We start from the raw sequence: 57,671 nt of genomic DNA on the forward strand, positions 1-57,671 counted from the left end.
GATGCCGCAAGAACAACGCCACCTGATCGTTGGGGAGCGCGAAAACCTCGGCCGGAACGAACTTCTCGTAGCTGCGCAGACCGAACAGACCCAGCTTGTCCAGCCACGCCGCGATCGGATTGCGCTTGCCCCGGGCAAGGCGGTACGGCGCCGGCATCCGCAGCGTGGTCACCCGCGCGGCCGGGTACTCGTCGCGCACCGCGGTCACGCCGAAGTGTGCCGCGGCATTGGTCACCGCGACCAGGTTCTCCTCGTCGACGGAGGCATACCGGATCGGCTGGCGCTTGACGCACGAGCCGTCGCCGATCATGTGCGCCAGCAGGATGACCTCGGAATCCTCCATCCGCCGCGTCTGCACCGGCTCAGGTACCCGGCGCGGCACCGCCAGCCGGTCCCCAATGCTCAGCTCGCCCAACGCAACCCAACCGTCGATGGTCAGGAACGGGTGGTTGGCAGTGGCCTCGACCTCACGGCCGGAGGCCAGGCGCAGCTTGAACACTTCCTTGTGGCCGCTGTAGAAGACGTTGGTCATCGGCCGCGCCACCATCCGGTTGCGCTCGTCGAGCGCCCACACCAGCGGCCGCTCACCGCTGGCCATCAGCTCACCGAAGGTCACCTCGGCGCCGGTGTCGGCCCGCAGGATGCGGGTGGCCGCGGTCAGGCAGCCCGACTCACGCAGGTCGGAGACCATCGGCTTCTTGTCGGTCCGCTGCTCGGGTCCACGGTTGAGCTGCGAGATCGCGACGACGGGGACTTCGAGTTCCTTGGCCATCAGCTTGAGGCTTCGGGAGAACTCCGAAACCTCTTGCTGGCGCGACTCGAATCGCTTGCCGGAGGTCATCAGCTGCATGTAGTCCACGACGATCAGCCGCAGACCGGCCTTCTGGTGCAACCGACGCGCCTTGGCCCGGATCTCCATCATGGTCAGGTTCGGCGAATCGTCGATGAACAGCGGCGCCTCGCTGATCTCGCTCATCCGGCGGGCCAACCGGGTCCAGTCGTCGTCGCTCATCCGGCCCGAACGCATATCGCCGAGCTTGATCTTGGCCTCGGCCGACAGCAGCCGCATCACGATCTCGGACTTGCTCATCTCCAGGCTGAAAATGACGCTGGCCATCTGGTGCTTGATCGAGCAGGACCGCATGAAGTCCAGGCCCAACGTGGAGTTGTGGGTGGGCACCATGCCCGAACCTGCCAGGTACACGTGGTCGGGATTGTCGACCTCGACGCAGCGCACCGGCACCGTGGACACCCGGCGAATCCAGTTGATGCCTACCGCCGTACGTGGCCTGACCAAAGTGGCAGCGCCGCCCGCGCCGACGGCCTGCGGGACCGCGGCCACCGTGTCCGAGCCGGCGCGCAGCATCCCGGTGGTCCGCACACCTAAGGTGGTCGGCCACTGATGCTGCTCATCGGCGACGATCACCGTGCCGTCGGCGAACTCGATCTCGTAGCAGGGGCGTCCCAGCAGCACCTCGGTAGCCGCCAACACCCGCGTGGGCTGACCCTGCCCGTCGAGCAATAGGTCGCCGACCCCGACGTCGCCCATCGTGGTCCACCCGCGCGGAGTGGGCAGTGGGGTGTCCAGCGCCAGCGCCTTCCCGACACCGGGCCGCGCCGCCACGATGATCATCTGCCCGGCGTGCAGCCCGTTGGTCACCTCGTCGAGTTCGGTGAACCCGGTCGGCACCCCGCGCGCGATGCCGCCGTTGGAGGCGATCGCGTCGATCTCGTCCATGGTGGGCTGCAGCAGGTCTTCCAGCGGCACGAAGTCCTCGGAGTTGCGCCGCTCGGTGACCTCGTAGATCTCGGCCTGGGCGCGGTCGACCACCTCGGCCACATCGGCGCCCTCAGCCCCGGCGTAGCCGTACTGCACCACTCGGGTACCGGCTTCGACCAAACGGCGCAGCAGCGCCTTCTCGGCCACGATCCCGGCGTAGTAGCCGGCGTTGGCCGCGGTCGGCACGGTCGAGATCAGGGTGTGCAGATAGGGCGCCCCGCCGATCCGGCGCAGCAGTCCGCGGCGGTCCAACTCGGCGGCCACGGTGACGGCGTCGGCCGGCTCTCCGCGGCCGTACAGGTCCAGGATCGCGTCGTAGATGTTCTGGTGTGCGGGACGGTAGAAATCGCCGGGCCGCAGCTTCTCCAACACGTCGGCGATGGCGTCCTTGGACAGCAGCATCCCGCCCAGCACCGACTGCTCGGCGGCCATGTCCTGCGGCGGCTGACGGCCGAAGTCCTCATTGGGCGGCGGAGCGTCCATCCCAGGCTGTCCGAGATCGTCAACGACGGCCATACGGCTGCTGCCTTCCTCCCCGGAGAGGTCGAACGTGCTTTCGAGTTATTGCTCGCACCGTACGCAAGGTCCCCGACAAACCCTGGCTGTCGTTCCCCCGTGCCGCATGCGCCGGATAGACCGTAGACGGTTGCTGGCACCCAGCGAAACCACCCCTGTGGATGAAGCTGTGCATGCCGTGTGGATAGTGCGGGACGACCATGTTGGCGCTATGGGGAGAACCTGTGGAGCAATCCTCGGATTTCAGCTGTTTCCGCAGTTAAGCGGACCACAGGGCACCCGGATTGTTGTGGATGGCAATCCGCACGGCGTGTCGTGCCGGGTTGCCGTCTCGGGCGTGTTGGGTTGCCTTGGTGTGGGGGTGGGATGAACGGCGGGTTACGTTCGCTGTGGCGCGGGTCGCGCAAACCGTTCGCTGGCACATACAGCAACTCCCCGGCAACCGCGCCAAAGCGCGACTACCGGGGAGGATTGCTGTTTTGAGCTAAGCCAGGACTAACCGGCGACGACGTCCAGGTCGATCTTGACGGTCACCTCGGGGTGCAGCCGCACCTCGATCGGGTGGCTGCCCAGCGCCTTGATGTGCGCCTTGGGCAGCACCACGGTGCGCTTGTCCAGGCTGGGGCCGCCGGCTTTCTTGATGACGGCCACCACGTCGGCGGCGGTCACCGAGCCGAACAGCTTGCCCGAGTCGCCGGCGGTCTTGACCGGCAGCGAGACGGTGCCCAGGCCCTCGAGCGCGGCCTTGAGCTCCTTGGCGTGGTCCAAGTCGCGGACGGCCTTGCTTTCCTGGGCGCGACGGATGTCGTCGGCCTGACGCTGAGCGCCCCGGGTGGCCACGATGGCCAACCCGCGGGGCAGCAGGTAGTTGCGGCCGTAGCCGTCCTTGACCTCGACGGCGTCGCCGGCCGAACCGAGCTTGTCGACCTCGGCGGTGAGGATGAGCTTCATTGTTGGTACTCCTGCTTCCTTAGCGCGTGCTCGAGCCGAACGGCAGCAGCGCCACCTCGCGGGCGTTCTTCACCGCGACCGCAATGTCGCGCTGGTGCTGCACGCAGTTACCGGTCACCCGACGGGCACGGATCTTGCCGCGCTCGGAGATGTAGGTGCGCAGCAGCGCGGTGTCCTTGTAGTCGATGTTCTGGTCTTTGCCCTTCTTGGAGCAGAACACGCACTTGCGAGTCTTGACGGGCTTTTCCGGCGCGGGGCGCCGCTTGTTGGCCTTGGCCATGGGTTGTTCTCTTTCTCAGTTTCTAGATATCGAGTTCAGGTGTCAGAAGGGGGGCTCGTCATCGGCGCCACCGAACGATCCCGACGCCGGGGCGCTGCCCCAGGGATCCTCGGCCGGAGCCGCTGCCGCCGGAGCCGGCGCCGCAGCGGCACGTGCGCCGCCGCCACCACCGAAGCCGCCGCCACCACCGCCACCGCGGGAGGCCTTGTTCACCTTGGCGGTCGCGTAACGCAGCGACGGGCCGATCTCGTCGACCTCGACCTCCACCACCGTGCGCTTCTCACCCTCGCGGGTTTCGAACGAACGCTGCTTGAGCCGACCGGTCACGATGACGCGCGATCCGCGGGTCAGGCTTTCGGCGACGTTCTCGGCTGCCTCCCGCCAGATGTTGCACCGCAGGAACAGCGCTTCGCCGTCCTTCCACTCCCCGCTCTGCCGGTCGTAGATGCGCGGAGTCGACGCCACGGTGAAGTTGGCGACGGCCGCACCCGACGGGGTGAAGCGCAGTTCCGGGTCGGCGGTCAGGTTTCCGACGACTGTGATCGTGGTGTCACCAGCCACGGGATCCTCCTCAAGTCCTGGTGGAGCGACGATGGGCGTGCAAGCTTGCCGCAGGCGAGCCTACGGAAACGCTGTGACGAACACCGGACTTCAGTGCTTGTCGGTCCGCATCACCTTGGTGCGCAGCACCGACTCGTTCAGACCCAGCTGACGGTCGAGCTCGGACACCGTGGCGGGCTCAGCCTTGACGTCGATGACGGCGTAGATGCCCTCGGCGTGCTTGGCGATCTCGTAGGCCAGCCGACGACGGCCCCAGATGTCGACCTTGTCGACAGTGCCGCCGTCCTTGCGGATGACGTTCAGGAACGTCTCCAGCGACGGGGCTACGGTGCGCTCGTCAAGTGTGGGGTCGAGAATGACCATGATTTCGTATGGACGCATTAGAACCTCATCACCTCCTATGGTCGTCACGGCCGCGGCGTGTTCCGCGGCAGGAGGGTCGCCTGCGTCGGCAACCGGCCCAGGCTACAGGAACGGGCCGTGATCAGGGAAATCGTCGTTCGCTATCCGGCCCGCGGGCTCGGCACCGCATCCGATAGGTAGTCCCCGTCGACCGGCGCGCGACGGGGCGTCCCCGGCACCGCCGGTCGGGGCCGGAGCCAGGCCGGCAGCCACCCCGGCGGCGCATCCGCGGCGCCGTCGAAGCACCCGCCCGCCGGATCGTCGATGCGGCCGTGCCAGCGCACCAGGTCCTGCTCGGGCCGGTAGATCTGACGCAGCACCAGGACGCACAGGCCGAGCACCGCGAGGTCGCGCACCAACACCGTCGCGGTGAACCACTGCTCGGGCAGGCCCTTGTTGGCCTCGCCGAACAGATACATCATCCGCGGCACCCACACCAAGGCGTCGATGGTCATCCAGGCCAACAGGATTCGCCGGTGCGGCAGCGCCAGCACCGCCAGCGGAACCAACCACAGCGAGAATTGCGGACTCCACACCTTGTTGGTCAACAAGAACGCCGCCACCACCAGGAACGCCAGTTGGGCCACCCGGGGCCGGCGCGGCGCGGTCAGCGCGACGTAGCCGATCCCCGCGCAGCACAGGATGAACAGTGCGGCGACCACGCCGTTGAGGATCACCGGCGGTTCCCAGAAGCCGAGGTCGCGGTCGAAACCCTGCCATCCGGTGAACGACTTGATCACGTTGTAGATCGAATCCATGTCGTCCCCGCGACGGGTATTGAGCCGGAAGAACTCCGACCACCCCCGCGGATGGGTCACCATGATCGGCAGGTTCACCAGGAACCAGGTCAGCACCGCGGCCACCGCCGTGCGACGCACCTCGGCCAACCTCCCGCTCCGCACCGCGAGGAGCAGCAGCGGCACGAGCAGCAGCACCGGGTAGAGCTTGGCGGCGGTGCCCAGACCGATCAGCGCACCGGCCAGCGCGGGTCTTCGGCGCGCCCAGGCCAGTAACCCGCCCATCGCGAAAGCTGTTGCCAGCGCGTCGAAATTGGTGAACGCCTGGAAGATCAGGATCGGCGAGGCGGCCACCAAGGCGGCGTCCCACACCCGTCGTCCGGACAGTGAAGCGCTGGCCCACACCGTGACCAGCCAGGCCATCGCCAACCCGAGCGCCACGATGTCGAAGAACACCACCACCTCGGCGACGCTGGGCAGCGTGACCGACTTGCTCAACGCGGTGTAGGTCTTGGCGATCGCCATCGCCACGTACTGGTAGAGCCCGGTGAGCACCGGGTACTCCATGTAGCGCACGGCCGGTGTGCCGTCGTACTGGATTCGTTGTTCGCCGGTCGCGTCGAGTTCTCGCCAACTCGACGCATAGGGAAACTTGCCCTGGTTCAACAACTCTGCGCCGTACAGCGGCACGGTGTCGGAGTAGCACAACTGGAAGTAGGCGCGCTGATTGGACCAGTTGGCCACCAACTCGTCGGGGCTGCCGGTGCCGACGGTCTGCAGGCACGGCGATTTCGTGGTCCAGCCCAACCCCAGGAACACCAACGCGATCGCGAACATCACCCGCAGCGGGGTCAGGAACCGCGTCCGTCCGATCAGCGCGTGCCGGCCCACCGGTCCGCCGATCACCTCGGCCAGCGCACCACCCAAATGGTCAGTGCGACTGGGTAAGTCGCGAATGTCGTCGCTGCGCCGATCGGCGGCCAGGGGTATCGGTGACACCGTCGTCGGCGTGTCGGGGCGCGCCGAATCCGCGGGCGGCTCCGGCGTCTGTTCGTCGTCGGCGTCGACCGGCGTCACGGTGGCGGCAGCGCGGGCGCGGGTTCGACGGGCGGAGCCGGTTCGACCGGCGCGGGCTCGACCGGTGGCGGCGCGGCGGGGACCGTGGTGGGCGGGCCGATCGGGATCGTGATGCCCGGCGCCACTTCGATACTCGGCTGGATCACGGTGCCCGGAACCGGCGCCTCCGGTGACGGTGCCGGCTCGGCCGGGGCGGGCGTGTTGGCCGACGGCGGCGGGGCCGGCGGCGCCGGGACACCGGCATAGCCGCCGATCTCGGGCGGTTTGGGGAAGGACTCGTTTTCGGTGCCGTCGAGCGCACCGTCCATGGTGTCCTTCCAGATGTCCGACGGCAGACCCGAGCCGTAGACTGAGCCGCCCCACTGATTCCGCAGCGGCTTGTCGCCCCGCACGGTCCCCACCCAGACCGCAGTGGACAGCGACGGCGTGAAGCCCACCATCCAGGCGTCGCGGTTGTCACCGGTGTCGCCGAGCTGGTTGGTTCCGGTCTTGGCTGCCGAGGGGCGCCCGCCGGCCAGGTTGTGCCCGCGCGACCAGCCGGCGATCGGCTGCATGGCCGAGGTGACGTTGTCGGCCACCGCCGAGTCGATCCGCTGCTCACCGCTGTTGTCCTGGTTGCCGGCGTCGAAGAGCACCTCACCGTCGGCGTTGACCACCTTCTGCACGAAGTGTGGCGAGCGGTACACCCCGGAGGCGGCCAGCGTGGCATACGCCGAGGCCATGTCCAGGACCCGACTCTGGTACTGACCCAACACGATTCCGTTGTTGGGTGGACCGCCTTGGCCGTCCTCGGACAGGGTGTGCTCGACGCCCGGGAAGCTGGTTGCGATGCCGGCCCGGTGGGCAGCGTCGGCGACGTCCTCGGGGCCGTTGTCGAGCTCAAGCATCAACCGGTAATAGCTGGTGTTCAGCGAACGCTTGAGCGCCTCGGCGATGTTGCAGGTGCCGCAGCCCTCACCTTCGACGTTGTTGATCTCGATTCCGTTGACGGTCAGCGGCGAGCTGTCGATCCGGTAGCCCAAACCCATGCCTTGTTCCAGCGCGGCCACCAGAGCGAACACCTTGAACGCCGACCCGGTGGGCAACCCGGCCTGGGCGAAGTCGAAGCCGTTGGCGTCGGTGCCGCCGAAATAGGCCTCCACGCCACCGGTTTTGGGGTTGATCGACACCACCGCGGCCCGCATGTCGGGGTCCTGACCGTCGAGCGCCTCGGCCACCGCTTCTTCGGCGGCGGCTTGCGCCGCCGGGTTGATGGTGGTGGTGATCTGCAGCCCTTCGGTGTTGAGCTGCTGCTCGCTGATGTTGAACAACTCCAGCAGTTCGTTGATCACCTGCCGCTGGATCAGTCCGTTCGGCCCGGTCGTCAGGTTGGCATCACGGGCCTGCTCGGGCGGCACGGTGGTCGGGAACACCTGCGCGGCACGGTCTTCGGGTGACAGCGCCTCGATGGTCACCATGCCGTCGAGCACCCAGTTCCAGCGGTCCAGCGCACCTTCCGGGTCGACCGCGGGGTCCAGCGTCGACGGGCGCTGGATCAGCGCGGCCAGCAGCGCGCCGTCGGCCACCGTGAGTTCTTCGACCGGCTTGTCGAAGTAGGCCCGCGAGGCCGCCGCGATGCCGTAGGCGCCGCGGCCGAAGTAGATGATGTTCAGGTAGGACTCCAGGACCTGGTCCTTGGACCACTCCCGGGACATCTTGGTGGAGATCACCAATTCCTTGGCCTTGCGGACCACCCCGCCGACACCGGAGCGGGCGTCGCCGACCAAGGCGTTCTTGACGTACTGCTGGGTGATGGTCGACCCGCCCTGCAGGTCCCCGCCGAACAGGTTGTTCTTCAACGCGCGCACAAACCCGGTGAACGAAAAGCCCGGGTTGCTGTAGAAGTCGCGGTCTTCGGCGGCCATCACGGCGTTGCGCACGTGCTCGGGAATCTGATCGATGCTGACGTCCACCCGGTTGCCCTCGGGCGGCACGATCTTGCCCAACTCAGAGCCGTCGCTGGCCAGGATGGTCGACACCTGGTTGGTCCGGATGTCGCCCGGCTTGGGCACGTCGACGATCGAGTACGCCATCCCGAAGGTGATCAACGGCAGCACGATCAGCAGCGCGGCACAGATCACCAGGACTCGTCGCACCAACTTCCAGTTGGGCTTGAAGCCACGCGGACCGGCGCCGGCCCGGTGCGTGCGCCCGGGTGGCCGGGTACCGCCACCGCCCGCTCTGGCGCGGTCCGGACCGCGACCGGGTGCCGGCTTGGGTTCGCGCGGCTTGGGTACCGGGGTGCCGTCCAACGCGGCCTTCACCACGTCGATCGGATCACGCAGCGACTGGTCAGCGTCGTCGCGCACCGGCGGGATCACCGCGGTGGGACGCGGGTCGGGCGGCACGGCCGAGCGGGCACCGGAGCGGGTCGGCGCGGTGCGGCGCGGTGGGCCCTCCGCGGACGGCTTCAGCGGGCCGTTGGGCCGCGCCGCTGGTTTGTCGGCGGAGCCGTTGGGCCGAGCAGCCGGCTTCTCGGACGCGCCGTTCCCGCCGTCACCCAAACCGCCGCGCTGGGCGTCCTGGGCTGACCGGTCGTGATGGCGACCTTCGCTATTCACTGGCCGTACGCGCGCCGTTGCGCGCCGTCCGCGTGCCGCGGGTACGCCGCGTGGTCCCCGTGGGGCGCGGGGCACCGAGCACATATGACTTGACCAGGTGATTCCAACTGCAGGTTCGGCATACCTCCACCACATGTACCGCGAACTCGTCGTAGCGCGCCGCCAGCATGACCAACTCTTCGGCGCTGCGCGCCGATCCGGACACCGGACCGAGATGGTCGCCGAAAACCCAGGACACCAGCGTGAGCGGTTCCTTGCGGCAGATCGGGCACATCACCGTGCTGGCCTTGCCGTGGAACTTCGCGGCGCGCAGCAGGTACGGATTGGCATCGCACACTTCGGTGACGCCGGTGCGCCCGGAATACACCTCGGCCAGCAGTGACCGGCGCCGAAGCGCATAGTCCACTACCTGTCGCTGCAATCGCACGTTGACCAGAGTACGTCGGCGCACCGAGCGGCGATGCGGTGACGGGCCGAGCGGTGCCGTGCGGACACCCGGTGCACACCCGAATGACCTCCTACGATCGACGGGTGGCGACCAGGCAGACCCCTGATACCCGAGCCAAGGACAGTGACCGCAACGACACCTGCGCGGTGCTCGACAGCGCACTGGCCGACGGCCAGCTCACCGGCGAGGAACACCGTCAGCGCGTCGCGACGGCCACCAAAGCCACCACGTTGGGTGACCTACGGGCGTTGGTCGCCGATCTGCAGACCGGGAGCGCACCGGTGCGGCTGCCCAAACTCGGGCCGGCGCGGCCGGACCGGGCCGGCTGGTGGACCCGGGCGGGGATCGCCGCGGCGCTGGTGCTGTTCGGCGTCGCGGTCGGCTGGGGACTGTTCAGCAGCTCCTCACCCGTCGCACCGACCGACGGCGGTGCGGCCCGCGACCCGGGCGCCCAGCCCGACGGCGTCGCGCCCGTCGTCTTGACCCCGCCGCGGGAGCTGCACTCGCTCGGCGGGCTGACCGGGCTGTTCGACCAGACCAAGCAGAAGTTCGGCGATGCGTTGGGCTACCGGATGGTGATCTACCCGGACTACGCCTCGCTGGATCGGCCGGATCCCACCGAGGAACGCCGGATGTTCACCTACAGCTACCGCGGCGGCTGGGACGATCCGAGCACCAGCGCGCGGTCCTCGGACGCCCGGGTGGTGGACCTGAGCGCCTTCGACCACCGGGCTGTGGTCGGGGTGCTGCGCGGCGCGCCGGAAACCGTCGGCATCAAACCCGCCGACGTCGACACCACCTATCTGATCATCGAACCGTCCGACGACCCGGCCACGCCCGACGCGGTGCAGATCTCGGTCTACGTCTCGAGTGAGTTCGGCAGCGGCTGGATGAAGCTGGCTGCGGACGGCAGCGTCAAACGGATCAGCTACCCGAACTGAGCCGGGCGGTCGATTTTCGCCCGCACCCCGGTTTCGGTGAAATTTCATGTCGAGTTTCGGCTCGAAGCACCCGTTGGACACCTTGCTGTGGGGGCGAGGATGCGGCCAATATATCGGCGCGATACTATTGCGCGAGGTGTTGGACCGCCCTAACGGCGTGATGTGTTGACGGAGGTGATTCGAGTGCTCGAGCTTGCGATTCTCGGTCTGCTACTCGAATCGCCGATGCACGGTTACGAGCTTCGCAAGCGGCTGACAGGTCTGCTGGGGGCGTTCCGCGCCTTCTCCTACGGGTCGCTTTACCCGGCGCTGCGGCGCATGCAGGCCGACGGCCTGATCGTCGAGGACGCCGCCCCCGAGGGCACGTTGAAGGTGCGCCGCGCCCGTCGGGTGTACCAGCTGACCGACGCCGGTCGGCAGCGCTTCACCGAACTGGTCGCCGACACCGGCCCGGCCAATTACACCGACGACGGCTTCGGTGTGCACCTGGCCTTCTTCAACCGCACTCCGGCCGAAGCCCGGATGCGGATCCTGGAGGGTCGCCGTCGCCAGGTCGAGGAGCGTCGCGACGGTCTGCGGGAGGCCATCGCGCGGGCCAGCAATTCGTTCGACCGCTACACCAAGCAGCTGCACCAGCTGGGACTGGAATCCAGCGAGCGCGAGGTGAAGTGGCTCAACGACTTGATCGCCGCGGAGCAGGTCGCCCAAACCCGCACCGAACAACAGTGAACCGAAGTACCGCAGTACCGGAAATATTGAGGAGAACCCATGAGTGAGAACAACGCGACTGCGTCGACGGATGTGCGGGTCGCCATTGTCGGCGTCGGTAACTGCGCGTCCTCGCTTGTGCAGGGCGTGCAGTACTACCAGGACGCCGACGAGAACGGCACTGTCCCCGGCCTGATGCACGTCCGGTTCGGCCCGTACCACGTGCGCGACGTGAAGTTCGTCGCCGCCTTCGACGTGGACGCCAAGAAGGTCGGCTTCGATCTGTCCGAGGCGATCTTCGCCTCGGAGAACAACACCATCAAGATCGCCGACGTGCCGCCCACCGACGTCGTCGTGCAGCGTGGCCCGACCCTGGACGGCATCGGCAAGTACTACGCCGACACCATCGAGATCTCCGACACCGAGCCGGTCGACGTGGTCAAGGTGCTCAAGGACAACAAGGTCGACGTGCTGGTGTCCTACCTGCCGGTGGGCTCCGACGACGCCGACAAGTTCTACGCCCAGTGCGCGATCGACGCCGGCGTGGCCTTCGTCAACGCGCTGCCGGTGTTCATCGCCTCGGATCCGGTGTGGGCCAAGAAGTTCGAGGACGCCGGTGTGCCGATCGTCGGCGACGACATCAAGAGCCAGGTGGGCGCCACCATCACCCACCGCGTGATGGCCAAGCTGTTCGAGGACCGCGGCGTCACGCTGGACCGCACCTACCAGCTCAACGTCGGCGGCAACATGGACTTCAAGAACATGCTCGAGCGTGAGCGCCTGGAGTCCAAGAAGGTGTCCAAGACCCAGGCCGTGACCTCCAACCTGACCGGCTCGTTGGCCGGCAAGGTCGAGGACAAGAACGTGCACATCGGTCCGTCCGACCACGTCGCCTGGCTCGACGACCGCAAGTGGGCCTACGTGCGCCTCGAGGGTCGCGCCTTCGGTGACGCCCCGCTGAACCTGGAGTACAAGCTCGAGGTGTGGGACTCGCCGAACTCGGCCGGCATCATCATCGACGCGGTGCGCGCGGCCAAGATCGCCAAGGACCGCGGCATCGGTGGCCCGATCATCCCGGCCTCGGCCTACCTGATGAAGAGCCCGCCGGAGCAGCTGCCCGACGACATCGCTCGCGCTCAGCTGGAATCTTTCATCGTCGGCTAGATCCTTTCGCTTCACCGTTACTGCGGTGGCCGTGAACCCCCAGAGGTTCGCAGCCGCCGCAGTTTCGCGTTAGATGGACCAATGGTCTCCGATGAAGATCTCCCCGAACTCGACGAGTTCGCCCTGCTGCACGAGAACGCCGAGCAGGCCGGGGTGTCCGAACTGCCGCCGGTGGCCCGCATCGAGCACGGCTCGATCAGTGCGCTGAAGTTCGGCTCCGAGCCACCCCGGGTGCTGTTCCTGCACGGCGGCGGCCAGAACGCGCACACCTGGGACACCGTGATCCTCGGGCTGGGGCTGCCGGCGCTGGCCGTCGACCTGCCCGGGCACGGCCGCTCGGCGTGGCGCGAGGACGGCGACTACGGCCCGAAGCTGAACGCCGAGACGCTGCGCCCGGTGCTGCACGAGTTCGCCGACGAGGTGGATCTGGTGGTCGGCATGTCGCTGGGCGGGTTGACCGCGCTGCGGATCGCGGCCACCGAACCGCAGCTGGTTCCGCGGCTCGGTCTGGTCGACGTCACGCCGTCGGCGCCGGAGCGGCACACCCAGATGACCCAGGCGCAGATGGGCACCGTCGCACTGGTGCAGCAGAACCGCACCTTCGCGTCGTTTTCCGACATGGTCGAGGCCACCGTGGCCGCGGCACCGCACCGGGACCGCAACTCGCTGCGCCGCGGGGTATTCCACAACGCCAAACGCCTCGACGACGGCAGCTGGACCTGGCGCTACGACTCCTTCCGCAAGGGCGACGGGTTCGACGGGCTGTGGGACGACGTGCCCTCGATCACCATGCCCACCACGCTGATTCGCGGAGCCAACTCGTTCTTCGTCAACGACGAGGACGCCGAGACGTTCGCCAAGGGCGCCCCCGGATTTCGGGAGACCATCGTCGTCCCCGACGCCGGACACTCGGTGCAAGGCGACCAACCGCTGCGGCTGATCGAGATCCTGCGCGGCCTCTTGTGATTTCGGTGCGTTGGGGTGCGGTGAGCGCCCCCTGGCGCACCGAAATCACAGGCTGTTGCCTGCTGTTCACCTGCTGCTGGTTCTGATCCCGTAGCTTTCCGCACCGACCGAGCCGTCCAGCCCCGCGGCCCGGTGTGGACCGGAAGGATCTGCGCGGATGGCGCTCGTACCGTTGAACCTGCTCGTCACGCACCGCGGGACGTCATCCCGACAGCATGTGACCTGCCGCTACCGCTGCGGCGACGCCTGCTCCAAACCGGCGCCCAACACCAGCTCCAACGAGTACTTCGGCGACGTCGCCGCGCGGGTTTCCCGGCGCTCGATGCTGCAGCTGACCGGTGTCACGGTGCTGGCGGCCGGGGCCGGGTCGGCGCTAGCCGCATGCGGCAACACCGCGGCACCCACCGCGACCGCCGGCGTTGTGCTGCCGCCGCGGCCCGGCATGGACTTCGTCACCGTCGCACCCAACACCGCCGACGCCGTCGTCGTCCCCGACGGCTACCGGCAGCAGGTGGTGATCGCCTGGGGCGATCCGGTACTGCCCGGCGCCCCGGCCTTCGACATCTCCGCGCAGACCGCCGAAGCACAGCGTCGACAGTTCGGCTTCAACAACGACTTCGCCGCGCTGCTGCCGGTGCCCGACGCCGATCACCGGTTCCTGCTGGTGACCAACTTCGAGTACGTCACCCCGCAGTTCATGTTCGAGAACTACGACCCCGAGGCCCCGACCAGAGCACAGTTCGACGTCGAAATCGCCGCGCTGGGCATGGGTGTGGTGGAAGTCGAACGCGCCGCCGACGGTGCACTGACCCCGGTGCTGGGCCGATTCGGTCGACGGGTCACCGCCGACACCCCGTTCACGCTGACCGGGCCGGCCGCCGGATCGGATCTGGTCAAGACCTCCGCCGACCCGACCGGCCGAACCGTGTCGGGCACCTTTGCCAACTGCGCCGGTGGTGTAACCCCTTGGGGCACAGTCCTTTCCGGCGAAGAGAACTTCCACAGCTACTTCGGCGCCGACCCCGCCGGCCCGGCGCCCGCACCGGTGGACGCCGACCGGTTCGACCGCTACGGCATCCTGCACGAAACCTCGGAACTGCGCTGGGAGACCTTCGACCCGCGCTTCGACCTGAATCAGACCCCCAACGAGGTCAACCGGTTCGGCTACGTCGTCGAACTCAATCCGTGGGACCCACAATCCACCCCGGTCAAGCATTCGGCGCTGGGCCGGCTCAAGCACGAAGGCGCCAACGTCTACGTCACCGAAGACGGCACGGTGGTGGTCTACACCGGCGACGACGAACGCTTCGACTACATGTACAAGTTCGTCTCGGCCAAGAAGGTCCAGCCGGGCAACAGCCCACAGGCCATGGCACACAACATGACAATCCTCGACGAAGGCACGCTGTACGTCGCCAAACTGTCCAGCGACATCCCGGCCGCCGAACTCGACGGCAGCGGAAAGCTGCCCGGCGAGGGCACCTTCCGCGGCTCCGGCCGCTGGCTCCCGCTGTTGCGTTCGGGCCCCGACGGGTCCGGCGAATCACTGGTCGACGGCGCCGACGCGGCCGAGGTCGCGGTGTTCACCCGGTTGGCCGCCGACAAGGTGGGCGCCACCAAGATGGACCGCCCGGAAGACTTCGAAGCCAACCCACACACCGGCAAGGTCTATGTCGCACTGACCAACAACGACAGGCGCGGCACCGACCGCAAACCGCCCGTCGACGCGGCCAACCCGCGCACCGAGAACAAGAACGGCCAGGTGCTCGAGATCACCGACGACCACGCCGGCACCCACTTCAGCTGGGAACTGTTGCTGGTCTGCGGTGACCCCAACGCCGCCGACAGCTACTACGGCGGATTCGACAAGTCCAAGGTCAGCCCGATCTCCTGCCCGGACAACCTGGCCTTCGACAGCCACGGCAACCTGTGGATCTCGACCGACGGAAATGCGTTGGGTTCCAACGACGGACTATTCGCCGTCGCACTGGATGACCCGAACCGCGGTGAGACCAAACAGTTCCTCACCGTGCCGGTGGGCGCCGAAACCTGCGGGCCGGTGGTGACCGACGACGTCGTCACGGTGTGCGTGCAGCACCCCGGCGAAAGCGACGACCACAGCCTGCAGAATCCGCTGTCGCATTGGCCGGGCGGCGGCAGCACTCCCGCGCGGCCCGCGGTCGTGGCGGTCTGGCGTCCGGACGGTCAGATCGGTCTCTGAGTCGTTGACTTCGGTGCGTTCAGGGGCGGTGGGCGCCCCCTGGCGCACCGAAATCGCTACGCTCTGACGGTGTGAGCCGTGCCGTCCGGATTGGTGTGCAACTGCACCGTCAGCATGCACCCGATTACGTCCTGATCCGGGACGGCGGCTGACCGATGCCGAAGAACTACGGGATCAAGGAAAAGGACCAGGTGGTGGCGCACGTGGTCAACCTGATCCTGACCGGCCGGCTGCGCACCGGCGACCGGATCGACCGCAACGAGATCGCCGCGGACCTGGGCCTGAGCCGAGTTCCGGTGCAGGAGGCCGTGATCCAGCTCGAGCATGACGGCATCTTGAGCACGCAGTACCACCGGGGCGCGTTCGTCGAACGCTTCGACGAGACGGCCATCGCCGAGCACCACGAACTGTACGGTCTGCTCAACGGGCTCGCCGCGGCCCGGGCGGCCGACGCACCGACGCCCAAACTGCTCGGCCGGCTGGACTCCTTGCTGCGGGCCCTGCGGTCGTCGTCGGAATCCCGGTCCTTCCAGGAGGTGTGCTGGGATTTCCGGGCCGCGATCAACGAGGACTACGCCGGACCCCGGTTACAGGCTCTGATCCGCGGCTCGCAGAGCTTCATCCCGCGCAACTTCTGGGCCGCCTACACCAGCAGCCGCGACGAGTTGGTGCCGTTCTACCTCGCCGAGGCCGCGGCCATCCACGACCGCGACCCCGACGCGGCCCGCACCGCCAACGCCGAACGCGCCGACCTGATGGGCCGCATCATGATCGGTGAGCTGCGCCGCCGCGGGGTCTTGGGCGAGTTACGGTCGCCCTGAGTCGAAGCACCCGACCGCGGGGACGCCGACGGCTAGTTTCGTCCCATGAGGTTGCTCGCTTCCGGCCGTGGACCGCTACGCGTTCCGGTGCTACTGGCCGTCGTGTTTTGTCTGGCGGTGACCGCTCCGTTGACGTTCGGGCTGTGGACGGCGCCGGTGGCGCGCGCCGACCAATGTGCGCCGCCGGGTGTGGAAAGCGCCAGCGCATTGCCCACCAACCTGGCCGCCGCGGCGCAGGGACCCGAGGAGGATCGCTACACCACCGCCGACGTCACGCCGCTGAGTGACATCGACGTCGGCGCACTGAGATTGAGTACCCCCGGCACGCTGACGGTCGGCACCCTGTCGGACGCGCCGCCGAGCGTCTGCATCGATTCCCGCGGGCAGTTCACCGGATTCGACAACGAACTGCTGCGGGCGATCGCCGCCAAGCTGGGCCTGCAGATCAACTTCGTCGGGACCGACTTCTCCGGGCTGCTCGCGCAGGTGGCCTCCGGCCGGTTCGACGTCGGGTCGTCGTCGATCACCACCAATGACGCCCGGCGCCGCACGGTCGGTTTCACCAACGGCTACGACTTCGGCTACTTCTCGCTGGTGGTGCCCAGCGGCTCGGCCATCACCTCGTTCTCCGAGCTGGCCCGCGGCCAGCGAATCGGCGTGGTGCAGGGCACCGTGCAGGAGGCCTACGTGGTCGACACGCTGCGGCTGGACCCGGTGAAGTTCCCTACCTACGACACCCTCTACGCCAGCCTGAAGACCCGGCAGATCGACGCGTGGGTGGCGCCCTCACAGCAGGCGGTCGGCACCGTGCAGCCCGGCGATCCCGCGGTGATCATCGAAAACACGTTCAGCTTGGACAATTTCGTGGCCTACGCGGTGGCCCAGGAGAACGCGCCGCTGATCGCCGCGCTGAACTCCGGCCTGGACGCGGTGATCGCCGACGGCACCTGGTCACGGCTGTACTCCGAATGGGTGCCGCGCGCCTTGCCGCCCGGCTGGAAGCCCGGTTCCAAGGCCGCGCCCACTCCCCGACTGCCTGACTTCGCAGCGATCGCCGCCGCCCAGCAGACCGGTGACGCGCCCGCCGCAGCCGCACCGAAATCCACCCTGGCCCAGCTGGGTTCGGCGTTCTTCAACTGGGACCTGTACCGCCAGGCGATCCCCGACCTGTTCCGCACGGGCCTGCCCAACACGTTGATCCTGACCGCCGGCGGTGCCGTGATCGGTTTGGTGCTGGGCATGCTGCTGGCCGTGGCCGGTATCTCCGGATCGCGCTGGCTGCGCTGGCCGGCAAGGGTTTACACCGACATCTTCCGCGGCCTGCCAGAGGTGGTGATCATCTTGCTGATCGGGTTGGGTCTGGGCCCGGTGGTCGGCGGATTGACCGGTAACAACCCATATCCGTTGGGCATCGCGGCGTTGGGCCTGATGGCGGCTGCCTATGTCGGTGAGATCCTGCGCTCGGGTATCCAGAGTGTGGAGTCCGGTCAGCTCGAGGCCTCCCGTGCACTGGGTTTCAGTTATTCGTCGTCGATGCGGCTGGTGGTCATCCCGCAGGGTGTGCGGCGCGTGCTGCCGGCCTTGGTCAATCAGTTCATCTCGCTGCTCAAGGCCTCCTCGCTGGTCTACTTCCTGGGTCTGATCGCCAGCCAGCGTGAGCTGTTCCAGGTGGGCCGCGACCTGAACGCGCAGACCGGCAGCCTGTCTCCACTGGTGGCGGCCGGCCTGTTCTATTTGGCGTTGACCATTCCGCTGACCCACCTGGTGAACGTGATCGACGCCCGGTTACGCCGCGGCCGCACCGTGGCCGAGGCCGAAGATCCGCTCGATCCCACTGATCCCGCCCTGCGACAGGAGATCATCTGATGACCCTGGCCGAATCCGTCGCGCAGCCGGTGTCGCTGGCCTGCCGTGGCATCGAGCTGTCGTTCGGACCCAACAAGGTGCTGCGCGGCGTCGACCTGGAGGTGGCCGCCGGGCGCACGGCGGCCGTGATCGGGCCGTCCGGCTCCGGGAAGTCGACGCTGTTGCGCACCCTCAACCGGCTCTACGAACCCGATGCCGGCGACATCTTGCTGGACGGTCGTTCGGTGCTGCGCGACGACCCAAATCTGTTGCGCCAACGGATCGGGATGGTCTTTCAGCAGTTCAACCTGTTTCCGCACCGCAGTGTGCTGGACAATGTCACGCTGGCGCCGCGCAAGCTCAAGGGGCTCTCCGATCAGGCGGCCCGCGAGCTCGCCTTGGATCAGCTCGACCGGGTCGGCCTGCGGCACAAGGCCGATGTGCGGCCCGGCACGCTGTCCGGTGGTCAGCAGCAGCGGGTGGCGATCGCCCGGGCGCTGGCGATGTCGCCGCAGGTGATGTTCTTCGACGAGGCCACCTCGGCGCTGGACCCGGAGTTGGTCAAGGGCATCCTGTCGTTGATCGCCGAACTCGGCGAAGCCGGGCTGACGCTGGTGGTGGTCACCCATGAAATGGGTTTCGCGCGTTCGGCGGCCGACTCGGTGGTGTTCATGGATCGCGGCCGGGTGATCGAGTACGGGCCGCCCGAGCAGATCTTCGAGGCCGCCGAGACCCCGCGGCTCAAGCAGTTCCTGTCCCAGGTGCTGTGACACAGGTTACGTCCGGGCGGTTATTCGCTCGCTCAGCACTTCTGTCAGAGACAGACAGGTTAGACTAGCGAACTATGGTCGAGGGCGAAGCCGTCGTCACTGATGTGGCGGAACTGGCGGAAGGTCTACACCGCACGCTGTCCAAGCTGTTCTCGGTGTTGCGTCGGGGGGAACCGAACCAGGAAGCAACCAGCGATCTGACGCTGGCTCAGGTGTCGATCCTGGCCACGCTGATGCAGCAGGGCCCGATCCGGATGACCGAACTGGCCGCGCACGAGCGGGTTCGGACCCCGACCACGACCGTGGCGATTCGCCGGCTGGAAAAGCTGGGCCTGGTCAAGCGCGCCAAGGATCCCTCGGACTTGCGGGCGGTTCTGGTCGAGATCACCCCGCAGGGTGACGCCGTGCTCAATGAGGCGCTGACCAACCGTCGGGCCGCGCTGGCAGCAATGCTGCGCGCGCTACCTCCGGGTGACCTCGCGGCGCTCGAGGCCGCGCTCGGCCCGCTGGAACGACTCGCCAATCACTAACCGAGCCAGTCCAACACCGCCGCAGCGGTCCAGGACTGCTGCATGCTGCCCAGCGGTTCACCGGTGAACGGTTCGTAGTATTCGGCGAAGCTGCCGTCGCTGGCCTGCCGCAGGCCTTCGCGGCGCAGCAATTCGGCGCGCTCGGCCCAGCCTCGACGCGCGAACGCCCAGGAGAACAACCACGTCATCACCGGCCACACCGGCCCGCGCCAGTACTCGCGCTGCCGGAAGTCTCGCGACACCGGCGACGTGGACGGGATCAGCGGGTAGGCCAGGTCCGGATGCGCGCAGAACCGGGGTCCCTCCAACAGTTTCAGCAGCGCGCGTTCCCGGTCGTGCGGCAACCCGCCGCACAACAGCGGCGCGAACTGCGCCACCGTCTCGGTGACCACCCAGCGTTCCGCCCGGACGTCGTAATCCCTTGCCGCACCCGTCCGTTGATCGGTGCTGGCAACGACGCCGGCGCGGAACCGGTCGGCCCACTCGTAGAGGTCGCGCACATCGGCGTGCGGGCGTCGGTAGTCCTCGCCGATTTCGGCGAGCACCGTGCAGGCCACCGACAGGATCGCCGAGACGAACACGTCCTGCACCGCGAAGCTCATCGCCTTCGGCAGCAGCGCGTCGTCGTAGCGGGCGGTCTTCATCTCCTCGAGAAGCCACAGGTAGCGGTCGTATTCCAGATCGGTGGGCCGCTGCGTGGCGTCGGTGATTATGGTGTTGTCCGCGCGCTGGTATTCCGGCAGCGGGCCGGGAATCACGTTGGCGTAGGCGGCATCCCAGCGCGGTGAGTTGTCCATCCCGGACTCCCAGCCGTGATACAGCGTGACCCGACCCTGTTCGTCTTGATCGCGTTGTTCGGCCAGCCAACGATGCCAGCGCACCAGGTCGCTCCAGCGCCGATCCAGGAACGCCTCGGCGACCGCACGGGTCGAGCGACCACGACGGCGCGCGTGGTCGAAGATGCGCTGCACCGCGATCGCGTGCACCGGCGGCTGGGTGATGCCCGACGTGTGCCGGTTGCGGGGTGCGTTGGCGGCCAGTGCCGCACACGCCCAGCGGGCCGGTCCGGGGAAGTAGCCGTCGACGCCGTTGGCGAACACGATGTGCGGGATCATGCCGTTGGCCCATTGCGCCGACAGCAACGTATCGAGCTCGACGACCGCGCGTTCAACGCTCAGCGGCGCCAACCCGACCGCGACGAACGCCGCATCCCAGCTCCACATGTGCGGGTAGAGCAGCGGCGCGGCCGAGGTCATGGTGCCCAGGTCGTTGCCGCGCAACAGGTAGGCGGCGCGCGCCGCGAGTTGGGTCGGCGTGAAGCTGGGGTCGTGGGCCACGCTGACCATTCTGCGGCGCGGCGACCCGATTTGCGCGACAACCTCCGCGGTTAGGGTGGACGGGTGCCCACTGCACTGATCACCGGAGCCTCCCGCGGGCTCGGCGCCGCGATCGCCGAAGCGCTCGCCCCCACCCACACCCTGCTGCTGGCCGGCCGGCCGTCGGCCGAGCTGGACACCGTCGCGCAGCGACTCGGTGCGCCGACCTGGCCGCTGGAGTTGACCGACCAGGCCAGCATCGAATCCTGCACCGAGGTGCTGGCCGAGCTCGACGTGCTGGTGCACTGCGCCGGTGTTGTCTGCCCGGGCCGCGTCGGTGAGTCTTACATCGAGGAGTGGCGCGCCACCATGGAGGTGAATCTGCTTGGTGCCGTAGCTCTTACGCTGGCATTGCTGCCGCAGCTGCGAGCAGTCCGCGGGCAGGTGGTGTTCATCAACTCCGGCGCGGGCCGCACCCCGTCGGCAGGTCTGGCGGCGTATTCGGCCAGCAAGTTCGCGCTGCGTGCGTTCGCGGATTCGCTGCGCGCCGACGAACCCGCGTTGCGGGTGAGCACGGTGTACCCCGGCCGGATCGACACCGACATGCAGCGCGAGCTGGTGGCTTACGAGGGCCGCGACTACGACCCGGCCCACTTCCTCAAGCCCGAGACCGTCGCGCAGGTGGTGGCCAATGTGGTGGCCACGCCGGCCGACGGCGACGTGCACGAGGTCGTCGTTCGTCCCCGCTGAGGCACGCGGCGGCCGGGGTCAGACGACCAGGTTGACCAGCTTGCCGGGCACCACGATGACCTTCTTCGGCGTCGCACCGTCCAGGAAGGCCTGCACCTTCTCGTCGGCGAGGGCCGCGGCTTCCAGGGCTGCCTTGTCGGCGTCCGTGCTCACCGTGATGTGACCGCGCACCTTGCCGTTGACCTGCACCGGGTACTCGACGGTGTCCTCCACCAGCAACGCCGGGTCGGCCACCGGGAACGGGCCGTGCGCCAAGCTGGTGTCGTGGCCCAATCGGCGCCACAGTTCCTCGGCCAGATGCGGGGCCAGCGGTGCCAGCATCAGCACCAGCGGCTCGATCGCCGCGCGTGCGCTGACACCCGTCTTGGTCAAGTGGTTGGTGTACTCGATCAGCTTGGCCGCGGCGGTGTTGTTGCGCAGGTTGGCATAGTCCGCCGAGACACCGTCGATGGCGCGGTGCAGCGCCTTGAGCGTCGACTCGTCGAGGCTGTCCTCGCTGACCCGGTTCGCGCCGGTCTCCTCATCGACCACCAGCCGCCACACCCGCTGCAGGAACCGGTGCGCGCCAACGACGTCCTTGGGCGCCCACGGCCGGGATGCCTCCAACGGCCCCATCGACATCTCGTAGACCCGCAGGGTGTCCGCGCCGTAGGCGTCGCAAATCTCGTCCGGGGACACCGAGTTCTTCAGGCTCTTGCCTATCTTGCCGAACTCCTGGTTGACCTCGATCTCACCATCGGGTCCGGGCCAGAAGAACTTGCCCTCGCGTTCGACCACCTCGGCAGCCGGAACGTAGGCGCCGCGCGCATCGGTGTAGGCGAAGGCCTGGATGTAGCCCTGGTTGACCAGCCGTCGGTACGGCTCACTGGAGCTGACATGACCCAGGTCGAAGAGCACCTTGTGCCAGAACCTGGAATACAGCAGGTGCAGCACCGCGTGCTCGACGCCGCCGACGTACAGGTCGACGCCGCCGGGATCGTCCGGGCCGTGCTCGGCGGGCCGCGGGCCCATCCAGTAAGCCTCGTTCTCCTTGTCGCAGAACGTATCTGGATTATGTGGATCGCAGTAACGCAGCTCGTACCAGGAACTAGCCGCCCATTGCGGCATGACGTTGGTGTCGCGGCTGTAGGGCTTCAGGCCGTCACCGAGGTCCAGCTCGACGTGCACCCAATCCACCGCCTTGTTCAGCGGCGGCGACGGTTCGGTGGCGGCGTCGTCGGGATCGAAGAGCACCGGCGAGTAGTCCTCGATGTCCGGCAGTTCCACCGGCAGCGCGGCTTCCGGCAGCGCGTGGGCCCGGCCGTCGGCATCGTAGACGATCGGAAACGGCTCACCCCAGTACCGCTGCCGCGCGAACAGCCAATCCCGCAATTTGTATTCGACCCGCGCCTGCCCGGTGCCATCGGCCTGCAACCGCTCGGTGATCACGGCTTGCGCCTCGGCCACGCCCAAGCCGTTGAGGTAGTCCGAATTCACCAGCGTGCCGTCACCGGTGTAGGCGGCCTGCGTGACGTCGCCGCCGGAGACCACCTCGACGATCGGCAGACCGAACGCGGTCGCGAACTCCCAGTCCCGCTGATCCCCACTGGGCACCGCCATGATCGCCCCGGTGCCGTAGCCGCCCAGCACGTAGTCGGCGATGAACACCGGGATCTGCTGCCCGTTGACCGGGTTGGTGGCGTAGGCGCCCAGGAAGACACCGGTCTTGGACTTGCTTTCCTGGCGCTCCAGGTCGGACTTTGCCGCGATCGACTTGCGGTAGGCGGCAACGGCTTCGGCGGGTGCGGCCGCACCAAAGGTCCATCGTTGGTCGGTGCCTTCGGGCCACTGCGCAGCGACCAGTTGGTCGACCAGGTCATGCTCGGGTGCCAGCACCATGTAGGTGGCGCCGAACAGTGTGTCGGGCCGGGTGGTGAACACCTCGATGGCACCGGCCGAGGTCTCGAATTTGACCTGCGCGCCGGTGGAGCGGCCGATCCAGTTGCGCTGCATGCTCTTGACCTTGTCCGGCCAGTCCAGCAGTTCGAGATCGTCGAGCAGCCGATCAGAGTAGGCGGTGATCCGCATCATCCACTGCCGCAACCGCTTCCGGAACACCGGGAAGTTGCCGCGTTCGCTGCGGCCGTCGGCGGTGACCTCCTCGTTGGCCAGCACGGTGCCCAGGCCGGGACACCAGTTGACCATCGAATCCGAGCGGTAGACCAGTCGGTGCGCATCGACCACGTCGGCGCGTTCACCCGCGCTCAGGGTCGCCCAGTCCCGGCCGTCGGCCAGAGTCCGGGTGCCCGAGTCGAATTCGGCGACCAGCTCGCTGATCCGGCGCGCCCGGCCCAGTTCCGGGTCGAACCAGGCGTTGTAGATCTGCAGAAAGATCCACTGCGTCCACTTGTAGTAGTCGACGTCGGTGGTGGAGAAACTGCGGCGCGCGTCATGCGCCAGCCCCAGCCGGCCCAGCTGCCGTCGGAAGTTGACGATGTTCGCCTCGGTCCGGGTGCGGGGATGAGTGCCGGTCTGGATGGCGTACTGCTCGGCGGGCAGACCGAAGGCGTCGAAGCCCAGCGCGTGCAGCACGTTGTGTCCGGTCATCCGGAAGTAGCGGGCATAGACGTCGGTGGCGATATAGCCCAGCGGGTGCCCGACGTGCAGGCCGTCGCCGGACGGATACGGAAACATGTCTTGGACGAACAGTTTGTTGGCGGGTACCGCGCTGCCGTCCGTCGGCGCCAGCGAGCCCACCGGGTTGGGCACGTGGAAGGTGCCGAGCTGCTCCCAGGTCTGCTGCCAGTCCTGCTCGATCCGGCCCGCCAGCTCCGCGGTGTAGCGGTGGCGCGGGGCTTCGGACTCGGCGGTCTGGGGGTCAGTCACCCAAACAGGGTATAAGGGGCGGCTGCCGGGCCGGAAATCGCTGCTGCAGCGCTGCTCCGGCAACGGGTTGGTCTCGTTTGCGTTGCGAGCCCGTCAGGGCTTGGTTCCAGGTGTGTTCCAGCCTGCTACAGCCCTGGCCTGCGCAGCTGCCGGGTGGATACATTCGCCACCTGACGTGGGGTGGCGTGCGTCCCAGTCGACCCGCAAAGCACAGACCCGGACCAGGAAAGGATCGAAGCATGTTCGGAACGACCCGTAGCCGGCGGCTGATCGCAGGTGGGTTCGCCGCTGCAGTGGCCGGGGTGCTGGGGATGTCCGGGGCCAGCGCCGGCGCCGAGCCCGATGCCCCGGTCGTGCCGCCGCAACCGGCTCCGGTCACCGTCACGCAGACCGTCACCGTCGCGCCCGCCGCCGCCGGGCCGGCCGGCAGCACCGCCGCCCCGGTCGCGGGCACCCCGGTGGCGCCGCAGGCCGCGGTCCCGGCGCAGCCGGCGCTGGTGCCGGCAACCTCCGGCACCCTGCGCGAGTACTTCCAGGAGAAAGGGGTCCAGCTCGAAGCGCAGGACCCGCGGACCTTCCAGGCGCTGCACATCACGCTGCCGATGCCGGCCGGCTGGTCGCGGGTGCCCGACCCCAACGTGCCGGACGCGTTCGCGGTGATCGCCAACCGCGGTGGCGGCGACGGGCTCTACACCCCGAACGCCCAGGTGGTGATCTACAAGCTGGTCGGCGACTTCGACCCGCGGGAAGCCATCACGCACGGTTTCATCGACAGTCAGCAACTGACCAACTGGCAGACCACCTCGGCGTCGCTCGATGAGTTCGGCGGCTTCCCGTCCTCGCTGATCTCCGGGGCCTACCGCGACAACGATCTGGGCCTGAACACGACGCAACGGCACGTCATCGCCTCGGCCGGGCCGGACAAGTACCTGGTGACGTTGTCGGTGTCGTCCTCGGTCGGGCAGGCCGTGGCCAACGCCGAAGCCACCGATGCCATCCTCAACGGCTTCAAGGTCACCGACCCGACCGCGCACGCTCCGGCGGCACCGGCCGCGCCGGCTACCCCGACGGTGGCGCCCGCCGCTCCAGTCGCCGCACCGGCCGTCCCGGTGGCGGCTCCGGCGGTCCCCGCAGTGCCCGTCGCGCAGGTCGCACCGGCCGTGCCGGTGGTGCCGGCCAGCTGATCGAGCACCCGACGGATTTTCCGGTCACGCCGGTGGCCTCGTAAAGTGACCTCATGGTCATCGCGGCAGTGCTCTGTCTGCTGGCCGCCGTAGCGGCGGGCGGCGCCGGGCTGTGGGCGCTGTCCCGACCGGCCGGAACCGAACCCCGCCAGCTGGCCCGTCGGGCCATGGCGCCCACCCAACTGGCCGCCGCGGCGATGTTGGCGGCCGGCGGTGTCACCGGATTCAGCGAACACCGCGGCGCGCTGGTGGTGCTGGTGGTCTGCGTGCTCGGCGCGCTCGGCACCGTGGCCGCCGGAGCCTGGCAGAGCGCGCGCGTGCTGGTCACCCCTCCCCCGCCGCCCGACGACTGCACCGGCAGTTGCGCGTCCTGCACCCTGTCGTGCCACTAACAGGTTCTGGTCACCGGAAACGTCACACCCCGAGGTACCGCCACACATAGGAGCCCGCGATGTCTGCTGACGCCCACCGCGATGTCGGGCGGTTGCTGCTGCGCTGCGCGGACCGGCCCGGGCTGGTCGCGGCGATCAGCGGCTTCCTGTCCGAAGCCGGCACCAACATCATCTCGCTGGATCAGCATTCCACCCAGCAAACCGGCGGAATATTCCTGCAGCGCACCATCTTTCACCTGCCCGGGCTGGCCGCCGCGCGCGCTGAGTTGGAGCGCGAATTCCGCGAACGGGTGGCCGACCGGTTCGGCATGGAGTTCCGGCTGACCGAGGCCGCCAAACCGAAACGGGTGGCGTTACTGGCTTCCCGCGAAGACCATTGCCTGCTCGATCTGCTCTGGCGCAACCGGCGCGGCGAACTCCCGATGACCGTGATGATGGTGATCTCCAACCATCCGGACCTGGCCGATCAGGTGCGCCCGTTCGACGTGCCGTTCATCCATGTTCCGGCCAACCGTGACATCCGCGCCGAAGCCGAGGCCCGCCAACTCGATCTGCTGCGCGGCAACGTCGATCTGGTGGTGCTGGCCCGCTACATGCAGGTGCTGACCCGAGACTTCCTGGAACAGGTTGGCTGCCCGCTGATCAACATCCACCACTCATTCCTGCCGGCCTTCGTCGGGGAGGCGCCGTACCGCAAGGCCCGGGAACGCGGCGTCAAACTCGTCGGCGCCACCGCGCACTACGTGACCGAGGAACTCGACGAGGGCCCGATCATCGAACAGGACGTGGTGCGCGTCGATCACCGGCACGACGTCGACGATCTGCGCCGGCTCGGCGCCGACGTCGAGCGCTTGGTGTTGTCCCGGGCGGTGCGGTGGCACTGCGAGGACCGAATCGTGCAGCACGGTAACGAAACCATCGTCTTCTAGACCGCCGCAGAAACCGCTGCGGGTCAGTTACGGCTGACGTCGATCGGATGGCTGGCCAGCATCGACAACGGCATCGGTTGACGCCGCAGGATCCGACCCCACAGGTCCACCCGGGGCTCGACCAACACATCGGATGGCAACGCCGACAACACGATCCAGTCGTCGCGCTCGATCTCGCCCTCGAGCTGGCCGATGGTCCAACCGGAGTAGCCCGCGAAGATCCGCAACCCCTCCAGCACTGGGCCCACCACGTCGGGGTCGGCGTCCAGGTCGACCATCACGATGCGGCCGGCGACGTGCCGCAGGCCGGGCACACCGGTGGACTCGGCACCCACCCGCAGCGTCGCCAGGCACAGCGCGGCATCCCGTTTGACCGGCCCGCCGACGAACATGGTCTTGGGTTTGACGGCGAGCTTGGCCCACTGCGGCAACACGTTGTAGACCGCGGTCTCACTGGCCCGGTTCAGCACCACGCCAAGGGTTCCGCCGTCGTTGTGCTCGACGACATAGATGACGCTGCGCCGAAACGTCGGCTCCAACAGATCGGTGTTGGCCAACAGCAACGTACCGGCGCGCACCCGCTGTGCCGCGGGTGCGACGAAGTCCTCGGGATCCTCAGGCGGTGGCACCCATCCATCATGGCACCCATCGGCGTTCGCGTGGCAGAAGTGCGCTGTCCTGGCCGGTATTTGTACGCTGGCCTCGGGTGGCGGGGGCCGGTCGCGGATCGATGAGCACCTCGAAACGGGAGGCGTTCGGTGGCTGACGCGCGGGCATCGTTGGCGGTGTGGCGTGCCGTGCACGCACTGCCGGACTTCGCGCAGTTGCTGCGGCTGCGGATCTTCAGCCAGTTCGGCGACGGTCTGTTCCAAGCCGGGCTGGCCGGCGCACTGCTGTTCAACCCGGAGCGCGCGGCCACCCCGTGGGCGATCGCCGGCGCGTTCGCGGTGCTGTTCCTGCCGTATTCGCTGTTGGGTCCGTTCGCCGGCGCGTTGTTGGACCGCTGGGATCGCCGCCTGGTGCTGATCGGCGCCAACCTGGCCCGGCTGGCTCTGATGCTCGTGGTGGCGCTGCTGCTGGCCGTGCGCGCCGGCGATCTCGCGGTGCTGTGCGGTGCGCTGGTGGCCAACGGGTTCAGCCGGTTCGTCGCCTCCGGGCTGTCGGCCGCGCTACCGCATGTGGTGCCCGCACCGCAGGTGGTGTCGATGAACTCGGTGGCGACCGCCACCGGCGCGGTGGCCGCGTTCGTCGGCGCGAACTTCATGCTGCTGCCGCGCTGGCTGTTCGGCGCCGGCGACCTCGGCTCGGCGGCCAACATCGCGCTGGTCGCGATCCCGGTCGCGGTGGCGCTGCTGCTGTCGTGGCGATTCGCGCCGGGCGCGCTGGGTCCCGACGACGTCGTCGGGACCACGTCGGGTTCGGCGCTGGGTTCGGTCGCACATGGCTGGTGGCAGGGCGCGCGTACGGTCGCGGCGGTACCGGCGGTGGCGGCGACACTGAGCGGACTGGCCGCGCACCGGATGACGTTCGGCATCAACACGTTGCTGGTCTTGCTGCTGGTCCGGCACCGGCCGGACTCCCCCGCCGTCGACGTGCCCGGGCTGGGTCTGGGCACCGTGGTGCTGTTCGTCGCCGCGACCGGCCTGGGCTCGTTCTTGGCGACCGTGATCACGCCGGCCGCCATCCGACGGTGGGGCCGCTTCGCCACCGCCAACGGAGCACTGGCCGCAGCCGCCGGTGTGCAGGTGCTCGGCGCGACGCTGCAGTTGACCGTGATGATCGGCTGCGGGCTACTGCTCGGCGCGCTCGGCCAGATGGTCAAACTGTGCGCCGACAACGCCATGCAACTGGAGGTGCCGGACGCGTTGCGCGGGCACGTGTTCGCGGTGCAGGACTCGCTGTTCTGGATGGCGTTCATCGCAGCGATCGCGGCGGCCGCGGTCGTCATCCCGGTCGACGGTCACTCCCCCGTGTTGGCGTTGGCCGGCTCGGCGATCTACCTGCTCGGCCTGCTGGTGCACCTCGGCCTGGGCAATCGCGCTGTGCGCGACGGCCTGGAGGCCTGACCGGTTCCGGCCCGAACTCCCGACGCCGGGCGCCGCATCAGAGCTACCGTGACCGCCATGGCTGCAGTCGCGTCCCTGATCGATGACCTGGCGGCCGAGAGCGACGACCTCGACGCGCTGGTCGCGAACCTGGCGGCCGCCGACTGGCGCCGGCCCACCCCGGCGCCCGGCTGGACCGTCGCGCATCAGATCGGGCATCTGTTGTGGACCGACCGGGTCGCGCTGATCTCGGTGACCGACGAACCCGCCTTCGCCGACGTGTTGGCCGACGCTGCGGCCAACCCGGGTGGCTTCGTGGACGCGGCCGCCGCCGAGTTGGCTGCGCTGGCGCCAGACGAGTTGTTGGCCCGGTGGCGGCGCACACGCGCCGAGTTGCACGACGCGTTACGCGCCGTGCCCGACGGTCGCAAACTGGTGTGGTTCGGTCCGCCGATGAGCGCGGCCTCGATGGCGACGGCGCGGCTGATGGAGACCTGGGCGCATGGGCTGGACGTGGCCGATGCGCTGGGCGTCACCCGCGCGCCCACCGCTCGACTGCGCGCGGTCGCGCACATCGGTGTGCGCACCCGCGACTACGCCTACGCCGTGCACGGGTTGACCCCGCCGGCCGCAACGTTTCACGTGGAACTTCGCGCACCCGACGGCAGTTTGTGGTGCTGGGGACCGGACTCAGCCGAGCAACGCGTGACGGGTTCGGCAGAAGACTTCTGCGCGTTGGTAACTCAGCGGCGGCCGCTGGCCGACCTCGACGTCGTCGCGCACGGGGCGGACGCGCAGCACTGGTTGACCATCGCGCAGGCGTTCGCCGGCCCGCCCGGCGCCGGCCGCTGAGGTGTCAGCCGGCCGAGAGCATCGCAATCAGCACCCCGTGCGACAGCAGGTAGATGGCCATCAAGATCAGGAAAGCCCGGACTCGCCGGCCCGGCGGCCAGGCGAACGGCAGCACCACCGTGGTGATCAGGCCGAAGAACAGCGACATCAGCATCCCGAAGATCTGGCCGTAGCCATGTGGGTCGGAGTGCATGTCGGCTAAGGCAGACGCCGCGGCGGCGAAGGCACCGAGCCCCCACATCGGCAACGCCAAAGCCCCGAACACGCCAGCCAGGATCTGCACACCCAACTGCACGGCATCGCGGCGCTGCGATCGCACCGGCGGGTTGGGTGGAGTGCTCACTCACCGAGCCTCGCACGGGCGGATGGGGTGCTTGCGCAGCAATTTTCGACGGGGGTCGGGCTGGCGCGGGCGGGTCGGGCATAGCGGCTGCCTAGCGGCTGCGTTTTCATACGGTCCCCTCGGCGTGTCGCGTATGAAACCGCAGGCACGACGGCGGGGCGGGGCCGGTCGGGCGTGGCGGCTGCGGTTTCATACGGTCCCCTCGGCGCGTCGCGTATGAAACCGCAGGCACGGCGGCACGGCCACGCGCGCTACAGCGGGCCGGCGCCGTCGGCGGCACCGTCGGCGTCGGCATCGACCAGCTTGACGTCGAACCGGCCATCGGCGTCGACGTCGACGTAACCGACCCGCCCGTCGGCGCCGATCATCCGGTCCGCGAGACCATCGCCGTCGGTGTCCACGGGTTGGTCCTCGGTGCCGTCGCCGTCGAAGTCGACCGGGCCGGCCGCGGTGTGTTCGGCGCCGTCCAACCCGAACCAACGCAGCGACGGGCCGGGCCCGGTGGCCGGCGCCGCGGTGATCGCCCAGGTACCCGACCCGTCGTCGGTGAACCAGTGCGGATCGGTGGCGACGTCCAGCACCGCGTGATCGGCGCTGCCGTCGCCGTCGAGGTCGGCCAACGCATCGTCGCGCAACCCGTCACCGTCGAAGTCCAACAGCACACCGTCGTCGATGCCGTCGCCGTCGACGTCCACATCGGGCGGCTGACTCCACACCGAGGCCGTCCCGTCCCCGGATCCCAAGCAGTACTCCATGCCAACTCAGACGCACCAGCCCCCGCGCAGGTTCCCGCCAATCGGGAGAAGTCGGGTGCGCGCCGGGACCCGCCAAGCGGTGCGCGCGAGCCGGGATCAGTCCGCGGGTGTTTGGTCCTGGGTGCGCCACCACGCCAACAGTTCGGCCTTGGCTTCCTCGGGCTCGAGCGGGCCGCGGTCCAGGCGCAGCTCCTTGAGGAACCGCCAGGCCTGACCGACCTGCGGACCGGCCGGGATGCCGAGCAGCTCCATGATCTCGTTGCCGTCCAGGTCGGGCCGCACCCGGGCCAGGTCCTCCTTGGCCAGCAGCGCCTCGATGCGCTGCTCGAGCTTGTCGTAGTCGCTCTGCAGCCGAGCCGCACGACGCTTGTTGCGGGTCGTGCAGTCGGCGCGCACCAGCTTGTGCAGCCGGCCCAGCAGTGGCCCGGCGTCGGTGACGTAGCGGCGCACCGCCGAGTCGGTCCAGCGGCCCTCGCCGTAGCCGTGGAAGCGCAGATGCAGGTACACCAGTTGCGAGACGTCGTCGACCATCTGCTTGGAGTACTTCAGCGCGCGCATCCGCTTGCGGGTCATCTTGGCGCCGACCACCTCGTGGTGGTGGAAGCTGACGCCGCCGTCCGGCTCGTGCCGGCGGGTGCCCGGCTTGCCGATGTCGTGCAGCAGCGCGGCCCAGCGCAGCACCAGATCCGGTTCGTCCTCCAGGTCGATGGCCTGTTTGAGCACGGTCAACGAATGCTGGTAGACGTCCTTGTGCTGATGATGCTCGTCGATGGCCATCCGCATCGCGCCGATCTCGGGCAGCACCTGCTCACCCATTCCGGTCTCGACCATCAGGTCGATCCCGGCCACCGGGTCGGCACCCAACATCAGCTTGTCCAGTTCGGCGGCCACCCGCTCGGCGGTGATCCGAGCCAACTGCGGGGCCATCTCTTCGATCGCGGTCCGCACCCGCGGCGCCACCGTGAAACCCAACTGGGAGACGAAGCGCGCGGCGCGCAGCATCCGCAGCGGGTCGTCACCGAAGGACACCTGGGGCGCCGACGGGGTATCGAGCACCTTGGCGCCCAGCGCGGTCAGCCCGTCCAGCGGGTCCAGGAACTCCCCCGGCCCGGCGCCGGTAATCCGGACCGCCATCGCGTTGACCGTGAAATCCCGGCGCACCAGATCGTCTTCCAGCCGGTCGCCGAACCGGACCTGCGGGTTGCGGGAGGTCTGGTCATAGCTGTCGGCGCGGAAGGTGGTGATCTCGACGTGCTGCCCACCCCGCGCCGCGCCGACCGTGCCGAATTCGATGCCGGTGTCCCACATCGCCTCAGCCCACGGCTGCACGATCCGCTGCACCTCGTCCGGGCGGGCGTCGGTGGTGAAGTCCAGGTCGGTGCCCAGCCGGTCCAGCAGCGCGTCGCGCACGCTGCCGCCAACTAGATACAACTGTCGACCCGCGGCGTCGAACAACGCGCCCAGCTCGCGCAACGGCCCCGCGGACCGGTTCAGCGCCACGGCCGCACGGGCCAACAACGCTGGGTCGACGGCGGCTGCCGGGCGGGACTGCTCGGCGCTCGAACTCGGGTCAGGCACGTTCGAGAAGCCTAATCGGATCACGCGCGCGCTCCTAATGGACGACGAGCAGCGCCGGAACCCGGTCCGCACGTCGGCGAGTGCAAAGAAGCCCGAGGCTGCCGCCAACTACTATCGCTTGGGTGTCCGACGGCGAACAGCCCAAACCACGACGACGCCGAGGCCGTCGTCGTGGTCGTCGTGCCGCCGGACCCCCGCAGAGCAACACCGGACACACCGCGAAGGCCGAGCCGCGCACGACGGACGGCGCCACCGCGCCCGCCGGCTCCGGGCCCACCCCGGGGCCCGCACCGTCCGCGAAGCCGGCCACACCGAAGAAGGGTTCGTCGCGGCGCACCCGTAACCGCCGCGGCGGCGACCGGCTGCGCACCGTGCACGAGACCTCGGCCGGGGGTTTGGTGATCGACGGCCTGGACGGTCCGCGTGAAGAACAGGTGGCCGCACTCATCGGCCGGGTGGATCGGCGCGGCCGGATGCTGTGGTCACTGCCCAAGGGGCACATTGAACAGGGCGAAACCGCCGAGCAGACCGCGATCCGCGAAGTCGCCGAGGAAACCGGCATCGAGGGCAAGGTGCTCGCCTCGCTGGGCAGCATCGACTACTGGTTCGTCACGGAGGGCCGGCGGGTGCACAAGACCGTGCACCACTACCTGTTGCGGTTCTCCGGTGGCGAGCTGTCCGACGACGACGTCGAAGTCAGCGAAGTGGCATGGGTGCCGCTGCCCGAGCTGCCGGCCCGACTGGCCTACGCCGACGAACGCCGGCTCGCCCAGGTCGCCGACGACCTGATCCACAAACTGCAGACAGACGGGCCCTCGGCGCTGCCGCCGCTGCCGCGGATGGCTCCGCGCCGGCACCCGCAGACCCACTCGCGTACCCGCAACCGACGCTCAGACGAGTCCACATCCGGCCGACCGAACGGTCGCGGGTCGTCGCCGTGAGCGCGTCCGCGCGACTTCACCAGGCCGCGTCGCACACTTTCACCGTCGTCGTCGCGCTGCTGGTCGCGCTGTTGCCCGCCCTGCTCGGCGGCCCCGGACTGCCCCGGGCGGCGGCCGAACCCGACGACGACACCTTCCTTCAGATCCGCATCGACACCGTCGACCCGGCCGTCGTCGCGACCGGCGACAGCCCGGTGGTCACGGTCTCCGGGACGGTCGACAACGTGGGCGACCGCCCGGTGCGCGACGTCGTCGCCCGGCTCGAGCACGCCCCCGCGGTGACCACCCCGGCCGCGTTGCGCACCGACCTGGTCGGGGACACCCCGCAGTTCGCCGCGGTCGACGAGTTCGTCACCCTGGCCGACCAACTCGAACGCGGTCAAAGCGCGCCGTTCACGTTCCGCTACCCACTGCGCGCGAGCGACGGTCCGCAGCTGCAGATCGACAAACCCGGGATCTACCCGCTGTTGGTCAACGTCAACGGCACCCCGGACTACGGCGACCCGGCCCGCCTCGACGTGGCCCGCTTCCTGCTGCCGGTGGTGGGAGTACCGGCCGATCCGGACGCCGCGAACGGATCGGGTGCCGACTTGAGCGGTCCCGGCGGCGTGGTCGCGCCCGACATCGGCAAGCCGGTCGGTCTGACCATGCTGTGGCCGCTCGGGGATCGGCCCCGACTGGCCCCCGGGGTCCCGGGCGGCACCACACCGGTGCGGCTGATGGACGACGAGTTGGCCACCTCGCTGGCCCCGGGCGGACGGCTGGACACCTTGCTGGCGGCCGCCGACTTCGCCACCCGCCCGGACGTGGACCCCGACGGTCGCACTGCCGCAGCGCTGTGCCTGGCCGTCGACCCCGATCTGCTGGTCACGGTCAACGCCATGACCGGCGGCTACGTGGTGGCCGACTCGCCCGACGGGCTGGGCTCGGAGAGCCATCCCGGCACCGGGCAGGCCGCGGCCACCGACTGGCTGAACCGGCTGCGCGACCTGGCCGGCCGGCTGTGCGTGATCGCCACGCCGTACGCCCAGACCGATCTGCATGCACTGCAGCGCGTCGGGGATCCGCAACTCGCCTCCTTCGCCACGCTGGGTGCCACCGCACTGGTGGACCAGATCCTGGGCGTGACCTCGTTGCCCGGGGCGACGCTGATCGGCGACGGCGAGCTCACCGCGCAGACCGCCGAACTGCTGGCCGCGCAAGGCAACACCGTGGCGATCACGGCACCCAACAGCGACGCCGACGACGACGAGTTGCGTCCGCAGCGGGTCAACGATCAGGTGGTGGCCGCGCCGTTCGACCCCGCGGTGGCTGCCGCGCTGGCCGGTTTGGGCAACAGCCCGACCAACCCGGCCTACCTGAATCCCGACCTGGAGGTGCCGGACTCGGCGGACTCCTCGACCGCGCGTCGGCAGAACGCGCTGGGCGCGATGCTGTGGCGCAGCCTGCAGCCCACGGCCGAACCCCGCACCGAACTGATGGTGCCGCCGCTGACCTGGGACCTCTCCCCCGACGACGCGCAAGCCGTGCTGAGCACCCTGGCCACCACCATCCGCTCCGGGCTGGCGCTCCCGCGCCCGCTGCCGGCCGTGGTTGCCGAAGCGGCCGGCGCAGCACCGGGCAGCGCCGATCTGCCCGACACCACGCAGGTCAGTTTCAACGACGGCCTGCTCAGCCAGATCGCGGGCCAGGTCAACCGGGTGTGGGGTTTGACCGCGGCGCTGGCCACCAACGACCAGACCGGCCTGACCGGTGTGCAGTACACCGCACCACTACGCGAGGACATGCTGCGCGCGCTGAGCCAGGCCGAGCCGGTGCCGCTGCGCAACCGGCTGGCCGCGCAACGGCTGGCCGCGGTCACGACCACCATCGGTGACCTGTTCGGCGCGGTGACGATCGTCAACCCCGGCGGCTCCTACACGCTGGCCACCGAGCGCAGCCCGCTGCCGCTGGCACTGCGCAATGACCTGGCCGTGCCGATCCGGGTGCGCCTGGTCGTCGATGCACCGCCGGGTATGACGGTCACCGACGTCGGCGAGCAGATGCTGCCGCCGGGCTACCTGCCGCTGCGAGTACCGATCGAGGTGCACTTCACCCAGCGGGTCGCGGTCGACGTGGCGCTGTCCACCCCGGACGGGCTGCCGCTGGGTGAACCGGTGCGGTTGTCGGTGCACTCCAACGCCTACGGCAAGGTGCTGTTCTTCATCACACTGGCCGCCGGCCTGGTCCTGGTGACCCTGACCGGACGGCGACTGTGGCATCGTTTCCGGGGCCAGCCCGACCGGGCCGACCTCTACCGCCCGGACCGACGAGAGCCATGAGTACTTCCCGCCGCCAGCCCGGCCCACCGCGCCCGTCCGGGCCGGTGCGCCCCGAACTGACCGACTCCGCGGTGGTGTCCCGGTCCTGGGGCATGGCGTTTGCCACGCTGATCAGCCGGATCACCGGCTTCATCCGGATCGTCTTGTTGGCCGCGATCCTCGGTGCCGCCCTGTCGAGTGCGTTCACGGTGGCCAACCAATTGCCCAACCTGGTGGCGGCCCTGGTGCTGGAGGCCACCTTCACCGCGATCTTCGTGCCGGTGCTGGCCCGCGCCGAACGCGACGACCCCGACGGCGGCACCGCGTTCGTGCGCCGGTTGGTGACCTTGGCCACCACGCTGCTGTTGGTCACCACGATCGCCTCGGTGCTGGCCGCACCCGCGCTGGTGCGGCTGATGCTCGGCGGTGACCCGCAGGTCAACGAGGCGCTCACGGTCGCGTTCGCCTACCTGCTGTTGCCGCAGGTGATCTTCTACGGCCTGTCCTCGGTGTTCATGGCAATCCTGAACAACCGCAACATCTTTGCCGCACCGGCGTGGGCCCCGGTGGTCAACAACGTTGTGGCGATCGGCACCCTGGGGCTGTACCTGATCGTGCCGGGCGAGCTGTCGGTGGACCCGGTGCAGATGGGCAACGCCAAACTGTTGGTGCTCGGCATCGGCACCACGCTGGGTGTGGTGGCCCAAGCCGCGGTGCTGCTGGTGGCGATCCGGCGCGAACGAATCAGCCTGAAACCGTTGTGGGGCATCGACGATCGGCTCAAGCGGTTCGGCGCGATGGCCGCCGCGATGGTGCTCTACGTGTTGATCAGCCAGATCGGCTTGGTGGTCGGCAACCAGATCGCCAGCACCGCCGCCGCGTCCGGCCCGGCCATCTACAACTACACCTGGCTGATGCTGATGCTGCCGTTCGGCTTGATCGGCGTGACCATCCTGACCGTGGTGATGCCCCGGCTCAGCCGCAACGCCGCGGCCAACGACACCCCGGCCGTGCTGGCCGACCTGGCGCTGGCCACCCGACTGACCATGATCACGCTGATTCCGGCGGTGGCGTTCATGACGGTGGGCGGTCCCGCGATCGGCAACGCGTTGTTCGCCTACGGCAACTTCGGCGCGGTCGACGCCAACTACCTGGGCCTGTCGATTTCGCTGTCCGCCTTCACGCTGATCCCCTACGCGTTGGTGCTGCTGGTGCTGCGGGTGTTCTATGCGCGGGAACAACCGTGGTGGCCGATCGCGGTCATCGTGGTGATCACCGTGGTGAAGATCATCGGCTCGTTGCTGGCCCCGCACATGACCTCGGATCCGGAACTGGTCGCCGGGTTCCTGGGCCTGGCCAATGGTTTGGGCTTCCTGGCCGGCGCGGTGGCCGGGTATCTGCTGCTGCGCCGCGCACTGCAGCCCCCGGACGGCCGATTGTTGGGTCTGCCGGTGTGGCGCACGCTGTTGGTGACCACGGCGGCGGCGTTGCTGGCCGGCCTGCTCGCGCACCTGGTCGACCGGCTGACGGGTTTGACCTGGCTGACCGAGAACTGGGGTGGAGCAGGTTCGCTGCTGCGGTTGTTGCTGCTCGGTTCGATCATGTTGCCGATCATGGTCGCGGTACTGCTCAAGGCCAAGGTGCCCGACGCCGTCGCAGCCAAGAACGCGGTACTGCGCAAGCTGGGACGGGTCCCGGCCGACGCGCCCGACCCGGTCCCGTCCGCCGACCCGGGCCGACCCGGGGGCGCGGTCACGTACCCTGTGCACAGGAATTTGCCCGGCTCGGATCCGCTGCCGACTCGGGCAGCGGACCGAAGCGAACCGCCGGCATCGTTTGCCGGTACCGGGACGGCGAAAGGACCGGCGTTGACCGACGACCCTTCGGGCAGCCCCGTGGCGGATGCGACGGCCAAGTTGTCGCAACACAGCGCCGACGACTTTCAGCCTGATCGCCAGCCCGAGGGCGCAGACGACGCCGCGCGCCGGGCAGCCCCGGCCGGCCCGACCGACTCCGGTCCGGATCCGCTGGCCTTCGATGCACCCCGCGACCCGGGTGCCACCACGGCCGCCGAAGACGATGTCCATCTGGTGCCGGGCGCCAGCATCTCCGGCGGCCGCTACCGGCTGCTGGTATTCCATGGCGGCCCAACACATTTGCAGTTCTGGCAGGCGCTCGACACCGCGCTGGACCGGCAGGTGGCGTTGACCTTCGTCGACCCCGCCGGTGAGCTGTCCGACCAGGAAGTACGCGACATCCTCACCCGCACGATGAAATTGAGTCGGCTGGAAGCACCCGGCGTCGCCCGGGTGCTCGACGTCGCCCATACCGGCGCCGGTGGCCTGGTGGTAGCCGAATGGATCCGGGGCGGCTCGTTGCGCGAGGTCGCCGAGACCTCCCCGTCGCCGATCGGCGGTGCCCGGGCCATCCAGTCGCTGGCGTCGGCCGCCGACGCCGCACATCAAGCCGGTGTCGCGCTGTCGATCGACCATCCCGCGCGCGTCCGGGTCAGCGTCGAAGGCGATGTGGTGCTGGCGTTCCCGGCCACGCTGGCCACCGCGAATCCGGAAGAGGACATCCGCGGGATCGGCGCGGCGCTGTACGCGCTGTTGATCGACCTGTGGCCGTTGCCGGAGTCCGGCACCGCCAGCGGTTTTGCGCCGGCCGCGGTGGACTCGGCCGGTCAGCCGGTGGAGCCGCGCACGGTGGACCGCGCCATTCCGTTCCAGATCTCGGCGGCGGCGGCGCGTTCGGTGCAGGTCGGTGGCGGCATCCGAACCGCACCGACGCTGCTGAACCTGCTGCAGCAGGCCACCGCGCTGGCCGATCGCACCGAGCTGATGGGGCCGCTGGATTCCAGCGCCGACGGCGGCCGCACCGAGACCCGGTCCACGACGTCCGGCGCCGACGACGACGTCGACGATGAGCAAGCCGCGCAGCAGGCCAAGCGGCGCGCCCTGCTGATCGGCTTGGGGGTGGCCGGTGCGGTCGTGCTGGTGGCGCTGCTGGTTTTGGCGTCGGTGCTGAACCGGATCTTCGGCGATGTCGGTGGCAGCATCGACGGCGATCAGCTCGGGTTGAACCCGGCCACCTCGGCGCCGGCCGAGGAAGAGTCCAGCCCGCCCGGAGCGGAAGTCAAACCTGTTCGGGCTACTGTGTTTTCGCCCGAAGGCGGCGCCGACAACCCCAGTCTGGCCGGGCTCGCCGTCGACGGTGATTCCTCGACCGTGTGGCCCACCGACGACTACACCGACTCCACTCCGTTCCCGAACTTCAAGAACGGCGTCGGGCTGATGTTGCAGCTGCCCAAGCCCACCACGGTCGGCACCGTCGGGATCGATCTCACCAGTACCGGGACCGCGGTGCAGATCCGTTCGGCGACCACGGCCGACCCGTCCTCGCTGGAGGACACCAAGGCGTTGACCGAGCCGACCAAGTTGCGCCGCGGTGAGAACACCGTTGAGGTGAACGCCTCCGAACCGACCTCCTACCTGTTGGTCTGGATCACGACGCTGGGCACCGAGGGCGGCAAGAACCGCACCGACATCCGCGAAGTCACGGTCAACGCCACGTCCTGAGCATGTTCTGCCCCCGAGGCAGTAGTGCACAGCCGCGCGCCGCGGTGAAGTGCCGCCCACCCGGACCGCGAATACCTTCCCGGCATGACCACCGCGGGGATCGATGAACGCACCGACGCCGAGTTGTTGACCGCGCACGTCGCCGGCGACCGGGACGCGTTCGGCGAGCTCTATCGCCGGCACCGCCGCCGGCTGCAACGGCTGGCGCAGCTGGGCTGCCGCAATCCCGAAGATGCCGCCGACGCGCTGCAAGACGCCATGCTCGCGGCCTACTGCTGCGCCGCCGGCTTCGCACACCAGGCCGCAGTCGGCACCTGGCTGTACCGGATCGTCAGCAACACCTGCCGAGACCGGTTGCGCCGCAACGCGGTACGAGCCGCAGTTCCGTACGACGACGACAACGCGGCGTTCGCCGGCCGCACTCTGGATCTGGAACTGCTGCTCGACGTCCGACGAGCGCTGCGCGCCTTGCCCGACGATCAGCGCGCCGCGCTGGTGACCGTCGATCTGCACGGCTATTCGATCGCCGATGCGGCCGGTCTGCTGGGCGTGGCGCAGGGCACCGTCAAGAGTCGGCGGGCCCGGGCTCGGGCCCGGTTGTCCGATGCGCTGGCCCACCTCGCCGTCGGGCGGCCGCGGTGATCCACACTGGACGCGTGCCCAGCCCGGACCCCGCAACCCCGACACCGTCGCATCAGGTGACCGGTCCGGTGCGCGGTGCCCGCACCGATCACCGGGCCCGGCCGGGTATCGCACCGCGGCGGATCGCCGCTGTGGTCGGCACCGGTGCGGTCCTGATCGGCGCCGGGTTGGGCGGCTACGCGCTGTGGCGCACGCCGTCGTCGGCGCCGAGCGCGCCGCCGTCGATTCAGCAGATCACCAGCACCGCGCCGGTGTTGCCGCCGGCCGACGAACTGATCGCCCTGATCACCCGGCCACCCGATTACGGTGCGCTCAGCGAGCCGCGGCGCCGGGCCGCCTGCCTGTCCGCCCTGGGTTACCCGGCCCGCACCCCGGTGCTCGGTGCCCGCCCCCTCACCGTCGACGGCCAGCCGGCAATTCTGCTGGTCCTGGCCGGTGACCAGCCCGACACCCTGGTCGCCACCGCAGTGGCGCCCAACTGCAGCGCCGCTGACACCGGACTGTTGGCCGCCACCACCGTGACCCGGCCCACCCAAGGCTGACCCGGCGGCCGGCGCAGCCTGACTCAGTGCGCGGGCCGGGAACACCGACGCCTACCCTGGTGTTCGAATACATGCCGGCCGCGCCCGACTGCGGTGCCGGCGCCAGCTGCAGGAAGGCCCGCATGACCGCCAGTACGCCCCTCCATGACGTGATCGTGATCGGTTCCGGCCCGGCCGGGTACACCGCCGCCATCTACGCCGCCCGCGCGCAACTGTCGCCGCTGGTGTTCGAGGGCACGTCGTTCGGCGGTGCCCTGATGACCACCACCGAGGTGGAGAACTTCCCCGGCTTCCGGGCGGGCATCCAGGGACCGGACCTGATGGAGGAGATGCGCGAGCAGGCCCTGCGGTTCGGCGCCGACCTGCAGATGGAGGACGTCGAATCGGTCTCGCTGCAGGGGCCGGTCAAGACCGTCACCACCGCGGGCGGCGAAACCCACCAGGCCCGGGCCGTGATCCTGGCGATGGGCGCAGCGGCCCGCTACCTCGGCGTCCCCGGCGAGCAGGACCTGCTGGGCCGCGGGGTCAGCTCGTGTGCCACCTGCGACGGGTTCTTCTTCAAGGACCAGGACATTGCGGTGATCGGCGGCGGGGACTCCGCGATGGAAGAGGCCACGTTCTTGACCAAGTTCGCCCGCAGCGTGACCATCGTGCACCGCCGCGAAGAGTTCCGGGCCTCCCGCATCATGTTGGAGCGGGCCAAGGACAACGACAAGATCACCTTCTTGACCAACGCCGCGGTGCAAGCCGTGGAAGGCGAGAGCACCGTGACGGGTCTGCGGGTGCGCGACACCGTGACCGGCGAAGAGAGCAAGCTCCCGGTCACCGGCGTGTTCGTGGCGATCGGCCACGACCCGCGCTCGGAACTGGTGCGCGACGCCGTCGAGGTCGACGCCGACGGGTACGTGCTGGTTCGGGGTCGCACCACGGCCACCTCGATCGACGGCGTGTTCGCGGCCGGCGACCTGGTGGACCGCAGCTATCGCCAGGCCATCACCGCCGCCGGCAGCGGCTGTTCGGCGGCCATCGACGCCGAACGCTGGCTGGCCGAAAATCCCGCCTGACCCCTCCCACCGCACCGATTTCCTCAAGGAGCTCCCCATGGCTGACACCCACGCCACCATCAACATCTCCGACGACTCCTTCCCGGATGCCGTCTTGAGCAGCAAAACCCCTGTCCTGGTGGACTTCTGGGCGACGTGGTGCGGCCCGTGCCGGATGGTCGCCCCGGTGCTCGAAGAGATCGCCGCGGAGAAGGCCGGCGCGTTGACGGTGGCCAAACTCGACGTGGACGCCAACCCGGCCACCGCCCAGCAGTTCGACGTGGTGTCCATCCCCACCCTGATCCTGTTCCAGGACGGCGCCCCGGTGAAGCGGATCGTGGGCGCCAAGGGCAAGGCAGCGCTGCTGCGCGAGATCGCCGACGTGGTCAGCTGAGCTGACCTGCCCCCGCAGGCCCGCGGCCGCCGGCGCAGGCGCAGGCGGATCACCGGATGGCTTCAGGCTCGCGTGTTGGCCTGGGGTTTTCCGAAAATCCAGCGGCGTCTGCGACAATGAGCCCTAGCCTTGGTCGGCGCGTGCGAGGCGTCCGACCGCTTTGACGGAGGACCATCGGATGTCGAGTTGGAGCCGCGGAAACGCCGGCGATGCTTGGCGTCGTGGCGACCGCGGAGTCGCCGTCATCGAGATTCGGGCCGCCTTGGCCGCGCTGGGACTGCTGGAGAACCCGGACATGCAGCTCAGCACGGGCCGGCACGTCGCCGCCGACCTGTTCGACGGTGACCTCGACGAAGCGGTGCGGGCGTTCCAACAGCGCCGCGGTCTGCTGGTCGACGGGATCGTGGGCGAGGCCACCTACCGGGCCATCAAGGAAGCCTCCTACCGGCTGGGCGCGCGCACTCTGCATCATCAGTTCGGCGCCCCGATGTACGGCGACGACGTGGCCACGCTGCAGGCCCGGCTGCAAGACCTCGGGTTCTACACCTCGATGGTGGATGGGCACTTCGGTCTGGAGACGCACAACTCACTGATGTCCTACCAACGCGAGTACGGACTGGCCGCCGACGGCATCTGCGGCCCGGAAACGTTGCGCTCGTTGTACTTTCTGGGTCCCCGGGTCACCGGCGGGTCGCCGCAGGCGATCCACGAGGAAGAGATGGTGCGGCAATCGGGACCCAAGCTGTCCGGCAAGCGGATCATCATCGACCCGGGCCGCGGCGGATCCGATCACGGCCTGATCGTGGCGGGCCCGGACGGCCCGATCAGCGAGGCCGACATCCTGTGGGATCTGGCCAGCCGGTTGGAAGGCCGGATGATCGCGATCGGGATGGAGACGTTCAAGTCCCGGCCGGCCAACACCAGCCCGACCGACGCGCAACGCGCCGCCACCGCCAACGGGGTGGGCGCCGATCTGATGATCAGCCTGCGCTGCGCTCAGTCCAGCCCGGCCGCCAACGGTCTGGCCGCCTTCCACTTCGGCAGCGCGCACGGCTCGGTCTCCACCATCGGACGCAATTTGGCCGACTTCATCGACCGAGAAGTGGTGGCACGCACCGGTTTACGTGATTGCCGCACGCACGGGCGGACGTGGGATCTGCTCCGGCTGACCCGGATGCCCACGGTCCAGGTCGACGTCGGCTACATCACCAATCCGCGCGACTCATCCATGCTGGCCTCCACCCAGACCCGGGACGCGATCGCCGAGGGCATCCTCGCGGCCGTGAAACGGCTCTATCTGCTGGGCAAGAACGACCGCCCCACCGGAACGTTCACCTTCGCCGAACTGCTCGCCCACGAACTCGCCGTGGAGCAGGCCGGTCGCGCCACCGGCACCTGAGCGCTGCAGCCCGCCGTCGACCTACCGGCACCCGGCTCAGCCCCGACGCCAGATGAACCGCTGCGCACCGGATTCCGGTCAAGCACTTGCCCCCGGCCCGGTACGGCACCGAAACCTGATCAGCGCGATGCCGAAAGTGCGCCTGCCCCAACGGTTTGCACGGTTTCGACCACCAGCAGTCGCTCCAATGCGGCTTCCACTTCGGCCTTCCAGCCCAGGCCGCGGTCCAGCTCGAGTCGCAGTCGCGGGAAGTACCGGTGTGGCGCCACCACCTCGAAGCCCACCTCGAGCAGAAAATCAGTGTCGATCATGCACTGATCGAAGGAACACTCCCCCAACGCCTCGACGGCCGCGGTGAGCTCCGGCTCGCCGGCCGCCGCATCGGCGAACTCCGCAGCGTCGGCGCTGCGGCCGAACGCTTCCAGCGCTCGCACCCCGCGGCGCATCAGCTCACTGACCACCTGGGCCACCAAGCTGTGCCGCAGACCGTCATCCTGACCGGACTCGATGCCCAGCGAGGTCAGCAGCACGGCGTCGGCGCTGACCGGGCCGGTCGGCATCCGCTGCACCCGCGGGACGGCATGCGGCGGCGCGTAGAGCACATAACCCAGACATGGTGCTTCGCCGTCGTCGGACTTGCCCGGCGCCGGTGCCGCGGTGGCGACCTGACCGCATGACCCCCACTCCAGCATCACCATCGACAGCCAGGCTTCCTTGTCGAACTCCGGATCGAAGAGATGGTCGTTGGCCAGCGTCTGCGGATCGACCTCCCAGAACACGCACCGGCGGGCGTGCTTGGGCAACGCCTCGAATGCCTCGAGTCGCAGTGCCGAGATGCGGGCAGACACTAGTTCTTCGGACCTCCGTGCCGGGCCGTCGGGAATGGCAACCCTTCCAGGATAGGAGAGGACCGCCCGGGCCGACCAGAGCGCACCAATTCGGCCGCCCCGCACCTGTCATTCGCCGAATTCCGTTCCCGGACAAAAGCTTTGAACCCCATGCGGGCGGCAGCCGAGGCGCTGCACGACACTGGCGTCACAGTGACGTTTCTCCCGCGTGTCACTGGACGTCCGAATGACGCCAGTTTTGGCCGGTTCGCGCGGTCATTCCCGGACGGCGCCGTCCATCAATTCGACGATGCGCTGCAAGTCGTCGACCGAGCCGAACTCCACTACGATCTTGCCCTTGCGCTTGCCCAGACTCACTGTCACCCGGGTGTCGAAGGCCCCGGACAGTCGTTCGGCGACGTCCTGCAGACCCGGCATCTGGATCGGCTTGCGCCGATGCGCGGGGGCGGCCGGGGCATCCGCCCGGTTGGCCAGCGTGACCGCCTCCTCGGTGGCGCGCACCGACAACCCCTCGGCCACGATCCGGGCGGCCAGCTCTTCCTGCGCCTCCGGTCCACCCTCGAGCGCCAACAGTGCTCGGGCGTGGCCGGCCGACAACACCCCAGCGGCCACCCGGCGCTGCACCGGGATGGGCAGTCGCAGCAGCCGGATCATGTTGGTGATCAGCGGCCGCGAGCGGCCGATCCGACTGGCGAGTTCCTCGTGGGTGACCCCGAACTCCTCGAGCAACTGCTGGTAGGCCGCGGCCTCTTCCAACGGGTTGAGCTGGACTCGATGAATGTTCTCCAGCAGCGCGTCGCGCAGCAGATCATCCTCGGCGGTCTCCCGGACGATGGCCGGGACCGCCGCCAGCCCGGCTTCCTGGGCCGCGCGCCAGCGCCGCTCCCCCATCACCAGCTGATAGCGCACCGCGGAGCCGCTGTCGGCGGGCAGCTCACGCACCACGATCGGCTGCATCAGGCCGAACTCGCGGATCGAGTGCACCAGTTCGGCGAGGGCTTCGTCGTCGAAGACCTGCCGCGGCTGCCGCGGGTTCGGTTCGATCTCCGCGGGCGGAATCTCGCGGTAGACCGCACCCACATCGCTGACTGGTTCCGGGGTGGGCGCACCACCCAGCAGCACATCGGCGGCAGCCGCTCCGATCCGCGGTGCCGGTGCCGCGTCGTCGCCCGGGCCGGTCGGGATCAACGAGGCCAGGCCTCGACCCAGACCGCCCTTACGCCGTGTTGGTTGCGACATGTTCATCCTCTCCCTGCCGGCGCCGCGCCGCGCTCTGCGATCTCCCGACTGGCGTCGAGGTAGCTCATCGCTCCTCGCGATCCCGGGTCGTAATCGATGATGGTCATGCTGTAGCCGGGTGCTTCGGAGACCTTGACGCTGCGCGGGATGACCGTCTTGAGCACCTTGTCGCCGAAGTAGCGCCGCACCTCTTCAGCCACCTGGTCGGCGAGTTTGGTGCGGCCGTCGTACATGGTCAGCAGCACGGTCGTCACGTCGAGTCGCGGATTCAGGTGCGCCTTGACCATCTGGATATTGTTCATCAACTGCGAGACGCCCTCGAGTGCGTAGTACTCGCACTGGATCGGGATCAGCACCTCCGGGGCTGCCACCAACGCGTTGATGGTGAGCAGGCCCAGCGAGGGCGGGCAGTCGATGAAGACGTAGTCGAAGTCCGAGCCGTCGAGTTCGGCCAGTGCGTTGCGCAGTCGGTTCTCCCGAGCCACCATGCTGACCAATTCGATCTCCGCGCCGGCCAGGTCGATGGTCGCCGGGACGCAGTACAGCAGATCGTGGTGCGGGCTCTGGCGCAGCGCGTCGCGCAACTTCATCTCCCCGATCAGCACCTCGTAGGACGACGGGCTGCCCGACACCCGCCGGTCGATGCCCAGCGCGGTGCTGGCATTGCCCTGCGGGTCGAGATCGATCACCAGCGTCTTGAGTCCCTGCACCGCGAGAGCGGCGGCCAGGTTGACCGCCGTGGTGGTCTTGCCGACCCCGCCCTTCTGGTTGGCGATGGTGAAGATCCGGCGATGCGTGGGTCGCGGCAGACGGTTGTGGGTGTGCAGCACCTTCATGGCGCGTTCGGCGGCGGCCCCGATCGGGGTGTCGAACTCGTTCGCCTGCGGCGCCCCTTCCCAGGTTTCACGTGAAACGGTTTCACGTGAAACATCGCCGCGCCGGGGCGGCTGCTGCTGCGAGCCGGATCCGAATGGTCTCCTCATGTTGCCTTCCCCCGCGGCTCGCGCGGCTGTTCCCGGTTCCGTGACCGTCCCGGTTGGTTCTTGCTTGCTGGCCGACCCTTCGGGCGCGCCGACCGCGGACCGCCGCCCGGGCGTCGCTCCCCCAGTCGCGCGACGACCACGGTGGCCGGCACCTCCAAAACGTTCTCGCCACATCTCATCACCTTTGCGTCGTCGGCACCCAGTGATGTCAGCACTTTCCGATATTCGGACAGTTCGGCCTCGGCGCGGTCGCCCTTGAGCGCAACCATCCGCCCGCCGGCACGCAACAACGGGAAGCTCCACCGCGCCAACTTGTCCAGTGCCGCGACCGCCCGCGACACCACGGCATCGAAGTCCGCGTGCTCGGCGCGCACGTGTCGATCCTCCGCGCGACCCCGCACTACGGTCACATTCGCCAGCGCGAGGTCCTCGACCACTTCGGTCAAGAACGTACTGCGGCGCAGGAGTGGTTCGATCAGCACCAGGGACAAATCCGGGCGGGCGATCGCCAGCGGGATCCCGGGCAGCCCCGCGCCGCTGCCGATGTCGGCGATGCGTTCGGCCGGGGACAGTACCTCGGCGATCACCGCGCTGTTGAGCAGATGCCGGTCCCATATCCGGTCCGCCTCGCGGGGGCCCAACAAGCCGCGCTCGACGCCCGCGGTCGCCAAGCAGGTGGCGTACTTCTGAGCGGTGCGCAAGCCGGCGCCGAATACCGCCTCCGCGACGGGCGGCGGATGTTCCGCGTCATGTTTCACGTGAAACATCCTCCGCTATCCGTCCGACGGCCCGAGAACTACATAGGTGTAACTAACTGCGTCAGTCGATCAGGACGACGACGCGGCGCGACGGCTCGACGCCCTCGCTCTCGCTGTGCACACCGTCGATCGCCGCGACGGCGTCGTGCACGATCTTGCGCTCGAACGGCGTCATCGGAGCCAACTGCTCGCGCTCCCCGCTGGCCAGCACCCGGCGCGCCACCTTCTCGCCCAGCGCTGCCAACTCTTCCCGACGGCGGCGCCGCCAGCCGGCCACGTCCAGCATCAGCCGGCTGCGTTCACCGGTCTTCTGGTGCACGGCCAACCGGGTCAGCTCCTGCAGCGCGTCGAGCGCCTCACCCTTGCGGCCCACCAGCTTCTCCAGGTCGTCCCCGCCGTCGATGCTCACCACCGCGCGGTTGCCTTCGACATCCAGGTCGATGTCGCCGTCGAAGTCCAACAGGTCCAGCAGTTCCTCGAGGTAGTCGCCGGCGATCTCGCCCTCGGCCACCAGCCGCTCCTCGAGGTCGTTGGTCTTCTCCACCGTGGCCTGGTCGTCGGCGACCTCTTCGGTGGTGTCGGCGTCGGTCATGTCAGTCATCTTGGTGCATCCCTCTCTGTACAAACTTCAGGTCTGTGCGGCGGGGCCTGGCGGCCTCGCGGTGCGCGACGACGACGTCAGCGCTTCTTCTTCTTCGGTTTGGTTCCGGGCCTGGGCGTGCGGCTTGCTCCGCCCGCTTTGGCCTTTGGTTGGGTGTTGGTCTTCTTCGCCGTCGTGGTCGCGGTCGGCTGCTCAGCTTCTGGAGCTGCTTCGGTCGGATCCTCGGTGCCCGCCGATGCATCGGTCTCGGTGGCGCTGTCCGCGGTGGCCGCGCGGGCACCGCCCTTGGCCGGCCGGCTGGGCTTGGCGCCGGGCGCCGGGGCATTGGCCGAGCGGCGCTCGATGACTTCCTGGCGCTTGGCCTCTTCTTCCTTCTCGATCATGCCGAACACGTAGTGCTGCTGACCGAAGGTCCAGATGTTGTTGGCGAACCAGTACAGGATGATCGCGAGCGGCAGGAACGGCCCACCGACCACCACGCCCAGCGGGAAGACGTAAAGCGCCAGCTTGTTCATCATCGCGGTCTGCGGGTTGGCCGCAGCCTCGGGGCTCTGCCGGGAGATGGAGGCCCGGCTGTTGAAGTAGGTCGCGATACCGGCCGCGATCATCACCGGCAGACCGACCAGAACCACCGCCAACCGATCGAAGTGCGTGAACGCATCGATGCCGTGCTGCTGCACCATGGTCGCGCCCAGTGGCGCACCGAACAGGTTGGCGTCCAGGAAGTGCCGGACGTCTTCGGCGCTGAAGACGTAGTTGCCCAGGGAGGCGTTCTCCTCCACCGACAAGCCCAGCTGACCGATGCCGCTCTGGGTCCGGTTGAACGACCGCAGCACATGGAACAGGCCCAGGAACACCGGCACCTGCGCGAGCATCGGCAGGCAGCCCAGGATCGGGTTGAACCCGTGTTCGCGCTGCAGCTTCTGCATCTCCAGCGCCATCCGCTGACGGTCCTTGCCGTACTTCTTTTGCAGCGCTTTGATCTGCGGCTGCAGCTCCTGCATCTGACGCGTGGTGCGGATCTGCTTGACGAACGGCTTGTAGAGGATCGCCCGCAGCGTGAACACCAGGAACATCACCGACAGGCCCCACGTGATGAAGCTGCTGGGCCCCAGGAACGGGACCAGGGCGAACAGCTTGTACCAGACCCACATGATCGCGGAGACCGGGTAGTAGATGATGTCCAGGCTGAACCAATTAAACATGTGACTCGTTTCTACGCCGTGTCAGCGTTCGGGTCGGACAACTGGTGGTGCGCTGCGCACCGAGGTTCGGGGATCGGGTCCCATCCTCCTGGATGCCACGGCCCGCATTTCAGCAACCGGACCGTCGTCAGCCAACCGCCGCGCACCAGACCATATTCGGACAGCGCGTCGACGGCGTACTGGCTACAGGTGGGCATGAACCGACAAGTCGGCAAGCGCAGCGGCGAGATCATGTGACGGTAGGCCTGGACCACGGCGATGACGGCCCGCACCGGCAGCGATCGCACACCTGCACCCACGGCCATCAGTCGTCGTCCACCGTGTCGGGGTCCGACAGCACCCGGGTGCGTTGCAATCCCGAGCGCAACTGCCGTTCCAGCCGGGCCGAGCTGGCTCGCTGACTGTTCGGCAGTGCCCGGATCACGATCTGGGCCGCGGTGTCGATGTCGGGGAGCAATTTGGCCGCGACGTGGCGCAGGCGACGAGAGACTCGGTGCCGTTGCACGGCGTTGCCGACGGACTTGGCCACCACCAACCCGACCCGCGGACCGGATGTGGCGCCCTCGGCACGACGGACATGCACCACGAGGTCGGGCTCAGTGGCCCGGACCCCCTGCTTGACCGTGACTCCGAAGTCGGATGACCGGGTCATCCGGTATTGCGCCGGAAGCACCGCAGCGGGCTGCCTACCCGATCAGGCAGTCAGCGCGCGACGGCCCTTTTGACGCCGGCTGGACACGATCGCGCGACCGGCGCGCGTACGCATCCGCAGGCGGAACCCATGCACACGTGCACGGCGCCGATTGTTCGGCTGGAATGTCCGCTTGCCCTTGGCCACGGCTGTATCTCCTCAATACGTTGGTCCCCGAATCCGCCACGCGCATCCACTTCAGATGCCCGGGCAGACGCGGTCGCCGTTGATAAGCTCTGCGTCTTGCTCGTAACCGGCGCTTCCACCGGGTCCTTCGACCCTGGGCGCAGCCGTATCGCCACGTGCGGGCGACTGTTCGAGGGTACTGACCCCGGTTCGCTGGGTCAAACTTCGATACCGTTCGCCACCAGCGCCCTGACCGGACGAACTTCGCGCAGGAGGGCCGTGGAAACGGAACCTTTACGTCAATGTTGCAGAACGGTTGGCAGACCGAGGCAAAACTGTTAGCTTTCTGCGCAGTGCCATCCCCGGATGCATCCAGAGACCAGTAAGCGGACTGCAGAGCCAATCCGAACGACGAGACAACATCAGGATCGGGCGCACTCGCCCACACCGGTAGGCTGCCAGCTAGGACAGTCGTCCCTTTCCACATCTGTGGATAACCATGTGGACAAATTGTCGCCGCCGTATAGTTCGTAGTCCGAGTCCGAAGCAGGGGGATCCGTCGTTGACCGATGATCCTGGTTCCGCGTTTGCCACCGTTTGGAACCAAGTCGTTGCCGAACTCAACGGCGACACCCCGTCTATCGGCGCCAACGACGACGGACCCACCCGGCCGTTGACGCCGCAGCAACGTGCCTGGCTCAAATTGGTCGAGCCGTTGACCATCGTCGAGGGTTTCGCGTTGCTGTCGGTGCCGAGCAGTTTCGTGCAGAACGAAATCGAACGGCACCTGCGCATCCAGATCACCGACGCCCTGAGCCGGCGGCTCGGGCAGCGCATCGAGCTCGGGGTCCGGATCGCCCCGCCAGCCGAGGAGCCCGACGAGCCGGCCGACCCGATCCAGGCGACCACCGATCCCGTCGCCGAGGACGCCGAAGACGAGGTCGACGACGACGAGGAAGCGTTGGCCAGTGCGCACGAAAGCTGGCCGACGTATTTCACCGAGCGGGGCCGGAGCAGCTCGAACACCCCGACCGAAGGCACCAGCCTGAACCGGCGCTACACCTTCGAGACCTTCGTGATCGGTGCCTCCAACCGATTCGCGCACGCCGCCGCGCTGGCCATCGCCGAAGCCCCGGCCCGGGCCTACAACCCGCTGTTCATCTGGGGTGAATCTGGTCTGGGCAAGACGCATCTGCTGCACGCCGCCGGCAACTACGCACAGCGGCTGTTCCCCGGGATGCGGGTCAAGTACGTCTCGACCGAGGAATTCACCAACGACTTCATCAACTCGCTGCGCGATGACCGCAAGGTGGCGTTCAAACGCAGCTACCGCGACATCGACGTGCTGTTGGTCGACGACATCCAGTTCATCGAGGGCAAGGAAGGCATCCAGGAGGAGTTCTTCCACACCTTCAACACGCTGCACAACGCGAACAAGCAGATCGTGATCAGCTCCGATCGGCCGCCCAAACAGCTGGCCACCTTGGAGGACCGACTGCGCACCCGGTTCGAGTGGGGTCTGATCACCGACGTACAGCCCCCCGAGCTGGAGACCCGGATCGCGATTCTGCGCAAGAAAGCGCAGATGGAACGTCTCGATGTACCCGATGACGTGCTGGAGCTGATCGCCAGCAGCATCGAACGCAACATCCGGGAACTCGAGGGCGCGCTGATCCGAGTGACCGCGTTCGCGTCGTTGAACAAAGCCCAGATCGACAAGGCGCTCGCCGAGATCGTGCTGCGAGATCTGATCGCCGACGCCAGCACCATGCAGATCAGCTCGGCGACCATCATGGCCGCCACCGCTGAGTACTTCGACACCACCATCGAGGAACTGCGCGGTCCCGGTAAGACCCGCGCGCTGGCGCAGTCCCGTCAGATCGCGATGTACCTGTGCCGCGAACTCACCGACTTGTCGCTGCCCAAGATCGGCCAGGCGTTCGGCCGCGACCACACCACGGTCATGTACGCGGAGAAGAAGATTCGCGGTGAGATGGCCCACCGCCGTGAGGTTTTCGACCACGTCAAGGAACTCACCACCCGGATTCGGCAGCGCTCCAAGGGACGCTGAGCTCAGCACCGTCGCGCCGATAGCGGCGCACTCCCCCAGTCCGCGCCCGATCGGCCCGGGCCGCGCCGTTCTGCACCCGATCCGTCGCCGGCGCCCCACCTTGTCATCCCCGACCGCTGATGCGGACGCCGCATTCTTGCCACGCCGCCAGCCGGAATCCGAATCTCAGCCGGCCTTCAGCGAGGCGAATCCGAAAAAATCTTTGGACCCAACCGTCTCAAACGTCACAGCCGGCGGGTGTGCATACGGTGTGCACAACATGCGCACATCCCCGGGGATGGCGACCGCCGAATTCCACCGGGACCGACCTGTCCACATCCGTACACAGCCGCGCACTCAACCATCCACCGAACATGCACAGCCCGCCGCACCGTCCCATCTGGGCAGACCCGCCGTCATCCCCAGCTTGCACAGCCCCTAATACTGATACTCCGATATCTACCTAGAATTCTTCTCAGAAGAAGGCTCGTGGGGACAGCCGGTGCAACGCCGTCCGAAACCGGACAGCAACGCACCGAGGACCCCTCTTCGATCGGCTTTCAAGTTCGGAGCGAAACCCTTACGGTGGTGCTTCGAGTGCGGATACGGTCGGGGGACGGACAGCAACTGTCGTCTGTCGATGGTCGGCTGATTCCCGTACGTCGAGCTTTGTTCAGGGTGCGCGAGGCAACGAAGGGACGCTATGGCCGTGGCAACGACTGTTGGCACCGATCTGAAGGTTCGCCTGGTCCGGGAGGACTTCGCAGATGCGGTGGCTTGGGTGGCCCGCAACCTGCCCAGCCGTCCCACCGTGCCGGTGCTGGCCGGGGTGCTGTTGACCGGCACCGACGAGGGCCTGACCATCTCCGGGTTCGACTACGAGGTGTCCGCCGAAGTTCAGGTGGCAGCCGAAATCGCTTCGCCCGGAAGTGTTTTGGTGTCCGGTCGGCTGCTCTCGGACATCACCCGGGCGTTGCCGGCCAAACCTGTCGACGTCACCGTCGAGGGCACCCGGGTGTCGTTGACCTGCGGAAGTGCCCGGTTCTCGCTGCCCACCATGGCGGTCGAGGACTATCCGGCGTTGCCGACGCTGCCCGACGAGACCGGTGTGATTTCGGCGGATCTGTTCGGCGAAGCCATCGGTCAGGTGGCCGTCGCGGCCGGCCGGGACGACACGCTGCCGATGCTGACCGGCATCCGGGTGGAGATCTCCGGGGAGAGCGTGGTGCTCGCCGCCACCGACCGGTTCCGGCTCGCGGTCCGCGAGTTGACCTGGTCGACCAGTTCGGCCGACACCGAGGCCGCGGTGTTGGTCCCGGCCAAGACCTTGGCGGAGGCCGCCAAGACCGGCGCATCCGGCGCCGATGTGCACTTGGCGCTCGGTGCCGGTCCAGCCGTCGGCAAGGACGGCCTGCTGGGCATTCGCAGTAACGGCAAGCGCAGCACCACCCGGCTGCTGGATGCCGAGTTCCCGAAGTTCCGCCAGTTGCTGCCCGCCGAACACACCGCGGTGGCCACCATCGGTGTGGCCGAGTTGACCGAGGCCATCAAGCGTGTGGCGTTGGTGGCCGATCGGGGCGCGCAGGTGCGGATGGAATTCTCCGATTCGGTGGTGCGGTTGTCCGCCGGCGCCGACGACGTCGGCCGCGCCGAGGAAGACCTGCCGGTCGAGTTCGCCGGTGAGCCGTTGACCATTGCGTTCAACCCCACCTACCTGACCGACGGGTTGGGGTCGCTGCATTCGGAGAAGGTGGCGTTCGGATTCACCACGCCGAACAAGCCCGCCGTGTTGCGTCCGGCCGGCGCCGACGACGTCGTGGCCTCGGGGTCGGGACCGTTCCCGGCCGGTCAGACCGACTACGTCTACCTGTTGATGCCGGTGCGGCTGCCGGGTTGATCGAACGCTGGAGAACACCATGCAATTGGGTCTGATCGGCCTGGGCAAGATGGGCTTCAACATGCGCGAGCGGTTGCGCAGCGGAGGCCATCAGGTGATTGGCTACGATCCTCGACCCAATGTCACTGACGTGCCGACCATCGCCGAGTTGGCATCGGCGCTGGCCGCGCCGCGGGTGGTGTGGGTGATGGTGCCCTCCGGGCCGGCCACCACCGAGACCATCACCTCGCTGGCGGAGGTCCTGGAAGCCGAAGACCTGGTGATCGATGGCGGCAATTCGCGCTACACCGAAGACCACAAACATCAAGAACTCCTGGCGGACAAGGGAATCCATTTCATCGATGCCGGTGTATCGGGCGGCGTCTGGGGTTTGGACGAAGGCTACGGTCTGATGGTCGGCGGCAGCGACGAGGATGTGGCACGGGCCAAACCGATCTTCGACGCGCTGCGGCCGGCCGGCCCGGAGGCCGACGGCTTCGTGCATGCCGGGCCGGTGGGCGCCGGGCACTACGCGAAAATGGTGCACAACGGTATCGAGTACGGACTGATGAACGCGTACGCCGAAGGCTATGAGCTGTTGGCGGCCGAGGATCTGATCGCCGATCCGCAGGCGGTGATCCAGGCCTGGACCAACGGCACCGTGGTGCGCTCCTGGCTGCAGCAACTGTTGGCCAAGGCGCTGGCCGAAGATCCGGGACTCGCCGAGATCTCGGGCTACACCGAGGATTCCGGTGAAGGCCGATGGACGGTGGAAGAGGCCATCCGGCACCGGGTTCCGATGCCGGTGATCGCGGCTTCATTGTTCGCCAGATTCGGTTCCCGCCAAGAGGATTCGCCAACGATGAAGGCAGTGGCCGCGCTCCGTAACCAGTTCGGCGGGCACGCTGTCAAGCGGATCGGCCTGTCCGGGTAGCCGACAAATGTACGTTCGGCAGTTGAACCTCCGGGACTTTCGATCCTGGGAGTCCGTTGACATCGACTTGGCCCCGGGGCGCACCGTGTTCGTCGCCCCGAACGGTTACGGCAAGACCAATTTGCTGGAGGCGCTGTGGTATTCGGCGACCCTGAGTTCGCATCGGGTGGCGGTGGACGCGCCGTTGATCCGGGCCGGTGCGCAGCGCGCGGTGATCTCGAGCATCGTGGTCAACGAAGGTCGGGAGATGGCAGTCGATTTGGAGCTCGCCGCGGGCCGGGCCAACAAGGCCCGATTGAACCGTAGCCCGGTGCGGACCACCCGCGAAGTGCTCGGTGTGCTGCGTGCGGTGTTGTTCGCGCCGGAGGATTTGGCGCTGGTGCGCGGCGACCCGGGGGAACGGCGGCGTTACCTCGACGAACTGGCCACGGTACGTCGGCCGCGGCTGGCTGCGGTGCGTGCAGACTACGACAAGGTGCTCAAACAGCGCACCGCACTGCTGAAGTCGGCGTCCGGGTTGCGCAGGTCGGCGGGCCGTTCGGATCCGGCGCTGGTCGACACCCTGGATGCCTGGGACGGCCACCTGGCCACCCACGGTGCCGAACTGATCGCAGCGCGGCTCGAGTTGGTCGGTGCGTTGGCACCGGAAGTCGAGAAGGCCTACCAACTGCTGGCGCCGGCGTCGCGGCCGGCCGCGGTGCGGTACCGCAGCAGTGTGCCGGACGCCGAGCAGGCCGCAAGTCAGGCCGACGGCGTATCGGCGCTGCGCGAAGCGATGTACACCGCGTTGCAGCACAAACGCAGCGCCGAACTGGAACGCGGTCTCTGTCTGATCGGACCGCACCGCGACGACCTGGAACTGGTTCTGGGTGACCAGCCAGCGAAAGGCTATGCCAGCCACGGCGAGTCGTGGTCGTTCGCGCTGGCGCTGCGGTTGGCTGCCTACCAGTTGCTCACGGCCGAAGGCGCCGAACCGGTACTGCTGCTCGACGACGTGTTCGCCGAGTTGGACAATGCTCGTCGACAGGCGTTGGCGAATGTGGCCGCCGACGCCGAGCAGGTGCTGGTGACCGCCGCGGTCGGCGCGGACATTCCGGACGGTTGGGACGCCCGGCGGATCGAGGTCGACATGCAAGACGGTGAACACGGCCGGATATCGGTGCTGCGATGAACCACGACCCCGATGAACAGCCTGTTGACCAGGGCCGGCGCGATGATGACATTCCAACCCCGCCAAGCCATCTCGCCGGTATCGCAGGCATGGATCTGGTGCGGCGCGCGCTCGAGGAAGCACGCGGCGCAGCACGCGAGCAAGGCAAGGACGTCGGGCGTGGTCGAACCTCGCCGCCGCCGAAACGGTTCACCGGATCGCGCCGCCGCCGCAGTTGGTCCGGGCCCGGTCCGGATCGCCGGGACCCCCAGTTGCTGGGCGCCGCCACCAATGAGCTGGCCAAGACCCGCGGCTGGAACCGCAAGGTCTCCGAGGGAGCGATCTTCGGTCAGTGGGCCACCGTGGTCGGCGAGCAGATCGCCGAGCACGCCTACCCAACCGCATTGCGCGAAGGCGTGCTGAGCGTCACCGCCGAATCGACGGCCTGGGCCACCCAGCTGCGGATGGTGCAAGCACAGCTGCTGGCCAAGATCGCCGCGGCGGTCGGCGATGGCATGGTGACCAGCTTGAAGATCACCGGACCGACGGCGCCGTCGTGGCGTAAGGGACCTTTGCACGTATCCGGTCGCGGCCCACGCGATACATACGGCTGAGAGGCGCCAGAAGCACACGTGCGGCGCAGACAAGCGTTTTCCGGTGGCTGAAGCTGAGAAATTCCGCGTCCGACGCAATTGGGTACCGGGAAACGTCGCCACAGAGTGGGTCCTGACGGTGGGTGGCGGTAGACTGCACAACGAGATTGCTGCGGTGCTCGAGCCGCAAGCACCAACCGTGCTGCACCCAACGCCGAGGAGAACCGTCCGACCGTGGCTGCCCAGAAGAAACCGGCACAACCCGCCTATGGTGCCGACTCGATCACCATCCTCGAGGGACTCGAGGCGGTCCGCAAACGGCCCGGTATGTACATCGGCTCCACCGGCGAGCGCGGCCTGCACCATCTGATCTGGGAAGTTGTCGACAACTCGGTCGATGAGGCGATGGCCGGATACGCCGACCGGGTCGAGGTCACCCTGCTCGAGGACGGCGGCGTCCAGGTCAGCGACAACGGCCGAGGCATCCCGGTCGGGATGCACTCCTCGGGCATTCCCACCGTCGACGTCGTCATGACTGTGCTGCACGCCGGCGGCAAGTTCGAATCCGACGCCTACGCGGTCTCCGGCGGTCTGCACGGCGTGGGTGTCTCGGTGGTCAACGCGCTGTCCAGCCGGCTCGAGGTGGAGATCTGCCGGGACGGCCACGAATGGTTCCAGTACTACGACCGTTCGGTGCCCGGCACCCTCAAACAGGGCGAGGCCACCAAGAAGACCGGCACCACGGTGCGGTTCTGGGCGGACCCGGACGTCTTCGAAACCACCACGTACGACTTCGAGACCGTGGCCCGCCGGCTGCAGGAGATGGCCTTCCTGAACAAGGGCTTGACCATCGTCTTGAACGATCAGCGGGTCGCCCCTGAAGAAGTCACCGACGAGGTGGTCAGCGACCACGCCGAGGCGCCCAAGAGCGCCGAGGAGAAGGCCGCCGAAGCCGCGGCCCCGCACAAGGTCAAGCACCGCACCTTCCACTACGCGGGCGGTCTGGTCGACTACGTCAAGCACATCAACCGGACCAAGACCCCCATCCACCAGAGCATCCTGGACTTCGAAGGCAAGGGCACCGGCCACGAGGTCGAGATCGCGATGCAGTGGAACGCCGGTTACTCCGAATCGGTGCACACCTTCGCCAACACGATCAACACCCATGAGGGCGGCACCCACGAAGAGGGCTTCCGGGCCGCGCTGACCTCGGTGGTCAACCGGTACGCCAAAGACAAGAAGCTGCTCAAGGACAAGGACCCCAACCTCACCGGGGATGACATCCGCGAGGGTCTGGCCGCGGTCATCTCGGTAAAGGTCGCCGAGCCGCAGTTCGAGGGTCAGACCAAGACCAAGCTGGGCAACACCGAGGTCAAGTCGTTTGTGCAGAAGGTCTGCAATGAACAACTGAACCACTGGTTCGAATCCAACCCGGCTGAAGCCAAAACCAT

At 68.3% G+C, this 57,671-nt stretch carries 52 protein-coding genes (2 of these 52 cut by a window edge); 29 read left to right on the forward strand and 23 right to left on the reverse strand.

Annotated elements, in window-relative coordinates; genetic code table 11:
- The 8 genes from AC5Y3P_RS09555 to AC5Y3P_RS09590 form a co-directional block, all read right to left on the reverse strand.
- On the reverse strand, positions 1-2,296 hold the 5' portion of the coding sequence (locus AC5Y3P_RS09555) for a replicative DNA helicase (protein WP_500045654.1). The gene continues 791 nt to the left of window position 1, outside the view; the window shows 2,296 of its 3,087 coding nt (coding positions 1-2,296); its start codon is at positions 2,294-2,296; its stop codon lies off the left edge, out of view.
- A 495-nt stretch (positions 2,297-2,791) separates the two neighbouring features.
- Positions 2,792-3,247, reverse strand: coding sequence for a 50S ribosomal protein L9 (gene rplI, locus AC5Y3P_RS09560; RefSeq protein ID WP_500045655.1), 456 nt, complete (start codon positions 3,245-3,247; stop codon positions 2,792-2,794).
- A gap of 19 nt (positions 3,248-3,266) precedes the next feature.
- On the reverse strand, positions 3,267-3,527 hold the full coding sequence (rpsR, locus tag AC5Y3P_RS09565) for a 30S ribosomal protein S18 (protein ID WP_500045656.1): 261 nt from the start codon (positions 3,525-3,527) through the stop codon (positions 3,267-3,269).
- Positions 3,528-3,569: 42 nt separating this feature from the next.
- The gene (locus tag AC5Y3P_RS09570; protein ID WP_500045657.1) at positions 3,570-4,088 is read right to left on the reverse strand and encodes a single-stranded DNA-binding protein; all 519 of its coding nucleotides are present in this window, start codon (positions 4,086-4,088) and stop codon (positions 3,570-3,572) included.
- 90 nt (positions 4,089-4,178) lie between these two features.
- Positions 4,179-4,469 carry a 30S ribosomal protein S6 gene (rpsF, locus tag AC5Y3P_RS09575; protein ID WP_500045658.1) on the reverse strand — a complete coding sequence of 97 codons (291 nt, stop codon included), beginning with the start codon at positions 4,467-4,469 and terminating at the stop codon, positions 4,179-4,181.
- 122 nt (positions 4,470-4,591) lie between these two features.
- Positions 4,592-6,226 (reverse strand): glycosyltransferase family 87 protein, encoded by a 1,635-nt coding sequence (locus tag AC5Y3P_RS09580; RefSeq protein ID WP_500045724.1) that lies wholly within the window; start codon positions 6,224-6,226, stop codon positions 4,592-4,594.
- A 74-nt stretch (positions 6,227-6,300) separates the two neighbouring features.
- The gene (locus tag AC5Y3P_RS09585; RefSeq protein ID WP_500045725.1) at positions 6,301-8,691 is read right to left on the reverse strand and encodes a transglycosylase domain-containing protein; all 2,391 of its coding nucleotides are present in this window, start codon (positions 8,689-8,691) and stop codon (positions 6,301-6,303) included.
- A gap of 205 nt (positions 8,692-8,896) precedes the next feature.
- On the reverse strand, positions 8,897-9,331 hold the full coding sequence (locus tag AC5Y3P_RS09590; RefSeq protein ID WP_500045659.1) for a DUF5318 family protein: 435 nt from the start codon (positions 9,329-9,331) through the stop codon (positions 8,897-8,899).
- A gap of 104 nt (positions 9,332-9,435) precedes the next feature.
- Here AC5Y3P_RS09590 and AC5Y3P_RS09595 point away from each other — a divergent pair, with 104 nt between their 5' ends.
- The 9 genes from AC5Y3P_RS09595 (at position 9,436) to AC5Y3P_RS09635 (ending at position 19,318) form a co-directional block, all read left to right on the forward strand.
- On the forward strand, positions 9,436-10,293 hold the full coding sequence (locus AC5Y3P_RS09595; protein ID WP_500045660.1) for a DUF1707 domain-containing protein: 858 nt from the start codon (positions 9,436-9,438) through the stop codon (positions 10,291-10,293).
- Between the two features lie 183 nt (positions 10,294-10,476).
- Positions 10,477-11,022, forward strand: coding sequence for a PadR family transcriptional regulator (locus tag AC5Y3P_RS09600; RefSeq protein WP_500045661.1), 546 nt, complete (start codon positions 10,477-10,479; stop codon positions 11,020-11,022).
- Between the two features lie 39 nt (positions 11,023-11,061).
- Positions 11,062-12,165, forward strand: a complete 1,104-nt coding sequence (locus tag AC5Y3P_RS09605; protein WP_500045662.1) for an inositol-3-phosphate synthase — start codon at positions 11,062-11,064, stop codon at positions 12,163-12,165.
- A gap of 81 nt (positions 12,166-12,246) precedes the next feature.
- Complete coding sequence (locus AC5Y3P_RS09610; protein WP_500045663.1) at positions 12,247-13,131, forward strand: Rv0045c family esterase; 885 nt, start codon at positions 12,247-12,249, stop codon at positions 13,129-13,131.
- Between the two features lie 157 nt (positions 13,132-13,288).
- Positions 13,289-15,352, forward strand: coding sequence for a PhoX family protein (locus AC5Y3P_RS09615; protein ID WP_500045664.1), 2,064 nt, complete (start codon positions 13,289-13,291; stop codon positions 15,350-15,352).
- 155 nt (positions 15,353-15,507) lie between these two features.
- Positions 15,508-16,173 carry a GntR family transcriptional regulator gene (locus tag AC5Y3P_RS09620; RefSeq protein WP_500045665.1) on the forward strand — a complete coding sequence of 222 codons (666 nt, stop codon included), beginning with the start codon at positions 15,508-15,510 and terminating at the stop codon, positions 16,171-16,173.
- A 45-nt stretch (positions 16,174-16,218) separates the two neighbouring features.
- A complete protein-coding gene (locus AC5Y3P_RS09625) occupies positions 16,219-18,039 on the forward strand; it encodes an ABC transporter substrate-binding protein/permease (protein WP_500045666.1) in 1,821 nt (606 codons plus the stop codon).
- Positions 18,039-18,788 (forward strand): amino acid ABC transporter ATP-binding protein, encoded by a 750-nt coding sequence (locus tag AC5Y3P_RS09630; protein ID WP_500045667.1) that lies wholly within the window; start codon positions 18,039-18,041, stop codon positions 18,786-18,788. The genes AC5Y3P_RS09625 and AC5Y3P_RS09630 overlap by 1 nt, the downstream gene beginning before the upstream one ends.
- 74 nt (positions 18,789-18,862) lie before the next feature.
- A complete protein-coding gene (locus AC5Y3P_RS09635) occupies positions 18,863-19,318 on the forward strand; it encodes a MarR family winged helix-turn-helix transcriptional regulator (RefSeq protein ID WP_500045668.1) in 456 nt (151 codons plus the stop codon).
- Here the strand turns inward: AC5Y3P_RS09635 and ggh are convergent.
- Positions 19,315-20,655, reverse strand: a complete 1,341-nt coding sequence (gene ggh / locus AC5Y3P_RS09640) for a glucosylglycerate hydrolase (RefSeq protein ID WP_500045669.1) — start codon at positions 20,653-20,655, stop codon at positions 19,315-19,317. The genes AC5Y3P_RS09635 and ggh overlap by 4 nt on opposite strands.
- 63 nt (positions 20,656-20,718) lie before the next feature.
- Here ggh and AC5Y3P_RS09645 point away from each other — a divergent pair, with 63 nt between their 5' ends.
- Positions 20,719-21,384 carry an SDR family oxidoreductase gene (locus AC5Y3P_RS09645; RefSeq protein WP_500045670.1) on the forward strand — a complete coding sequence of 222 codons (666 nt, stop codon included), beginning with the start codon at positions 20,719-20,721 and terminating at the stop codon, positions 21,382-21,384.
- 18 nt (positions 21,385-21,402) lie between these two features.
- On the opposite strand, the gene leuS is transcribed toward AC5Y3P_RS09645, so the two are convergent.
- On the reverse strand, positions 21,403-24,249 hold the full coding sequence (leuS, locus tag AC5Y3P_RS09650; protein WP_500045671.1) for a leucine--tRNA ligase: 2,847 nt from the start codon (positions 24,247-24,249) through the stop codon (positions 21,403-21,405).
- A 239-nt stretch (positions 24,250-24,488) separates the two neighbouring features.
- On the opposite strand from leuS, the gene AC5Y3P_RS09655 reads away from it, so the two are divergent.
- The 3 genes from AC5Y3P_RS09655 to purU are packed head-to-tail and all read left to right on the forward strand — an operon-like array spanning position 24,489 to position 26,754.
- Complete coding sequence (locus AC5Y3P_RS09655; RefSeq protein WP_500045672.1) at positions 24,489-25,433, forward strand: LpqN/LpqT family lipoprotein; 945 nt, start codon at positions 24,489-24,491, stop codon at positions 25,431-25,433.
- Between the two features lie 53 nt (positions 25,434-25,486).
- Complete coding sequence (locus AC5Y3P_RS09660) at positions 25,487-25,825, forward strand: hypothetical protein (protein WP_500045673.1); 339 nt, start codon at positions 25,487-25,489, stop codon at positions 25,823-25,825.
- A 59-nt stretch (positions 25,826-25,884) separates the two neighbouring features.
- The gene (gene purU / locus AC5Y3P_RS09665) at positions 25,885-26,754 is read left to right on the forward strand and encodes a formyltetrahydrofolate deformylase (RefSeq protein WP_500045674.1); all 870 of its coding nucleotides are present in this window, start codon (positions 25,885-25,887) and stop codon (positions 26,752-26,754) included.
- Positions 26,755-26,777: 23 nt separating this feature from the next.
- On the opposite strand, the gene AC5Y3P_RS09670 is transcribed toward purU, so the two are convergent.
- The gene (locus AC5Y3P_RS09670; protein ID WP_500045675.1) at positions 26,778-27,383 is read right to left on the reverse strand and encodes a YqgE/AlgH family protein; all 606 of its coding nucleotides are present in this window, start codon (positions 27,381-27,383) and stop codon (positions 26,778-26,780) included.
- A 129-nt stretch (positions 27,384-27,512) separates the two neighbouring features.
- On the opposite strand from AC5Y3P_RS09670, the gene AC5Y3P_RS09675 reads away from it, so the two are divergent.
- Positions 27,513-28,820 carry an MFS transporter gene (locus AC5Y3P_RS09675; RefSeq protein WP_500045676.1) on the forward strand — a complete coding sequence of 436 codons (1,308 nt, stop codon included), beginning with the start codon at positions 27,513-27,515 and terminating at the stop codon, positions 28,818-28,820.
- A 57-nt stretch (positions 28,821-28,877) separates the two neighbouring features.
- A complete protein-coding gene (locus AC5Y3P_RS09680; RefSeq protein ID WP_500045677.1) occupies positions 28,878-29,651 on the forward strand; it encodes a TIGR03084 family metal-binding protein in 774 nt (257 codons plus the stop codon).
- 4 nt (positions 29,652-29,655) lie between these two features.
- On the opposite strand, the gene AC5Y3P_RS09685 is transcribed toward AC5Y3P_RS09680, so the two are convergent.
- The 3 genes from AC5Y3P_RS09685 to AC5Y3P_RS09695 form a co-directional block, all read right to left on the reverse strand.
- Entirely contained in the window at positions 29,656-29,994 is a 339-nt protein-coding gene (locus AC5Y3P_RS09685) for a hypothetical protein (RefSeq protein ID WP_500045678.1), read from the reverse strand.
- Positions 29,995-30,245: 251 nt separating this feature from the next.
- Positions 30,246-30,749 carry a pullulanase gene (locus tag AC5Y3P_RS09690; protein ID WP_500045679.1) on the reverse strand — a complete coding sequence of 168 codons (504 nt, stop codon included), beginning with the start codon at positions 30,747-30,749 and terminating at the stop codon, positions 30,246-30,248.
- 96 nt (positions 30,750-30,845) lie between these two features.
- Positions 30,846-32,267 (reverse strand): CCA tRNA nucleotidyltransferase, encoded by a 1,422-nt coding sequence (locus tag AC5Y3P_RS09695; protein ID WP_500045726.1) that lies wholly within the window; start codon positions 32,265-32,267, stop codon positions 30,846-30,848.
- A 182-nt stretch (positions 32,268-32,449) separates the two neighbouring features.
- Between AC5Y3P_RS09695 and AC5Y3P_RS09700 the strand changes: the two genes are divergently transcribed.
- The 8 genes from AC5Y3P_RS09700 (at position 32,450) to AC5Y3P_RS09735 (ending at position 43,166) form a co-directional block, all read left to right on the forward strand.
- Positions 32,450-33,268 (forward strand): NUDIX hydrolase, encoded by an 819-nt coding sequence (locus AC5Y3P_RS09700; protein ID WP_500045680.1) that lies wholly within the window; start codon positions 32,450-32,452, stop codon positions 33,266-33,268.
- Entirely contained in the window at positions 33,265-35,589 is a 2,325-nt protein-coding gene (locus tag AC5Y3P_RS09705) for a hypothetical protein (protein ID WP_500045681.1), read from the forward strand. Before AC5Y3P_RS09700 ends, AC5Y3P_RS09705 begins: the two co-directional genes overlap by 4 nt.
- Positions 35,586-39,146 (forward strand): murein biosynthesis integral membrane protein MurJ, encoded by a 3,561-nt coding sequence (gene murJ / locus AC5Y3P_RS09710; RefSeq protein ID WP_500045682.1) that lies wholly within the window; start codon positions 35,586-35,588, stop codon positions 39,144-39,146. Before AC5Y3P_RS09705 ends, murJ begins: the two co-directional genes overlap by 4 nt.
- 84 nt (positions 39,147-39,230) lie before the next feature.
- The gene (gene sigM, locus AC5Y3P_RS09715) at positions 39,231-39,788 is read left to right on the forward strand and encodes an RNA polymerase sigma factor SigM (RefSeq protein WP_500045683.1); all 558 of its coding nucleotides are present in this window, start codon (positions 39,231-39,233) and stop codon (positions 39,786-39,788) included.
- A gap of 14 nt (positions 39,789-39,802) precedes the next feature.
- Complete coding sequence (locus AC5Y3P_RS09720; protein WP_500045684.1) at positions 39,803-40,330, forward strand: RsmA family anti-sigma factor; 528 nt, start codon at positions 39,803-39,805, stop codon at positions 40,328-40,330.
- Positions 40,331-40,452: 122 nt separating this feature from the next.
- Complete coding sequence (trxB, locus tag AC5Y3P_RS09725; RefSeq protein ID WP_500045685.1) at positions 40,453-41,394, forward strand: thioredoxin-disulfide reductase; 942 nt, start codon at positions 40,453-40,455, stop codon at positions 41,392-41,394.
- 37 nt (positions 41,395-41,431) lie between these two features.
- Complete coding sequence (gene trxA, locus AC5Y3P_RS09730; protein WP_500045686.1) at positions 41,432-41,767, forward strand: thioredoxin; 336 nt, start codon at positions 41,432-41,434, stop codon at positions 41,765-41,767.
- 178 nt (positions 41,768-41,945) lie between these two features.
- Positions 41,946-43,166: an N-acetylmuramoyl-L-alanine amidase gene (locus AC5Y3P_RS09735; RefSeq protein WP_500045687.1), complete on the forward strand. Its 1,221-nt coding sequence runs from the start codon at positions 41,946-41,948 to the stop codon at positions 43,164-43,166.
- A 119-nt stretch (positions 43,167-43,285) separates the two neighbouring features.
- Here the strand turns inward: AC5Y3P_RS09735 and AC5Y3P_RS09740 are convergent, their stop codons facing one another.
- The 9 genes from AC5Y3P_RS09740 to rpmH all read right to left on the reverse strand — a co-directional run bounded on the left by AC5Y3P_RS09740 (position 43,286) and on the right by rpmH (position 49,638).
- The gene (locus tag AC5Y3P_RS09740; RefSeq protein ID WP_500045688.1) at positions 43,286-44,014 is read right to left on the reverse strand and encodes an acetyltransferase; all 729 of its coding nucleotides are present in this window, start codon (positions 44,012-44,014) and stop codon (positions 43,286-43,288) included.
- A gap of 255 nt (positions 44,015-44,269) precedes the next feature.
- Positions 44,270-45,253: a ParB/RepB/Spo0J family partition protein gene (locus AC5Y3P_RS09745; protein WP_500045689.1), complete on the reverse strand. Its 984-nt coding sequence runs from the start codon at positions 45,251-45,253 to the stop codon at positions 44,270-44,272.
- Positions 45,254-45,255: 2 nt separating this feature from the next.
- Entirely contained in the window at positions 45,256-46,236 is a 981-nt protein-coding gene (locus tag AC5Y3P_RS09750; protein ID WP_500045690.1) for a ParA family protein, read from the reverse strand.
- Positions 46,233-47,003, reverse strand: a complete 771-nt coding sequence (rsmG, locus tag AC5Y3P_RS09755) for a 16S rRNA (guanine(527)-N(7))-methyltransferase RsmG (RefSeq protein ID WP_500045691.1) — start codon at positions 47,001-47,003, stop codon at positions 46,233-46,235. Before rsmG ends, AC5Y3P_RS09750 begins: the two co-directional genes overlap by 4 nt.
- Before the next feature lie 52 nt (positions 47,004-47,055).
- Positions 47,056-47,586, reverse strand: coding sequence for a Jag family protein (locus tag AC5Y3P_RS09760; protein WP_500045727.1), 531 nt, complete (start codon positions 47,584-47,586; stop codon positions 47,056-47,058).
- 86 nt (positions 47,587-47,672) lie between these two features.
- Positions 47,673-48,800, reverse strand: a complete 1,128-nt coding sequence (gene yidC / locus AC5Y3P_RS09765) for a membrane protein insertase YidC (RefSeq protein ID WP_500045692.1) — start codon at positions 48,798-48,800, stop codon at positions 47,673-47,675.
- A gap of 11 nt (positions 48,801-48,811) precedes the next feature.
- On the reverse strand, positions 48,812-49,105 hold the full coding sequence (yidD, locus tag AC5Y3P_RS09770; RefSeq protein ID WP_500045693.1) for a membrane protein insertion efficiency factor YidD: 294 nt from the start codon (positions 49,103-49,105) through the stop codon (positions 48,812-48,814).
- Positions 49,105-49,473: a ribonuclease P protein component gene (rnpA, locus tag AC5Y3P_RS09775; protein WP_500045694.1), complete on the reverse strand. Its 369-nt coding sequence runs from the start codon at positions 49,471-49,473 to the stop codon at positions 49,105-49,107. The genes yidD and rnpA overlap by 1 nt, the downstream gene beginning before the upstream one ends.
- Before the next feature lie 21 nt (positions 49,474-49,494).
- A complete protein-coding gene (rpmH, locus tag AC5Y3P_RS09780; protein WP_500045695.1) occupies positions 49,495-49,638 on the reverse strand; it encodes a 50S ribosomal protein L34 in 144 nt (47 codons plus the stop codon).
- A 541-nt stretch (positions 49,639-50,179) separates the two neighbouring features.
- On the opposite strand from rpmH, the gene dnaA reads away from it, so the two are divergent.
- The 6 genes from dnaA to gyrB all read left to right on the forward strand — a co-directional run.
- Positions 50,180-51,688, forward strand: a complete 1,509-nt coding sequence (dnaA, locus tag AC5Y3P_RS09785) for a chromosomal replication initiator protein DnaA (RefSeq protein ID WP_500045696.1) — start codon at positions 50,180-50,182, stop codon at positions 51,686-51,688.
- Positions 51,689-52,370: 682 nt separating this feature from the next.
- Positions 52,371-53,564 carry a DNA polymerase III subunit beta gene (dnaN, locus tag AC5Y3P_RS09790; RefSeq protein WP_500045697.1) on the forward strand — a complete coding sequence of 398 codons (1,194 nt, stop codon included), beginning with the start codon at positions 52,371-52,373 and terminating at the stop codon, positions 53,562-53,564.
- A 19-nt stretch (positions 53,565-53,583) separates the two neighbouring features.
- Positions 53,584-54,477 carry a phosphogluconate dehydrogenase (NAD(+)-dependent, decarboxylating) gene (gnd, locus tag AC5Y3P_RS09795; protein ID WP_500045698.1) on the forward strand — a complete coding sequence of 298 codons (894 nt, stop codon included), beginning with the start codon at positions 53,584-53,586 and terminating at the stop codon, positions 54,475-54,477.
- A gap of 7 nt (positions 54,478-54,484) precedes the next feature.
- Positions 54,485-55,648, forward strand: coding sequence for a DNA replication/repair protein RecF (gene recF, locus AC5Y3P_RS09800; protein ID WP_500045699.1), 1,164 nt, complete (start codon positions 54,485-54,487; stop codon positions 55,646-55,648).
- Positions 55,645-56,241 (forward strand): DUF721 family protein, encoded by a 597-nt coding sequence (locus AC5Y3P_RS09805; RefSeq protein WP_500045700.1) that lies wholly within the window; start codon positions 55,645-55,647, stop codon positions 56,239-56,241. Before recF ends, AC5Y3P_RS09805 begins: the two co-directional genes overlap by 4 nt.
- Positions 56,242-56,454: 213 nt before the next feature.
- Positions 56,455-57,671, forward strand: the 5' portion of a protein-coding gene (gene gyrB, locus AC5Y3P_RS09810) for a DNA topoisomerase (ATP-hydrolyzing) subunit B (protein WP_500045701.1). 811 nt of this gene lie beyond the right edge of the window; 1,217 of the gene's 2,028 nt are visible here — the first part of the coding sequence; it begins with the start codon at positions 56,455-56,457; its stop codon lies off the right edge, out of view.

It is taken from the genome of Mycobacterium sp. NGS45 (assembly GCF_059812645.1).

What these genes read in the sequence shown, in the direction of transcription:
- AC5Y3P_RS09605 (WP_500045662.1), top strand. Translation starts at nt 11,062, where the DNA reads ATGAGTGAGAACAACGCGACTGCGTCGACGGATGTGCGGGTCGCCATT.
- AC5Y3P_RS09745 (WP_500045689.1), bottom strand. Translation starts at nt 45,253, where the DNA reads ATGTCGCAACCAACACGGCGTAAGGGCGGTCTGGGTCGAGGCCTGGCC.
- AC5Y3P_RS09625 (WP_500045666.1), top strand. Translation starts at nt 16,219, where the DNA reads ATGAGGTTGCTCGCTTCCGGCCGTGGACCGCTACGCGTTCCGGTGCTA.
- dnaN (WP_500045697.1), top strand. Translation starts at nt 52,371, where the DNA reads ATGGCCGTGGCAACGACTGTTGGCACCGATCTGAAGGTTCGCCTGGTC.
- rpsF (WP_500045658.1), bottom strand. Translation starts at nt 4,469, where the DNA reads ATGCGTCCATACGAAATCATGGTCATTCTCGACCCCACACTTGACGAG.
- AC5Y3P_RS09760 (WP_500045727.1), bottom strand. Translation starts at nt 47,586, where the DNA reads ATGACCGACGCCGACACCACCGAAGAGGTCGCCGACGACCAGGCCACG.
- AC5Y3P_RS09610 (WP_500045663.1), top strand. Translation starts at nt 12,247, where the DNA reads ATGGTCTCCGATGAAGATCTCCCCGAACTCGACGAGTTCGCCCTGCTG.
- AC5Y3P_RS09680 (WP_500045677.1), top strand. Translation starts at nt 28,878, where the DNA reads ATGGCTGCAGTCGCGTCCCTGATCGATGACCTGGCGGCCGAGAGCGAC.
- rplI (WP_500045655.1), bottom strand. Translation starts at nt 3,247, where the DNA reads ATGAAGCTCATCCTCACCGCCGAGGTCGACAAGCTCGGTTCGGCCGGC.
- AC5Y3P_RS09690 (WP_500045679.1), bottom strand. Translation starts at nt 30,749, where the DNA reads ATGGAGTACTGCTTGGGATCCGGGGACGGGACGGCCTCGGTGTGGAGT.
- yidD (WP_500045693.1), bottom strand. Translation starts at nt 49,105, where the DNA reads ATGGCCGTGGGTGCAGGTGTGCGATCGCTGCCGGTGCGGGCCGTCATC.
- trxA (WP_500045686.1), top strand. Translation starts at nt 41,432, where the DNA reads ATGGCTGACACCCACGCCACCATCAACATCTCCGACGACTCCTTCCCG.
- AC5Y3P_RS09735 (WP_500045687.1), top strand. Translation starts at nt 41,946, where the DNA reads ATGTCGAGTTGGAGCCGCGGAAACGCCGGCGATGCTTGGCGTCGTGGC.
- sigM (WP_500045683.1), top strand. Translation starts at nt 39,231, where the DNA reads ATGACCACCGCGGGGATCGATGAACGCACCGACGCCGAGTTGTTGACC.
- AC5Y3P_RS09630 (WP_500045667.1), top strand. Translation starts at nt 18,039, where the DNA reads ATGACCCTGGCCGAATCCGTCGCGCAGCCGGTGTCGCTGGCCTGCCGT.
- yidC (WP_500045692.1), bottom strand. Translation starts at nt 48,800, where the DNA reads ATGTTTAATTGGTTCAGCCTGGACATCATCTACTACCCGGTCTCCGCG.
- AC5Y3P_RS09615 (WP_500045664.1), top strand. Translation starts at nt 13,289, where the DNA reads ATGGCGCTCGTACCGTTGAACCTGCTCGTCACGCACCGCGGGACGTCA.
- AC5Y3P_RS09620 (WP_500045665.1), top strand. Translation starts at nt 15,508, where the DNA reads ATGCCGAAGAACTACGGGATCAAGGAAAAGGACCAGGTGGTGGCGCAC.
- purU (WP_500045674.1), top strand. Translation starts at nt 25,885, where the DNA reads ATGTCTGCTGACGCCCACCGCGATGTCGGGCGGTTGCTGCTGCGCTGC.
- AC5Y3P_RS09750 (WP_500045690.1), bottom strand. Translation starts at nt 46,236, where the DNA reads ATGAGGAGACCATTCGGATCCGGCTCGCAGCAGCAGCCGCCCCGGCGC.
- gnd (WP_500045698.1), top strand. Translation starts at nt 53,584, where the DNA reads ATGCAATTGGGTCTGATCGGCCTGGGCAAGATGGGCTTCAACATGCGC.
- rsmG (WP_500045691.1), bottom strand. Translation starts at nt 47,003, where the DNA reads ATGTTTCACGTGAAACATGACGCGGAACATCCGCCGCCCGTCGCGGAG.
- trxB (WP_500045685.1), top strand. Translation starts at nt 40,453, where the DNA reads ATGACCGCCAGTACGCCCCTCCATGACGTGATCGTGATCGGTTCCGGC.
- AC5Y3P_RS09805 (WP_500045700.1), top strand. Translation starts at nt 55,645, where the DNA reads ATGAACCACGACCCCGATGAACAGCCTGTTGACCAGGGCCGGCGCGAT.
- recF (WP_500045699.1), top strand. Translation starts at nt 54,485, where the DNA reads ATGTACGTTCGGCAGTTGAACCTCCGGGACTTTCGATCCTGGGAGTCC.
- AC5Y3P_RS09635 (WP_500045668.1), top strand. Translation starts at nt 18,863, where the DNA reads ATGGTCGAGGGCGAAGCCGTCGTCACTGATGTGGCGGAACTGGCGGAA.
- AC5Y3P_RS09660 (WP_500045673.1), top strand. Translation starts at nt 25,487, where the DNA reads ATGGTCATCGCGGCAGTGCTCTGTCTGCTGGCCGCCGTAGCGGCGGGC.
- murJ (WP_500045682.1), top strand. Translation starts at nt 35,586, where the DNA reads ATGAGTACTTCCCGCCGCCAGCCCGGCCCACCGCGCCCGTCCGGGCCG.
- AC5Y3P_RS09655 (WP_500045672.1), top strand. Translation starts at nt 24,489, where the DNA reads ATGTTCGGAACGACCCGTAGCCGGCGGCTGATCGCAGGTGGGTTCGCC.
- rpsR (WP_500045656.1), bottom strand. Translation starts at nt 3,527, where the DNA reads ATGGCCAAGGCCAACAAGCGGCGCCCCGCGCCGGAAAAGCCCGTCAAG.